The 57671-nt window shown below is 54.7% G+C and carries 48 protein-coding genes and 3 pseudogenes (2 of these 51 only partly in view); 2 read left to right on the top strand and 49 right to left on the bottom strand.

The features are described from left to right. Together CV944_RS00865 and hflX are read right to left on the bottom strand one after the other, a co-directional pair. Positions 1-921 carry the 5' portion of a methionine gamma-lyase family protein gene (locus CV944_RS00865; RefSeq protein ID WP_047818179.1) on the bottom strand. The gene continues 351 nt to the left of window position 1, outside the view, so only the first 921 of its 1272 coding nucleotides appear in the window; the start codon lies at positions 919-921; its stop codon lies beyond the left edge, outside the window. Between the two features lie 13 nt (positions 922-934). Next, positions 935-2182, bottom strand: coding sequence for a GTPase HflX (hflX, locus tag CV944_RS00860; protein ID WP_033010132.1), 1248 nt, complete (start codon positions 2180-2182; stop codon positions 935-937). Between the two features lie 159 nt (positions 2183-2341). Between hflX and CV944_RS00850 the strand changes: the two genes are divergently transcribed. Further along, entirely contained in the window at positions 2342-2959 is a 618-nt protein-coding gene (locus CV944_RS00850) for a trimeric intracellular cation channel family protein (RefSeq protein WP_100658928.1), read from the top strand. Positions 2960-3176: 217 nt separating this feature from the next. Here CV944_RS00850 and CV944_RS00845 read toward each other — a convergent pair whose 3' ends face one another. From CV944_RS00845 to CV944_RS00785, 13 genes are all read right to left on the bottom strand, one after another. Continuing rightward, positions 3177-4055: a DMT family transporter gene (locus CV944_RS00845; protein ID WP_100658927.1), complete on the bottom strand. Its 879-nt coding sequence runs from the start codon at positions 4053-4055 to the stop codon at positions 3177-3179. A 98-nt stretch (positions 4056-4153) separates the two neighbouring features. After that, positions 4154-4723, bottom strand: coding sequence for a Uma2 family endonuclease (locus tag CV944_RS00840; RefSeq protein ID WP_047757754.1), 570 nt, complete (start codon positions 4721-4723; stop codon positions 4154-4156). 149 nt (positions 4724-4872) lie between these two features. Beyond that, positions 4873-6024 carry a thiolase family protein gene (locus tag CV944_RS00835; RefSeq protein ID WP_198518471.1) on the bottom strand — a complete coding sequence of 384 codons (1152 nt, stop codon included), beginning with the start codon at positions 6022-6024 and terminating at the stop codon, positions 4873-4875. 133 nt (positions 6025-6157) lie between these two features. Beyond that, a complete protein-coding gene (locus CV944_RS00830; RefSeq protein ID WP_014195501.1) occupies positions 6158-7003 on the bottom strand; it encodes a 3-hydroxyacyl-CoA dehydrogenase family protein in 846 nt (281 codons plus the stop codon). Positions 7004-7017: 14 nt separating this feature from the next. Continuing rightward, on the bottom strand, positions 7018-8637 hold the full coding sequence (locus CV944_RS00825) for a long-chain fatty acid--CoA ligase (RefSeq protein WP_033010139.1): 1620 nt from the start codon (positions 8635-8637) through the stop codon (positions 7018-7020). Between the two features lie 3 nt (positions 8638-8640). Beyond that, positions 8641-9714 (bottom strand): CaiB/BaiF CoA transferase family protein, encoded by a 1074-nt coding sequence (locus tag CV944_RS00820; RefSeq protein ID WP_011230816.1) that lies wholly within the window; start codon positions 9712-9714, stop codon positions 8641-8643. A gap of 14 nt (positions 9715-9728) precedes the next feature. After that, positions 9729-10874 carry an acyl-CoA dehydrogenase family protein gene (locus CV944_RS00815; RefSeq protein WP_100658926.1) on the bottom strand — a complete coding sequence of 382 codons (1146 nt, stop codon included), beginning with the start codon at positions 10872-10874 and terminating at the stop codon, positions 9729-9731. A gap of 25 nt (positions 10875-10899) precedes the next feature. Beyond that, entirely contained in the window at positions 10900-12474 is a 1575-nt protein-coding gene (locus CV944_RS00810; RefSeq protein ID WP_021322296.1) for a fatty acid--CoA ligase, read from the bottom strand. Between the two features lie 186 nt (positions 12475-12660). Then, positions 12661-13593 (bottom strand): stage V sporulation protein K, encoded by a 933-nt coding sequence (gene spoVK / locus CV944_RS00805; RefSeq protein WP_100658925.1) that lies wholly within the window; start codon positions 13591-13593, stop codon positions 12661-12663. A 335-nt stretch (positions 13594-13928) separates the two neighbouring features. Next, positions 13929-14156 (bottom strand): RNA chaperone Hfq, encoded by a 228-nt coding sequence (gene hfq / locus CV944_RS00800; RefSeq protein ID WP_011230812.1) that lies wholly within the window; start codon positions 14154-14156, stop codon positions 13929-13931. 34 nt (positions 14157-14190) lie between these two features. Further along, complete coding sequence (miaA, locus tag CV944_RS00795) at positions 14191-15138, bottom strand: tRNA (adenosine(37)-N6)-dimethylallyltransferase MiaA (protein ID WP_011230811.1); 948 nt, start codon at positions 15136-15138, stop codon at positions 14191-14193. Between the two features lie 193 nt (positions 15139-15331). Next, positions 15332-17029, bottom strand: a complete 1698-nt coding sequence (locus tag CV944_RS00790; RefSeq protein ID WP_025039094.1) for a methyl-accepting chemotaxis protein — start codon at positions 17027-17029, stop codon at positions 15332-15334. 214 nt (positions 17030-17243) lie between these two features. After that, complete coding sequence (locus CV944_RS00785; protein ID WP_062898539.1) at positions 17244-18593, bottom strand: MDR family MFS transporter; 1350 nt, start codon at positions 18591-18593, stop codon at positions 17244-17246. Between CV944_RS00785 and CV944_RS17130 the strand changes: the two genes are divergently transcribed. Next, the gene (locus CV944_RS17130) at positions 18562-18858 is read left to right on the top strand and encodes a hypothetical protein (RefSeq protein ID WP_145994810.1); all 297 of its coding nucleotides are present in this window, start codon (positions 18562-18564) and stop codon (positions 18856-18858) included. The two genes, CV944_RS00785 and CV944_RS17130, sit on opposite strands and share 32 nt — an antisense overlap. A gap of 11 nt (positions 18859-18869) precedes the next feature. Here the strand turns inward: CV944_RS17130 and CV944_RS00780 are convergent, their stop codons facing one another. The 34 genes and pseudogenes from CV944_RS00780 to dapA all read right to left on the bottom strand — a co-directional run. Further along, the gene (locus tag CV944_RS00780) at positions 18870-19895 is read right to left on the bottom strand and encodes a C40 family peptidase (protein WP_011230807.1); all 1026 of its coding nucleotides are present in this window, start codon (positions 19893-19895) and stop codon (positions 18870-18872) included. Between the two features lie 208 nt (positions 19896-20103). After that, a complete protein-coding gene (gene mutL, locus CV944_RS00775) occupies positions 20104-21996 on the bottom strand; it encodes a DNA mismatch repair endonuclease MutL (protein ID WP_011230806.1) in 1893 nt (630 codons plus the stop codon). 14 nt (positions 21997-22010) lie between these two features. Beyond that, a complete protein-coding gene (mutS, locus tag CV944_RS00770; protein WP_047757753.1) occupies positions 22011-24719 on the bottom strand; it encodes a DNA mismatch repair protein MutS in 2709 nt (902 codons plus the stop codon). Between the two features lie 96 nt (positions 24720-24815). Beyond that, entirely contained in the window at positions 24816-25364 is a 549-nt protein-coding gene (locus CV944_RS00765; RefSeq protein ID WP_011230804.1) for an outer spore coat protein CotE, read from the bottom strand. Between the two features lie 223 nt (positions 25365-25587). Then, positions 25588-26019, bottom strand: a complete 432-nt coding sequence (locus CV944_RS00755) for a YlbF/YmcA family competence regulator (RefSeq protein ID WP_011230803.1) — start codon at positions 26017-26019, stop codon at positions 25588-25590. Continuing rightward, the gene (gene miaB / locus CV944_RS00750) at positions 25997-27592 is read right to left on the bottom strand and encodes a tRNA (N6-isopentenyl adenosine(37)-C2)-methylthiotransferase MiaB (protein ID WP_011230802.1); all 1596 of its coding nucleotides are present in this window, start codon (positions 27590-27592) and stop codon (positions 25997-25999) included. The genes CV944_RS00755 and miaB overlap by 23 nt, the downstream gene beginning before the upstream one ends. Before the next feature lie 228 nt (positions 27593-27820). Continuing rightward, positions 27821-28687, bottom strand: coding sequence for a 2-oxoacid:ferredoxin oxidoreductase subunit beta (locus CV944_RS00745; protein WP_011230801.1), 867 nt, complete (start codon positions 28685-28687; stop codon positions 27821-27823). Continuing rightward, positions 28654-30426, bottom strand: coding sequence for a 2-oxoacid:acceptor oxidoreductase subunit alpha (locus tag CV944_RS00740; RefSeq protein WP_011230800.1), 1773 nt, complete (start codon positions 30424-30426; stop codon positions 28654-28656). Before CV944_RS00740 ends, CV944_RS00745 begins: the two co-directional genes overlap by 34 nt. Positions 30427-30581: 155 nt before the next feature. Beyond that, positions 30582-31505 (bottom strand): dipeptidase, encoded by a 924-nt coding sequence (locus CV944_RS00735; RefSeq protein WP_100658923.1) that lies wholly within the window; start codon positions 31503-31505, stop codon positions 30582-30584. Positions 31506-31598: 93 nt separating this feature from the next. Continuing rightward, positions 31599-31859 carry a stage V sporulation protein SpoVS gene (gene spoVS / locus CV944_RS00730; RefSeq protein ID WP_003251598.1) on the bottom strand — a complete coding sequence of 87 codons (261 nt, stop codon included), beginning with the start codon at positions 31857-31859 and terminating at the stop codon, positions 31599-31601. Positions 31860-31987: 128 nt separating this feature from the next. Continuing rightward, positions 31988-32782: a TIGR00282 family metallophosphoesterase gene (locus CV944_RS00725; protein ID WP_033012173.1), complete on the bottom strand. Its 795-nt coding sequence runs from the start codon at positions 32780-32782 to the stop codon at positions 31988-31990. A gap of 113 nt (positions 32783-32895) precedes the next feature. Then, positions 32896-34452, bottom strand: a complete 1557-nt coding sequence (gene rny, locus CV944_RS00720; RefSeq protein ID WP_033012175.1) for a ribonuclease Y — start codon at positions 34450-34452, stop codon at positions 32896-32898. Between the two features lie 432 nt (positions 34453-34884). Next, positions 34885-35559, bottom strand: a pseudogene (gene recA, locus CV944_RS00715) (recombinase RecA); the annotation flags it as partial. Between the two features lie 186 nt (positions 35560-35745). Next, positions 35746-36123, bottom strand: a complete 378-nt coding sequence (locus CV944_RS17550) for an HNH endonuclease (RefSeq protein ID WP_033012180.1) — start codon at positions 36121-36123, stop codon at positions 35746-35748. A 710-nt stretch (positions 36124-36833) separates the two neighbouring features. Continuing rightward, a pseudogene (locus CV944_RS18030) lies at positions 36834-36917 on the bottom strand (hypothetical protein); the annotation flags it as partial. A gap of 1024 nt (positions 36918-37941) precedes the next feature. Continuing rightward, positions 37942-38229, bottom strand: a pseudogene (locus CV944_RS00700) (recombinase RecA); the annotation flags it as partial. 177 nt (positions 38230-38406) lie between these two features. Further along, the gene (locus CV944_RS00695) at positions 38407-39651 is read right to left on the bottom strand and encodes a competence/damage-inducible protein A (protein WP_100658922.1); all 1245 of its coding nucleotides are present in this window, start codon (positions 39649-39651) and stop codon (positions 38407-38409) included. A 25-nt stretch (positions 39652-39676) separates the two neighbouring features. After that, entirely contained in the window at positions 39677-40255 is a 579-nt protein-coding gene (pgsA, locus tag CV944_RS00690) for a CDP-diacylglycerol--glycerol-3-phosphate 3-phosphatidyltransferase (RefSeq protein WP_033012185.1), read from the bottom strand. 79 nt (positions 40256-40334) lie between these two features. Beyond that, a complete protein-coding gene (locus CV944_RS00685; protein WP_033012188.1) occupies positions 40335-41219 on the bottom strand; it encodes a helix-turn-helix domain-containing protein in 885 nt (294 codons plus the stop codon). Between the two features lie 177 nt (positions 41220-41396). Then, positions 41397-42188 (bottom strand): DUF3388 domain-containing protein, encoded by a 792-nt coding sequence (locus CV944_RS00680; protein ID WP_033012189.1) that lies wholly within the window; start codon positions 42186-42188, stop codon positions 41397-41399. A 128-nt stretch (positions 42189-42316) separates the two neighbouring features. Then, positions 42317-42565 (bottom strand): DUF3243 domain-containing protein, encoded by a 249-nt coding sequence (locus CV944_RS00675; RefSeq protein ID WP_033012190.1) that lies wholly within the window; start codon positions 42563-42565, stop codon positions 42317-42319. Positions 42566-42628: 63 nt separating this feature from the next. Continuing rightward, entirely contained in the window at positions 42629-43345 is a 717-nt protein-coding gene (gene ymfI / locus CV944_RS00670; protein WP_033012192.1) for an elongation factor P 5-aminopentanone reductase, read from the bottom strand. A 191-nt stretch (positions 43346-43536) separates the two neighbouring features. Continuing rightward, the gene (gene yfmH, locus CV944_RS00665) at positions 43537-44826 is read right to left on the bottom strand and encodes an EF-P 5-aminopentanol modification-associated protein YfmH (protein WP_100658921.1); all 1290 of its coding nucleotides are present in this window, start codon (positions 44824-44826) and stop codon (positions 43537-43539) included. Further along, entirely contained in the window at positions 44807-46105 is a 1299-nt protein-coding gene (gene yfmF, locus CV944_RS00660; RefSeq protein WP_100658920.1) for an EF-P 5-aminopentanol modification-associated protein YfmF, read from the bottom strand. Before yfmF ends, yfmH begins: the two co-directional genes overlap by 20 nt. A 184-nt stretch (positions 46106-46289) precedes the next feature. Further along, positions 46290-47249, bottom strand: coding sequence for an ABC transporter permease (locus CV944_RS00655; protein ID WP_033012197.1), 960 nt, complete (start codon positions 47247-47249; stop codon positions 46290-46292). Beyond that, the gene (locus CV944_RS00650; RefSeq protein ID WP_044741264.1) at positions 47250-48296 is read right to left on the bottom strand and encodes an ABC transporter permease; all 1047 of its coding nucleotides are present in this window, start codon (positions 48294-48296) and stop codon (positions 47250-47252) included. Then, on the bottom strand, positions 48296-49822 hold the full coding sequence (locus CV944_RS00645; protein ID WP_033012198.1) for an ABC transporter ATP-binding protein: 1527 nt from the start codon (positions 49820-49822) through the stop codon (positions 48296-48298). Before CV944_RS00645 ends, CV944_RS00650 begins: the two co-directional genes overlap by 1 nt. 122 nt (positions 49823-49944) lie before the next feature. Then, complete coding sequence (locus CV944_RS00640) at positions 49945-51036, bottom strand: BMP family lipoprotein (RefSeq protein ID WP_100658919.1); 1092 nt, start codon at positions 51034-51036, stop codon at positions 49945-49947. 83 nt (positions 51037-51119) lie between these two features. After that, positions 51120-51851, bottom strand: coding sequence for a GntR family transcriptional regulator (locus CV944_RS00635; RefSeq protein ID WP_033008051.1), 732 nt, complete (start codon positions 51849-51851; stop codon positions 51120-51122). Positions 51852-52171: 320 nt separating this feature from the next. Further along, entirely contained in the window at positions 52172-54496 is a 2325-nt protein-coding gene (locus tag CV944_RS00630) for a DNA translocase FtsK (protein ID WP_050368522.1), read from the bottom strand. A gap of 108 nt (positions 54497-54604) precedes the next feature. Continuing rightward, the gene (locus CV944_RS00620) at positions 54605-54829 is read right to left on the bottom strand and encodes a YlzJ-like family protein (RefSeq protein ID WP_033008053.1); all 225 of its coding nucleotides are present in this window, start codon (positions 54827-54829) and stop codon (positions 54605-54607) included. After that, complete coding sequence (locus CV944_RS00615) at positions 54826-55563, bottom strand: ClpP family protease (RefSeq protein ID WP_033008054.1); 738 nt, start codon at positions 55561-55563, stop codon at positions 54826-54828. The genes CV944_RS00620 and CV944_RS00615 overlap by 4 nt, the downstream gene beginning before the upstream one ends. Before the next feature lie 115 nt (positions 55564-55678). Continuing rightward, entirely contained in the window at positions 55679-57349 is a 1671-nt protein-coding gene (locus CV944_RS00610) for a ribonuclease J (RefSeq protein ID WP_033008057.1), read from the bottom strand. A gap of 178 nt (positions 57350-57527) precedes the next feature. Next, positions 57528-57671 carry the end of a 4-hydroxy-tetrahydrodipicolinate synthase gene (dapA, locus tag CV944_RS00605; protein WP_033008058.1) on the bottom strand. It continues 726 nt past the right edge of the window, so only the last 144 of its 870 coding nucleotides appear in the window; its start codon lies beyond the right edge, outside the window; the stop codon is at positions 57528-57530.

Genomic DNA, 57671 nt, shown 5'->3' with positions numbered 1-57671 from the left:
GCGCTCGAGCATCGCCGCCGTAAACACCGCTCCTTTGAGCGCCTGGCCGACAATGTGAGGGGCGAGGAAAAACCCTTGGTACATCTCCGGCAACGCATACAGTGACGGACCGACTTCCGCTCCGATGCCCGGCGAGGTCATCCGGTAAGCGCATGCTTCGACGTATTTTTGCTTTCCGACAATATAGCCGCCCGTTTTCGCCAAGCCCCCGCCCGGGTTTTTAATGAGCGAGCCAGCCATCAAGTCGGCGCCGACATGGCACGGCTCTTTCTCCTCCACAAACTCGCCGTAGCAGTTGTCGACAAACACGACGACGTCGGGTTTAATCGCTTTGACAAAAGCGATCATTTCCGCGATTTCATCCACCGTAAACGACGGACGTGTCGCATAACCGCGCGAGCGCTGAATGCCGATCATTTTCGTCCGCTCGTGGAGCGCGCCGCGAACGGCTTGAAAGTCAACGGAACCGTCCTCCGCCAGCGGCACGCTCCGGTAGCGGATGCCGAACTCTTTCAGCGAGCCGACGCCGCGGCCGCGGATGCCAACGATTTCCTCAAGCGTATCGTACGGAGCGCCGGTGATGTAAAGCAGTTCATCGCCCGGGCGCAAAACGCCGAACAAAGCGATGGCAATCGCGTGCGTGCCGGAGATGATTTGCGGGCGCACAAGCCCCGCTTCCGCCCCGAATACGTCGGCGTAAATGCGGTCAAGCGTATCGCGACCGATATCGTCATAGCCATACCCGGTCGACGGAATGAAATGCCCGTCGCTCACTTGGTGGCGGCGGAAACTGTCGAGCACGCGATATTGGTTCGCATCGACAATCCGGTCGATGCGCCGATGGATCGGCGCAATTTGCCGTTCGACTTCCTCAACGAGTGCAGCGATCATTTCCCCATGTTTCCATTGTGTCCAAAACATCGATGAACCCTTTCTACCGTTGGAATGATTGCAATTCCCCATACAAGGGGTGCGCTGGCAGCACGTACCCTTGACAGTCGTACGTGCCCCCCTGTTCATTATAATGCCATTCGTGCAAAATGGTGTCCGATTTTAGCTGGGCGAGCAGTTTTCCTTCCCCGCTCGGGATCGATACGTCATAATGAACCATCTGCTGTTTCACCGCTTCTTCAAGAAAATAACGAAGCCGGTCAATGTCAGCCGCGGAAAGCGCGCTGATCATGATGGAAGCAGTCGTTGTCGGAATGAATTCCGACGCTTTTTGATCGCTTTTATTGTACACCGTGGCCATCGGAATGGAAGAAGCCCCTAATTCAGTGAGCAGCCGCAACACCGTTCGCTCGTGCGCAACGTAATCCGGATGAGACGAATCGACGACGTGAAGCAACAAATCGGCTTCCGTCACTTCCTCGAGCGTCGAGCGGAATGCGGCGATAAGCGTCGTCGGCAAGTCTTGAATGAACCCGACCGTATCGGTGACAAGCACCGTATAGCCGCATGGCAAGACGCATTTGCGCGTCAGCGGATCAAGCGTGGCAAACAGCAAGTTTTCCTCGAACGAATCGGCGGCGGTCAGCCGGTTGAAAATCGTCGACTTGCCGGCGTTCGTATAGCCGACGAGCGCCACTTGAAAGGCTCGGTTTTTTTGCCGGCGCTCGCGGTACCGCCCGCGGTGCTCGGCGACGCGCCGCAGTTCCGCTTTAATGTCGTCAATGCGGCGGCGAATATGGCGGCGGTCGGTCTCAAGCTTCGTCTCCCCCGGCCCGCGCGTGCCGATGCCGCCGCCCAAGCGAGACAGCGCCTCCCCTTGGCCGCTAAGGCGCGGCAGCATATATTCGAGCTGGGCGAGCTCGACTTGCAGCTTTCCTTCTTTTGAGCGGGCGCGCTGGGCAAAAATGTCTAAAATGAGCTGCGTCCGGTCAAGGACTTTCACCTCGCCAAGCAGGTTTGTCAAATTGCGCGCCTGGCTTGGGGAAAGCTCGCTGTTGAAAACGACAAGATCCGGTTCGAGCTCCTTGACAAGGGCGGCGAGCTCTTCCGTTTTTCCTTTGCCGATATACGTCGCCGGATGCGGCGCTTCGCGTTTTTGCGCCAGTTCGGCAACCACTTCGCCGTTTGCCGTCGCCACGAGCGACGCGAGCTCTTCCATCGAATAGCGGAACCGTCCGTCGTCTACACCAGCCAGCTGACAGCCGACGATAATGGCTTGTTCACGGGTCATGGCATCCCCCTTCCTTTCCTCGCGGCGAACATGTTCTCTACGTTCATGATACCAAATCCCATCATCGGTCTGCTAGTTCGTTCCAAAAAAATGATTGATTTTCCGCCGCTTTTGCCTCTACAATGATACAAGAACAACGCACGGAAAGGAACAGCAAGAATGACGTGGGAAGTATTGAGCATCATCGGCACGATCGCCTTTGCCATTAGCGGGGCGATCGTCGCGATGGAAGAGGAGTACGATTTGCTTGGGGTGTACATTTTGGGAATCGTCACCGCCTTTGGCGGCGGGGCGGTGCGCAATTTGCTGATCGGGGTTCCCGTGTCGGCGTTATGGGAACAAGAGCCGCTCTTTCTTGTCGCTTTGGCGGCCATGACAGTTGTGTATTTGTTCCCAAAGCAAATGCTTCCGCCGTGGAAGCGGTGGGGCAACTTTTTTGACGCCCTCGGGCTGTCGGCGTTCGCCATTCAAGGAGCGCTGTATGCGGCGAAAATGGGGCATCCGTTAAGTGCGGTCATCGTCGCCGCGGTGTTGACCGGCAGCGGCGGCGGCATCATCCGCGATGTGCTCGCCGGACGGAAGCCGCTCGTGCTGCATGCGGAGATTTACGCCGCCTGGGCGATTTTGGCCGGCCTTGCCGTCGGGTTGAAATGGACGGATTCGCCCGTAGAGCTGTATATGCTGTTTATCGCCGTCGCCGCTTTGCGCATTTTGTCCTACACATACGGTTGGAAGCTGCCGCGCCGGGCGGTTGGGGAAACAGCGGGCGAGCCATGATCAAACGGCAAAATTGATTCGTACGAAAAGAGAGACGGCTCCTCGCTTTGATAATAATGGCATTGTTCGCTCTTCTTGTCACCGTGCCAGCTTGTTAGGTGATAAAGTAAAGACGGGACATGGAGGTCGGAAATTCTTTATTACAACCTATATAGATGCAATTCAAAGCTTTACCATTTTTCTTTTTTACCGGTCATTTCATTTGCCGCTGCATTCCTTACGCACTTTGCCCGCTTCGCACCGCCACGGCCACTCCGGCAACAATGAGCGCCCCGCCGAGCCAAAACGAGACATCAAGTTGCTCTTGTAAAAACAGCCAGCCAAAGAGCGAGCCGACGAGCGGCTGGAAAAAGAAAAAGAGCGAGCCGACGCCGGCATCGATCATTTCCATCCCTTTGTTCCAAAGAAAAAATGCTCCCGCTGTCGATACAACGCCAAGATACAACACCCCAAGGGCGACGGGAACACTCCAATGGCTCGCAGCAAGCCCCGGCCCTTCGGCGAGCATCATCGGGGTCATGCCAATGAATGCCACAAAAATGGCATACGTAGTGACCGAAAACACGGACAGGCGAGCCGACGCCATTTTCACCAGCACCGACAACAGCGCCCATGTCACTGCCGCGCCGACTAACGCTATATTTCCGGCGAACGTCGACTCCTCGCTGCCCCCGAGGCCGACGATGACGATGACACCCGCTGTCGCCAGTAGCAGCGCAGCCATTTTCCGCCATGTGAGCGCCTCACCAAGCAGCCAGCGGGCAAACAAAACGACAAACGCCGGGGTCGAGGCGGTGATGAGGGAAGCGGTATGGGCGTTCGACCATTTTGTGCCGACAAACTGCAAGGAAATGGAAACGACGTAGCCGATGATCCCGACCGTGATAATCATTCCCCAGTCACGCCCGTTCTTTGGGGGGCGCTCGCGTTTCGCCACGGCGACGGCGCCCAGCACGATCAAGGCGACGGCGTAGCGCAGCCAGACGAGCGTAAACGGCGGAATGTAGTCCAACACGTATTTGCTCACCACATACATCCCGCCCCAAATGCCAGCGGCAAGGGATAAATAGAAGGAAGCGAGAAAGGCTTGCTTCATGACATCGATCCCCTTTGCTTTCTTCTTTCTGCTGCTGACACCAAAAGCGAAGCCGTTATTTCCAGAGATGGCAGCCAAACAAGGTTGTTCTCCATCAGCTACACATCGCTTTCTTCCGGAGGAAACACGGGGGCGAGCGAAACCGTCAAATCCGGTTGCCAAAAAGAAACCAACTCATCGCTTGGCCCGAAAACCGCTCGCTGCTCGAATCGTCCATCTTGCCAGCTGAGCACTTCGATCGTTCGATTGCTGGGGTCTACAATCCAATATTCATGCACACCATATTTTTCGTATAAATAGTATTTCTGGTTTCGATCACGCAAGGCGGTGCTTGGTGACAGCACTTCCACAACGAGATCGGGAGCCCCTTTCATTCGCCGATTCCCGATTTGCTCAACCCGACAAACAACTGATAAATCCGGCTGAACAACCGTTTTCGCCATCCGTTCTGGCTCCTCAGGATCAAGCTGAACATCAAACGGGGCAAGAATGACATGACAGCCACGCGCCTGAAAATACGAAGCCAATGCAAGGTGCAGTTGTCCGACCACATACTGGTGCTCAAACGACGGAGACGCCAATAAATAGGGAACACCGTCGATCAGTTCCCAATTTCCTTCCCAATTTTCAATGTCGCGATACGTGTAAAACGGCTTCTCCTTCTGCACTGCGCTTCCCCTTTCACTTGCTTTTCTTTCATCTTATCACATCGCTCCAGTTCCGTCTCATATTTTTATTTTCTCGTCATGACAGATAAAACAGCGGCCGCCACCGCTGTCGAGCGTGTGTCACACAAATGTTTTTCCGCGCGTTGCTCTTACTCCCGCTCGATGATCGTGGCCGTCGCCATCCCGTGGCCGATGCAAATCGTCAATAGCCCATAGCGGCCGCCGCGCCGTTCCAGTTCATGAACGAGCGATGTCATGAGCTTCGCACCAGTGGCGCCGAGCGGATGGCCAAGCGCAATGGCGCCGCCGTTGACATTCACCTTCTCAAGCGGAGCGCCGATTTCCTTTTGCCAAGCGAGCACGACCGGGGCGAACGCTTCATTGATTTCAATAAGGTCGATGTCGTCGATCGTGAGGCCGGCTTTTTTCAATACTTGCCTCGTCGCCGGGATGACGCCATCGAGCATGTACGTTGGGTCGGAGCCGACGACCGTCTGCGCGACGATGCGCGCTTTCGGTGTGAGCCCAAGCCGCCTCGCCACCTCCCGCTCCATCAGCAAAACAGCGGCCGCCCCGTCGCTCATTTGGCTCGCATTGCCGGCAGTGATGACGCCGTCTTCTTGAAACACCGGCTTGAGCGCGGCGAGCGCTTCCGGCGATGTGTCGGCCCGCGGCCCTTCATCATCGGTGACAAGGATTTCGCGGCCATCGCGGTCAAGCCCTTTCACCGGGACGATTTCCGCGCGAAACTTCCCTTCGCGCAAGGCCGCCAAGGCGCGTTGATGGCTTTCGTACGCGTAGGCGTCAAGCTCCTCGCGCGTTAGGCCGTATTTTTTGGCGATCCGCTCAGCCGAGACGCCTTGGTGGATGAATTCGTATTTTTCATGCAGCGACGGCGGAATCGTCCGTTCGTTGCCATCGCTTAAAATCGGCACTTTCGTCATGCTTTCGACTCCGGCGGCGATCGTAACATCCATATCGCCGGAGCGGATTTCCTGGGCGGCGAAATGAATCGCCTGCTGCCCCGAGCCGCACATTCGGTTGATTTGCACGGCCGGCACTTCGACCGGGAATCCGGCCTCAAGCGCCGCGAGCCGGCCGATGTTGTATCCTTGTTCGGCGATCGGCGTCACGCAGCCCATGACGATGTCTTCCACCGCCCCTTTGTCCATGCCGGCCCGGCGCACGACTTCATCGAGCACCACCGCAGCCAAATGGACCGGATGAACGTCCCGGAAGACGCCGTTCCGCTTGCCGACCGGCGTCCTGACCGCTTCGACAATGACCGCTTCACGCACCATGCAACTTCCTCCTTTTGCTCTACTTTCGTGATTTCTTCGTTGCCTTGCCTATTCGGGCGCTTCCACACGGGCGAAAGCGGGCGCTCTTTAAGCGCTTGTTGGCGCGCGACATCAGATGGACGGCGAGCGCTGCTCAATACGTGTAAAACCCTTTCCCCGTCTTCCGCCCTAAATGCCCGGCTTCAACGAGCTTGCGCAAAAGCTGCGGCGCCCGGAACCGGTCGCCGTATGCTTCCGTCATGTTTTCACTCACAAACAAGAGCGTATCAAGCCCGACCATGTCGGCCAGCTCCAGCGGCCCCATCGGATAATTGAGGCCAAGCCGCACCGCTTTGTCGATATCCTCAGCGGAAGCAACTCCTTCTTCGTACATGCGGATGCATTCAATCATATGGGCGGCAAGCGCCCGTGTCGTCACAAACCCTTGCCGGTCTTTCACGACGACCGTTTCTTTGCCAAGCTCCACAGACAGCCGACGGATGGCGTCGACTGTGTCGTCGGAAGTCGTCTCACCTTTCACAATTTCGATCAACTTCATCACTGGCGCCGGATTGAACCAATGCATGCCGATGACGTTCTCCGGCCGGTTGGTCGCGGCGGCAAGCGCCGTGACGCTCAGCTCGGATGTGTTGGTCGCTAAAATGGCGTCCGGCTTCGCCAATTGATCAAGCTGCTGAAACACGTCTTTTTTCAGCGCCAAGTTTTCCGGCACGGCTTCGATGACGACATCCGCCCCGCGCACCGCTTCGGCCAAATCGACGGTCGAGCGGATGCGCCCGAGCGCCGCTCGCGCTTCCGGCTCGGACAGCCCGCCGGTTTTGACAAAGCGGCGCAAGCTTTTTTCCGCCGAAGCGAGCCCATTTTGCAAGGCCGCTTCGGACACGTCATATAAATACACCGTTTTTCCCGCCATCGCCGCCGTTTGCGCGATGCCGCTTCCCATCACCCCGGCGCCGATGACCGCAATCGTTTCTGCCACGGTGTCCGCCTCCTTTACTCCTTCGCCGCATCGGCATAGCGCGCCGCCATCTCATCGCGCAGTTTCCGCTTTAAAAACTTGCCGACGCTCGTTTTCGGAATTTCATCGAGAAACACAATGTCATCCGGCAGCCACCATTTTGTAAATTGCGGGCGCAAAAAGTCGTACAGCTCTTCTTTCGTGACGCGTTTTCCTTCTTTCAGCACGACGCAGGCAATCGGGCGCTCTTGCCATTTCGGATGCGGCACAGCGACGACCGCCGCTTCGAACACCGCCTCATGGGCCATGAGCGCATTCTCCAAATCAACCGATGAAATCCATTCGCCGCCGCTTTTAATGACATCCTTCGTCCGGTCGACAATTTTCACAAACCCTTCTTCGTCGACGGTGACGACATCGCCGGTATGGAGCCAGCCGTCGCGGAACGAGTCTTTCGTGCGCTCATCGTTGTAATATTCGGCGGCGATCCACGGCCCGCGCAGGCAAAGCTCGCCCATTTCCTGGCCGTCCCAACGAACCGGCCCGTTTTGGCCGATCACTTTCATCTCAAGCCCTGGAGCAAGCAGCCCTTGCTTGGCGCGAATGTCCAGTTTCTCCTCGTACGACAGCCCGTCTTGATAACTTTTCGGGCGCGAGACGAGCACAAGCGGGCTCGTTTCCGTCATGCCGTACGCGTGAATGAACGGAATGCCGTATTTTTCTTCAAACGCGCGGATGATCCCTTTCGGCGCGGCTGAACCGCCGCAAATGACACGCGTCAGGCTGCTGACGTCATAGTTTCCTTTCTCCAACTCTTGCAACAGCCCGAGCCAAATCGTCGGCACGCCGGCGGTGATCGTCACCCGTTCGGAGTCAATGAGCTCGGCAAGCACTTTCGGCGTAAACGCCGGTCCCGGCATGACGATCGTCGAACCGAACCAAGTGGCGGCAAACGGCAGCCCCCACGCGTTGACATGGAACATCGGTACGACCGGCATGACGACATCGCGCTCGCACAGCCCTTGCGTATCAGCCAGCCCTAACACCATCGCGTGCAAGACGGTGCTGCGGTGGGTATACACAACTCCTTTTGGATTTCCCGTTGTCGCCGACGTATAACACATACCAGCCGGTTGGTATTCATCGAGGTCTTTGAAGAACGGAAACGCTGGGTCGCCCTCAGCAAGCAGTTTCTCGTAATGGTACACTGGCGACAACGTTGTTTCCGGCAGCTCGTCGGCGTCAGTCATGATGATGAAAGCGCGGACATTCGGGATCTCGTCCTTGATCGCTTCAATGGCCGGCAGCAAATCATCATCGATCAGCAGCACACGGTCATCGGCGTGGTTGATGATGTAAGAGATATGCTGCGGCGAGAGGCGGATGTTGATCGTATGGAGCACCGCCCCGATGCCGGGAATGGCAAAATACGCTTCCAAATGGCGGTGATGGTTCCAAGCGAACGTGCCAACGCGGTCGCCGACTTCCACCCCGAGCCGCTTCAACACGCTTGACAGCCTGCGCGTCCGCTCGCCGATCTCCTTGTATGTATGGCGGACGACGCCTCCTTTCATGCGCGAAACGACTTGCTTTTTTGGGAAAAACAACTCCGCCCGCTCAAGCATCATGGAAATGTTTAACGGTGTTTTCATCATCGGTCATTCCTCCCCCTTTACCAAATGCGCATGTTCATTGACTTTAGGCGGCTCCCCGCCGCCCCATTGGCCGTCCGGCCCATGTGCGGCCGTCCATGCGCCGCCCGGCTGCAGCCGAACGAGATGGCGGAGCCGGCTGTCAGCAAACAGCGCCTTCGCCTCACCCGTCTCCAGCACCGGGGCAAGGCAGACGTCGACCGCTTCGGCGAACGCGCTCCACTCATCCAATGTCTTTTCACGGAACAAGGCGGCGAGCTCGTCATATACGGCTTCCCCCGATCGCGCCGGCGCCCATTGCGCCTCCGTCCATTCCGGATGGCCGACCGCCTCGCAAAACCGCTGCCAAAAGTGCGGCTCGAGCGCCGCTAAACTCATATAACGGCCGTCTTTTGTCTCATACAGCTGGTAGCACACCACCTCCCCAGACAACTCGGAAAGACCGGTCTTCGGCCCACCGCCGTGTTCAATGGCAAAATGGCCAGCCATCATCGCTGCCAAGCCATCGACAAGCGAAACATCAAGATGGGCGCCTTTGCCGGTTCGCTCGCGTGCAAAGAGGGCAGCCAAAATGCGCTCGGCCGCCGCCATGCCGCCGATAAAATCGGCAAGCGTGATCTTCGGATGAACCGGGCGGCCGCGTTCATCGGCCAGCTGCGCAAGCAAGCCGGAGAGCGCCATATAGTTTAAATCATGGCTGCCAAGCAATGAGCGGCTGCTCTGTTGACCGAAGCCGCTGATCGAGCAATAGATGATTTGTTCGTTCATGCGGCACATATCGTCATAACCGAGCCCAAGCCGCGCCATCACCCCGGGGCGGAAGCTTTCGATCACTACATCGGCGCGGGCGGCGAGCCGCCGGGCTTGCTCGCGACCCGCGTCCGTTTTTAAATCCAACCCGATGCTTTTTTTGCCGGCGTTATAGGCGGCAAACAACCGGCCCTCGGCGAACGGGCGCAGCCGATCGCCGGATGGGGGCTCAATTTTGATGACTTCTGCTCCGAGCTGGGCGAGCCGCCAGCTGGCAAATGGGCCCGGCAAGTAATGGGAAAAATCAACGACTACAATGCCACGAAGCATATCTTTCCCTCTCTCTACAAATCTAGCTGCCGGGCGATGATTGTTTTCATCATCTCGTTCGTCCCAGCGTAAATGGCGCTTACGGGAATGTCGCGATAGCGCCGGGCGATCTCATATTCTTCCATATAACCATAACCGCCGTGCAGCTGCATCGCCTCGGCCGCGACACGTTTTGCCATCTCGGTAATCCACCATTTCGCCATCGACACTTCCGTGACGATCTGTTTTCCCGCCATATGCTCTTCAATAACGCGGTCGACAAACGTGCGGCCAAGGGCGATTTCCGTCGCCATCTCGGCAAGGCGGAACTGGACGGTCTGAAACTCGCTCACCCGTTTGCCGAACGCCGTGCGCTGTTTGACATATTGCTTCGTCAAGGAAAACATCACTTCCGCCGCCGTTTGTGCGGCAATGGCGACAACGAGCCGCTCCTGCTGGAGCTTTTCCATCAAATAGTAAAAACCTTTTCCTTCCTCGCCGAGCAAATTATATGCCGGCACTTTCGCATCTTGGAAAAACAGTTCGGCGGTATCTTGGGCGTGCAGCCCGACTTTCTCGAGCTTCCGACCGCGCGTAAACCCCGGCGTATCCCGCTCCACGACGAGCAGGCTGATGCCGCGGTGCGGCGGCTTTGCCTGCGGGTCGGTTTTGCAGGCGACGACGACCAAGTCGGCATGAATGCCGTTCGTGATAAACGTTTTTTGTCCGTTGACGATGTAGTAGTCACCGTCTTTTACTGCCGTTGTCGAAATGTTGGCCAAATCCGAACCCGCCCCCGGCTCGGTCATGGCGATCGCCGTGATGAGCTCGCCGGTGACGCATTTTGGCAGCCATTTTTGTTTTTGCTCCTCGGTTCCGTACGATGCGATATACGGCGTGACGATGTCGTTGTGCAGGCCGATGCCGACGAGGCTCGATCCGACTTTTTCCAGTTCTTCATTGATGACGACTGAGTAGGCAAAATCGGCGTTTAGACCCCCATACTTCTCATCGACCCACGGGCAAAGAAAGCCGTTCTCGCCCATCTTCGCCCAAAACGAACGCGGAATGATGCCGCGCTTCTCCCAATCGTTATAATGCGGGTACGCTTCTTTTTCCAAAAACTTGCGAAACGCCGCGCGGAACATATGGTGCTCCTCACGCAAATAGCGAGCCGTCACCCGTTCATCCCTCTCTTCTGTTCGGTCACTTTTTCTCTGTTCCGCCCGTCGCCTGTTTTTTCAGCTGTTCGCGCAGCAAAAACTTTTGGATTTTCCCGCTCGCGTTGCGCGGCAGGGCATCGATGAAATAGTAGGCGCGCGGACGTTTGTACGGAGCGAGGCGGTCGCTCGTTTTGCAAAACTGCTCGAGCTCATCGGCGGTCAGGAGGTCATCTTTTTTGACCACGAAGGCGACGACTTTTTCGCCCCACAACTCATCCGGCTCACCGAGCACAGCGACATCGAGCACTTTCGGATGCTCGTACAACACGTCCTCGACTTCGCGCGGATAGACGTTTTCCCCGCCGCTGATCACCATGTCATCGACCCGGTCGGCGACATACAAGTAGCCGTCTTCATCAAGGTAGCCGAGGTCGCCGGAATGATACCAACCTTTGTACAACGCTTTTTCCGTCGCTTCCTCGCGCTTGTAGTAGCCAGCCATCATGCACGGCCCGCGCATCACAATTTCACCGACTTCATATGGCGGCAGCACATCGTCTGGGTCGGACGGCCCGTCTTCACGCGCACGGACGACGCGGATCTCATGGTTCAGGCAGGCGCGTCCAGCGGAACCGGCTTTTTTCAGCTGCTCGTCTTCCAACAAAAACGTCACCGCGGGCCCCATTTCCGTCATGCCGTACGCTTGAATCAGCTCGATGCCGAGTTGCTCTTGGCATTGCCTGACAAGCGCTGGAGCCATCGGAGCGGCGCCGTATAGGCCGAGGCGAAGCGAAGATAAATCGTAACCGCTTACATTCTCCTGCAAGATCATGTTCCACATCGTCGGGGCTCCAAACATGATCGTAATCCGCTCCCGTTCGATCGTTTCAAGCACGAGCTTGGCGTCAAAATGGTGCAAAATGACGCTCGCCGCTCCGGCATGCACGCGCGGCAGCAAGCAGCAATGCAGCTCGGCGCAATGGAACAGCGGCGCTGCCGCCAGCCCGCGATCCGTCTCGCGGATGCGCATGACGCCATGGCAAATGACGCTTTGCTCGATCATGTCGCGGTGACGGTGCATCACTCCTTTTGGACGCCCAGTTGTGCCGCTTGTATACATAATGGCATAAAGATCGCTCTCATCCACATGAACACGCGGCGCTTCCCCTAGGGCCCGCGCGGCCTGCTCGTGAGCGTTTTTGGCAAACGGCGGCGGATCGCGGTCGATCGACCAAAATGACACGTGCGGGAAACGGCTGTGAATCGCGGCAAGTTCCGGTTCCACCGCCCGTTCAAACAGCACGATTTTCGGCTCGGCGTCCGTCAAAATATAGGCGATTTCTTCCGCCCTCAGCCGAAAGTTGATCGGATTGAACACCGCGCCGATTTTGGCGCAGGCAAACAAGGCGGTCGCGAGCTCAAGCGTATTGTACAGCACCGTCGAAACGCGATCTCCTTTGCGGACGCCCGCTTCCAAAAACGCGTTCGCCCACCGGTTCACTTCCCTCTCCCATTCGGCGTACGTATAGCGGCGTCCGGTCGCCGCGTCGACGACCGCCTCCCGGTTTGGAAACTTTCGCACTGTCTGGGAAAACATCTCCCCAATCGTCATGTACAAGCGGCAGCTCCCCCTTTTTCTCATAAATTTGGACAAGCAAAAGGTTTTATAAGACAGATAATTCAGACAAATTGTAGTGCACGCCCTGTATTGTTTATGTATTCGATCTTTTCTAAGGCATTCCTCTTTTTCTCAAACAAAAAAACGCGCTCCTTTTTTTGGTACCAAAGGAGCGCCGTTTCCTCGTTACGCATGAATGACGAGATCGCGGTCACGGATCGTCATCAGCTCTTTTTTTTCATATCGCCCTTCATAAAGAAGGCGGACCGCCTGCTTGCGGATCGCTTTTTCGATTAAGTTGCGCACATAGCGGCCGTTGCTGAACTTGAGGCGGCCGGTCGCTTCCAGCGTCCCTTCGAGATGAATGTACAGTTTCCGCTCCGCTTCCGGCGTCATTTCATACTCGCGTTCGCGCAGCATTTGCTTGGCGATTTGCACAAGCTCCTCGACCGTATAATCGGGAAACTCGATCGTGAGAGGAAAGCGCGACGGCAAGCCGGGATTTAGCGACAAAAAGTAGTCCATTTCTTTCGGATAGCCGGCCAAAATCACAACCAAGTCGTCGCAATAGTCTTCCATCCCTTTGACAAGCGTGTCAATCGCTTCTTTGCCGAAATCTTTTTCGCCCCCGCGGGCGAGCGAATACGCTTCATCGATGAACAAAATTCCGCCGCGCGCTTTTTTGATCAAATCGCGCGTTTTGCTCGCCGTATGCCCGATGTACTCTCCGACCAAATCGGCCCGCTCCGCCTCGATGAAATGCCCTTTGGACAGCACGTTCATCTCAAAAAACAGCTTGCCGAGCAAGCGCGCCACTGTCGTTTTGCCGGTGCCGGGATTGCCTTTGAAAATCATATGGAGCGCCTGGCGGTTGGCCTTTAAGCCGTTCTCCTTGCGCAGCCGGTTGATGTACAGCCAGGCGTAAATTTCCTTGATGATTTTTTTGACATGATCAAGGCCGATCAGCTGATCAAGCTCCTTTTGAATATTGCGGAGCGCCTGATGCTCTTCGCCATCGAGCCAGTCGTTTCTCTCTTCTTTCACTAAATGGTTTACCGTTTTGGAGTTCAACACGATGTTGATTTGCCCTTTCGCCTTGTTCATCGTCAATTCTGACAAGGGGCGTCACCTCGCTTCCCGTTTTCTGCCATCCGCACCCGTTCCGACTTGGCTTTTGACGCCTTGCCTTTTCGTTACTAGTATACGTACGCCACCGCCGATCCGTGACAATCGCCCAAACGAACAGCGGGTCGGCTATAGCGGAAAAAGTTTGTATATGTTTATTCACAAAAGCGGCGGTTTACGCATCTGAATTCACCTCGTCCCTCACTTCCCTTCGGGTGACGCAGGAGCTTGTCGATCAAATAGCGGGCGCGGAAGGAAAACGGGAAATGGCAAAAGGCGCCCTCCGCGAAGGAAGGCGCCTTTTTTCGGCGGCGTATGTACCGTCGGTCTTACTGTTCGGTTTCAAAATGGATGTTCCGCTCCGGCGCAAACGTCGAAATGGCGTGCTTGTAAATGAGCTGTTGTTTTCCTTGCACTTCCAAAAGTACGGTGAAGTTGTCAAACCCTTTAATGTATCCGCGCAGTTGGAAGCCGTTCAATAAGAAGACGGTCACTTGAATGCCCTCTTTGCGCAGCTGGTTTAAAAACTGGTCTTGAATATTGATCGTATTTTTCATCAAACGTCCTCCTCTTTTCTCTCTAAGGATATAATTATATATTCGCTTCAAGTTGAAGCTTTCCTGCTACATAGCGAGAAATTTCCTCCACCTTGGCGGCGAACTGCCCAGCGTCGGTCATGTCAAACCATTTCACCGGCATTTGGTTGCGAAACCAAGTGAGCTGCCGTTTCGCATAGCGGCGCGAATTTTGTTTCAGCTGCTCGATCGCTTCATCAAGGGAAACGCGGCCGTCAAAATAGTCGTACAGCTCCTTGTAGCCGATGGCTTGCACCGCCTGGCAGTCGCGCAGGCCGCGGTCATAAAGCGCCCTCGCCTCTTCGATCAACCCTGCGGCGATCATCTCATCGACCCGCTCGTTGATGCGGCGGTAAAGCGCCTCCCGCTCCGCCGTCAAGCCAACGATGGCCGCCTCATACAAAAGCCGCTTTGACTGCCCTTGCTGCCACTCGCTGAACGGCTTTCCGGTGCAATGATACACTTCTAAGGCGCGGATGACGCGGCGGATGTTGTGCGGATGAATGCGGGCCGCACTTATTGGATCAACCGCCTCAAGCCGCCGGTGAAGCGCTTCGGCTCCTTGCTCGGCCGCCAGCTGTTTGAGCGCCCGGCGGTACGCTTCGTCGGAAGGGGCGGCGGAAAATTGGTAATCGTAAAGGGCTGCCTGAATGTACAGCCCGGTGCCGCCGACGATGATCGGCAGCCGGCCGCGCGCCGAAATCTCGGTGATGAGCGCACGGCAAAGCCGCTGAAATTCGACGACGGAAAACGGTTCGCACGGCTCTTTGATGTCCAGCAAATGATGCGGGATTCCTTCCATCTCATCGGGCTTCACTTTCGCCGTGCCAATGTCCATCCCTTTATAAATTTGCATCGAATCGCCGCTGATGACCTCTCCGCCCAGCTTTTTCGCCAACGCGATGCCGAGCTTCGTTTTGCCGACCGCCGTCGGCCCGACGATGACGGCGACTTTTTCAGCCATAGCGCGTCACTGCTTTCTGTTGTGGGACTTTTGTCAACCATCATTATACATAAAAACAGCTGTGCATGGAACCATTTCTTTCATACGTTTTCGCCATCCACAAATCGTTTTATACATGGCAGCGCGAAAAATCGCCTTTCTTCCCTTTCGCCATAACCATATGGAAAAAAATGAACGCCATAAAAGGCGCTCATCATAATGAAAACTTGTTGACAATCGCCTGCAAATCGTCCGCCATTTTCGAGAGCGACGCGGCCGAAGCTGAAATTTCCTCCATCGAGGCCAGCTGTTCCTCGGTCGCCGCCGACACCTCCTGCGCACCGGCCGATGTCGACTCGGCCACGTCGGCGACAAGCCGGACGGAGCGCACCATTTGCTCCGAAGAAGAGACCATGTCGCTGACCGCGGTGGATACGTCGCGGATTTGCGCCGCAACTTCGTCCACGGCGGCGCGAATGCGGGCGAACATTTCTCCCGAGGCGCGAATGACGTTCGTTCCGGCCGTCACTTCGTTGACGACCGACTCCATCGATTGGACGGCATGGACCGTTTCTTCTTGAATGGCAGCGATCAATTCCGCGATTTGCTGGGCCGATTGGGCCGATTGCTCGGCGAGCTTCCGCACTTCGTCAGCAACGACGGCAAAGCCGCGCCCGTGCTCGCCGGCGCGCGCCGCCTCAATGGCGGCGTTTAAGGCGAGCAAGTTCGTCTGCGCCGCGATGCTGCGGATTGCTTCGATGATCGAGCCGATTTGCTCGGAACGGTGGCCAAGCCCTTTAATGAGGTCAGCCAGCCGCTCGACCGTATCGTTGACTTTGTTCATTTGCGCAACGCCCGCCTCGATCGTTTGCCCTCCCTCAGCCGCTTGTCTTGACGCCTCAGCAGCGATGGCGGACACGCTTTGCGCCCGTCCGGAAATTTGCTCGATTCTCTCAGACATCGAATCGACGGCGGCGGACGTTTCTTCCACGCTTTGCATTTGCTTGTCCATGCCGGAAGCAACGCCCTGAATCGTCATGGCGATTTGCTCGGTCGCCTTGCTCGTCTGTTCGGCGCTCGCTGCCAGCTCCTCCGACGAAGCGGCGACTTGCTCGGCGTTTTGCGCCACTTCTTGAAGCACTTCGCGCAAGTTTTTCGCCATTTGCTCAAACGAAGCGGCGAGTGCGCCAATTTCATCGCGGTTGCGAACCGAGAGCCGCCCGTCCGTCAAATCGCCGGCGGCGATCCGCTTCGCCGCTTCCGACAGCGCCAATAGCGGGCGGGAAAGCGAGCGGCTGATGTAATAGCTGACGGTCGCTCCAGCCGCCGCCGTCAACAAGCCGACGATGATGATCAGCCGCTGGACCGCAGCCGCCGATGCGCTCGCATCATCATTAGCTTCCTTCATTTCCCGCTGCTGGAGAGCGACCAATTGATTCACCTTTTCATCAAATTGGGTTGTTAAGTCGCGCCCTGTTGTGGTCACAAGGGCGATGTACTGCTCCGGTTTGTTTTGCGCTTTTAGGTCGAACGTTTTTTGCCCAAGTTCGTAAAACTGCTGTTCAAGCAAATCGAGCTCGGCAAGCAGCTGTTTCGTTTCTTCCCGCGTCAGCTCCGCCGCAAGCTTTTCGCTTATTTTCTTGTACTCCCCATGCGCTTTTTCAAAATTTTTCCTTGACGTCTCATCGCCGGTCAACAAATAGCCGCGCATGCTGCCGACCTCGCGGCGGATCAATACTTCAAGCTCTTTGGCATTGACAAGCTTCGTCACCCGTTTGTCGATCACATCGGTGTATGTACGGTCAAGAGTCGAAATTTCGTAATAAGAAAACCCGACTAGCAGCGCGATCAACACGTAGACGAGGCCGAAGCCAGCCAGCAGTTTTTTGCGCACGGTCATTTTCATGTTCATTGGCAAGTCCTCCGTCTGTGAATCAGTATGTTGTTCCATCTACATTATCGGATGATAACAGCCAATGTTTAGTATTTTTTTTGGCTCTTTCGCCATCTTTGATGAAAAGGCCTGCTTCATTGAGAAAATCAACTGGATTTTCTCAATGAGCCTCCTCTTTCACCGTAAACTCGCAAGGAGAGCAAACCGGCCGCCCCCATGCCGCTTCCCCGCCTTACGCCGTTCCTTCCGGCTGCCACGTGTTTCGGCCGGTTTCGGCTTCATCATGAATGAAAAGCGAGGTGACAAGCGCGGCGATGCTGCCAATGAGGCCGAATAAAAACAAATGATGGATGCCGGTCATAAACGTCGGCGCCTTCGTCAAAAACGCTCCCATGACGGTCACGCCGATCGCCGTGCCGATATTGCGGCAAAACATAAAAAAGGACGTCGCGATTCCTTTTTCATGGACGTCCGCAAGCTGCTGCGAGCCGATGACGCCGACGGTCGAGGTCAACCCAAACGACAGCCCTTGGACAAACATGACGAAAAACACATACCAAAACCCGTGACTTTCGTTCAGCAGCGCCAGAAGCAAGCCGGACGCAACCAGCAGCACATTGCCGATGATGAGAAGCGGACGGTAGCCATAGCGCAAAATCCATTTCCCGGCCGGCACGGCGGCGATCATCCAACCAACGGACGAGCCGAGCAAAGCGACGCCGCTGATAAATACCGATAAATGAGCAACATTTTGCAAAAAGAGCGGAATGTAGCTTGACGTGCCAAACAGCGCGACGCAGCTGACAAAGCCGTTAATGTTCATCCATTTGAGCGTGCGGTGATGAACAAGTGAAAGCGGCACGAGCGGAGACGGCTGCCGTTTTTCGAAAAAGTAAAACACCATGAGCAAGAGCGCACCGGCCGCCCCGTACCACCATTGTCCGCGCTTCGCAACAGTGACGAGCAAAAGCAGGCTGACTGCGGCGGCAAATAACACCGCCCCCATATAGTCAACCGCCGCCCGCTTCGGTTCATATACTTCTTTATATGGAAACAACGTCACAAGCGAGAGCAGGCAAATGGGAATGTTGACATAAAAAATCCAGCGCCATGTCGCGTATTCGACAAACAGCGAGCCTAAAAGCGGCGCCAAGACGGCGGAAATCCCCCACATGGCGGTAAAAAACGCCTGGATCTTTCCGCGCTTTTCCACCGGAAACAAATCGCCGGCGATAATGGCCGGAAACGGCATCATAAACCCGGCGCCGACCCCTTGTACGGCGCGGAACAGGACGAGTTGCACCATATTTTGCGACAAACCGCAAAGAAGCGAGCCAATCAAAAATAAAATGATGCCAAAGCTGAATACGTTTTTGCGGCCAAACAGGTCGGACAGACGGCCGGCAATCGGTGACAGGACGGTTGTCGTAATCATGTATGACGCAAACGCCCATGCATAAAGGGAGAATCCCCCAAGTTCTTTGGCGATGATCGGCATCGTCGTGTTCATGATCGTCGTATCCATCGAGGCGACGAGCATGGCCAGCACAATGCTCACCATCACGGACAGACGGCTGTTCATACCAATGCCCTCCTTTTTGATCATCTATGAATATCTTATTTTACATGATGAATCATCATGGCACCAAATGATACGCGCCAGAAAGCCGGACTATTTGTACTTGTTGCTGTTTTTTGTTGCCTTAAAAGCAGAAAGCCTCAAAACCGCTAACCCGTTTTTCCGCGGCATCATCCTGCATCTTTGTTGGATTCGGCTTTCACTCGCACGAACAACAAAAAAGCTGTTCACCGAAGCGCCTAAGGCTTCGCACGAACAGCTGCGTTAATCGTCTTTCATTTAGTTGATGACCCGAACCGCTTTTACATACCGCGTTTTCCAATAGGATGACGTCAGCGACGAATACGCAACACCCAACGAAACGGTCGCGTTGATCATTTGCCCGTTGCCAGCGTAAATGCCGACATGGTTGATCGTCCCATTTGAATCGGTGTCAAAAAAGACGAGATCGCCTTTTTGCAATTGGTTAAACGACACCGTTCTTCCGGCTTGCGCTTGAGCGGTGGATGTGCGCGGCAGCGAAATGCCGGCTTCGCTGAAGACGCGCATCGTAAACGATGAGCAGTCAAACACATCGGTGCGCGACGGGCTTGCTCCGTACAAATAACGCGCCCCTAAATATTTTTCCGCAATATCGATGATTCGGTCGGCAAGCGATGCGGACGACTCAGTGGCAGCCGAGTTGGCGGCCGATACTTGCTGCTTGGCCTCCCGGACATCAGTCGTTCCGCCCGCCACTTTAATGGCTTGGCCAATGCGGATGGTGTTCGGGTTTGTAATTTGCGGATTCAGTGCCAATAGACGGTCGACCGTCGTTTGAAACTTGTTCGCAATCTCAAGCAGCGTATCCCCCGCCTGCACGATATACCGGCCGCTTGTCGGCACGGCTGCCGGCTGCACATTGTATGTATTGGAACGTTCCTGTTCCCCTGCTACTTGCAGCTTCTGCCCGGCGCGAATGAAGTCTGGGTTCGTAATGCTTGGATTAAGCTTGAGCAACGCATCCACAGTCGTGCTAAACTTGCGGGCGATTCCGCTTAGCGTATCACCAGGCTCGACCGTATATGTATTCGAAGAAGTTTCGTTCGATTTATTTGGTTCATTGACGCGCAATACTTGTCCGGGAAAAATCAAATCCGAAGACAAACCGTTTTCTTGCTTTAACGCGGCGACCGTCGTGCCGGATTGCCGGGCAATCTTCCAAAGCGTATCGCCTTTTTGCACCGTATAGCTCGCCGCCGATGCCGCGTGGCCGGCCAACAGCGAGCCGATCAACGTGCTTGTCAATACAACCGTCTTTTTCATGCTGCATCCCCCTATGACGTCGATGTATCCATCTTTATGTATCCATGTTTATACAAAATTCGCTATCACTCTACAAAATTCACCACGTATTCCTACACATGAGCCATTATAGTAAAATCAAAGCAATCCGTCTGTAACAGAAAGAATAAAAGTAGATTACAAAACGATTACAAAAAGCGCCCCCTTTGTCGCGCAAAGGGGGAGCAGGCTACATCACCCGTTTAAATAGTTTTTCAATTTCATATGTCGAAAAATGAACGATGATCGGCCGGCCGTGGGGACAAGTAAATGGGTCCGTTGTCTGCCGCAGCGCCTCAAGCAAAGCGAACAGTTCATCCTGGCGCAAATGTTGGTTTGCTTTAATGGCGCGCTTGCAGCTCATTAAGATCGCCGCTTGTTCGCGCAATTGCTTGATGTCGACCGTTTTGGCCGCCAACACTTGTTCGATCATTTCCTCGATGATTTCCCTTTCTCTCCCTTTCGGAAACCACGTCGGATGGGAGCGAACGAGAAACGCCCGCGGCCCAAACGGCTCAAGAAACACGCCGCAGCGCGCCAGCTCATCGCGGCAGGCGGCGATCCGCTCGTACTCGTCGGCTGGATATTCAAACATCAACGGAACGAGCAGCTCCTGCACTTCCTTCGTGGCTTCGCCGAGTTTTTCCCGGAAATATTCATAGTTGATCCGCTCTTGAGCCGCATGCTGATCGATCATATACAACCCATGTTCGTTCTCCGCCAAAATGTACGTCCCATGCAATTGTCCGATCGGATAAAGCGGCGGCAGGCGATCGGCCGCCGCTTTATCCTCCGCTTGCCCATCTGTCGGCAAGCGGGGAGAGCACCGCTCTTCTCCCACCTCTTCCTCCTGCTTTCGCTCAAAAGCGGGCCCATGTTCGTCCAGTATTCCACATTCATCCGTCTGCACAGCCGCGGATGGCCGCTCAGCCGGTGCGTCACCGGTTAGCGGCGCAAGAGGGGCGGTCGCATCTTCCCCGCCGCCGATGTCGCTCGATAAGACAGACGGCTCGCGGACGCGATGAGTGAACGTCCAAGCCGCCTGCTCCGCCTTTGGTTTTGCCATCTTGCTGTCGGCAGATACGGACGGAATGAGCGTCCGCTTGCGAAATGCCTGGCGGATGGCGTCTGTGACGAGCTCATTCAGCTCTGCTTCCTTGCTAAAGCGGACTTCGAGCTTTGCCGGATGGACGTTGACATCGACAAGCACCGGATCCATTTCAATGGATAAAAACACAATCGGATAGCGGCCGATCGGCAAGAGCGTATGGTAGCCGGCTTCAATCGCTTTCATGAGCGGCACGCTGCGCACATAGCGGCCGTTGACAACAAGCGAGATGTAGTTGCGCGAGGCGCGCGTCACGTCCGGCGGCGAAATGTAACCGCGAATAGTAAAATCGAGCGATTCCGCTTCAATGGGGATCATTTGCCTCGCCGTCTCGGCGCCGTAAATAGCGGCGAGCACGTGCCGAACATCGCCGCTGCCATTGGTGGCAAGCAATGTTTTGCCCTGGTGGCGGAGGCGAAATGATACGTCCGGATGGGCGAGCGCTAGCCGGTTGACGACGTCGGCCGCATGGCCGAGCTCGGTGTGGATCGTTTTCATATATTTCAAGCGCGCTGGGGTGTTGAAAAACAAGTTCGATACGGTAATATCCGTTCCTTTGCGCCCCGCCGCCCGCTCGCGGGAGACGAGTGCGCCGCCTTGAAGCACAAGCTTCGTTCCCGGTCCGCTGCCCGTGCCGGTCGTCAGCTCCACTTCGGATACAGAAGCGATGCTCGGCAGCGCCTCACCGCGGAACCCGAGCGTGCGGATGCGGAACAAATCGTGCTCGTCATGAATTTTGCTTGTCGCATGGCGTTCAAAAGCGAGCAAGCAGTCGTCTTCCTCCATGCCGTCGCCGTTGTCGATGACGCGGATTTTCGCCATTCCCGCCTCTTCAAGCTCGATGTTGATGACCGTACTATGGGCATCAATGGCGTTTTCCACCAACTCCTTGACGACCGAAGCCGGCCGCTCGACGACCTCGCCGGCGGCGATTTTGTTTGCCAGCAGGTCATCGAGCTTGCGGATGCGTCCCATCGGGCCTCCCTCCTTTACTTGAGGAGCTTTTGCAGTTCATACAGTTTGTTGAGCGCCTCAAGCGGCGTCATCTCGAGCAAATTGATCTCTTTCAGCGCCGCGAGCGCCTTTTTCTCTTTGTTTGAAAGAGGCGGCTCCACAGGCGCCGGGGCAAGGTCAGGAAACATACTCAGCTGCTCAAACGCCGCTTCCGCCAAAACGCCCTCCCGCGCCGCGCCGGCTGACGGACGGGAGGCCTTCTCGCGCTCAACCTTGCTGCCGACGTCTAACGCTTCGTTCCCCTGAAAAGCCAAACCCGCTTCCGCCAAAGCGCCATCGTCCATCCTGCCTGCGGCGGCTTCCTGTTTTCCCGCCGCTTTCTCCAGTTCCGCTAAAATGGCCCGCGCGCGTTCAATGAGCGAAGCCGGCAGCCCGGCCAGTTCGGCGACGTGAATGCCGTAGCTCTTGTCGGCCGGCCCGTCGGCGATTTGATGCAAAAAGACGACTTTGCCGTTTTCCTCGATGGCGCGGGCATGGACGTTCGAAAGCCGCGGGAGCGAACGCTCCAAGGCGGTGAGTTCATGGTAGTGGGTGCTAAATAGTGTTTTCGCGCCGATATGGTCGTGAATGTACTCAATGATCGCCTGGGCGAGCGCCATGCCGTCGTACGTCGATGTGCCGCGCCCGATTTCATCAAACAAAATGAGGCTGTTTTGTGTCGCATGAGCGATGGCGTGGCGCGCCTCCAACATTTCGACCATAAACGTGCTTTGTCCTGCCGACAGGTCGTCAGCAGCGCCGATGCGGGTGAACACTTGGTCAAAAATGGGCAGCACCGCCCGCTCGGCGGGAACGAAACAGCCGATTTGCGCCATGACGGCGGTGAGCGCCACTTGCCGCATGTACGTGCTTTTTCCAGCCATGTTCGGTCCAGTGATGAGCAGCATTTCCCGCTCGCGGTTCATGTAGCAGTCATTCGGCACGTACATTTGCGCGCCGAGCACTTTTTCGACAACCGGGTGGCGGCCGCCTTGAATCACCAAGACGCGCTCCGTGGAAAACTGCGGACGCACGTAGCGATACTCGTCGCTGATCGTTGCGAATGATTGAAGCACATCAAGCTCGGCAATGGCTTTCGCCAACGTCTGCAGGCGCGGGATGTATTGCTTCACCTGCTCGCGAATGGCGACAAACAGTTCATATTCGAGTTCGATGCTTTTTTCTTCCGCCTCCAAAATGAGCGCCTCTTTTTCCTTCAACTCCGGGGTGATAAACCGCTCGGCGTTGGCGAGCGTCTGCTTCCGCTCGTAACGTCCTTCCGGAACAAGGGGGAGATTGGGCTTTGTCACTTCAATATAGTAGCCAAACACTCGGTTGTAGCCGACTTTGAGCGATTTGATGCCGGTCGCTTCCCGCTCCTTCGCCTCAAGTTCAGCGATCCACGCCTTGCCGTTGCGGCTCGCATCGCGGTAGCGGTCGAGCTGCTTGTCATATCCGTCTTTGATGAGGTTCCCTTCTTTGACGGAAAGCGGCGGCTGTTCTTGAATCGAGCGCTCGAGCAAATCGACGAGCTCTTCGCACGGGTCAAGGCGCTCGCACAGCTTGTCCGCTTCAGCGAGCGGCAGTGCGCCGACCGTCTGGCGGAGCGCCGGCACTTGAAGAAGCGACTTTTTCAGCTGCACGAGATCGCGGGCATTGGCGTTGCCGTAGGAGACACGGCCGACAAGGCGCTCAATGTCGTAAACGCCGCGCAGCCTGTCGCGCAGCTCCTGCCGTTCAAAATAGCTCGTTTTCAACGTTTCCACAAAATCGAGGCGCCGTTCGATTTCGCGCCGATCAATGAGCGGCCGGTCCAGCCATTGTTTTAAGAGCCGCCCACCCATCGCTGTCACCGTTTCATCCAAAAGCCATAACAACGAGCCTTTCCTTCCTTTTGACCGCACCGTTTCGACCAATTCCAAATGCAGCTTGGAATGTCGGTCCATTTTCATATAGTGGTCAACTTGATACAACTCAGCCGGCTGCAAATGATCGAGCCGCCGCTTTTGCGTGCGGACGAGGTAATGAAGCAAGCGGGCTGCGGCCTGCCGCAGCTTTTCTTGCGCCACATGGCCGATGACGCCGTTCCATTCGTCGCATAGAGATGTGTCGTCCTCATAAGAGACCGCCGCCCCGTACCGCTCTTTCAGCTCGCGCACCCACTCTTCGCCGCTGTCTGTGGCAACGATGATCTCCCGCGCTCCAACGGCGTGCAATTCGTTTGCCGCTTCCTCCCACGAAGAAAGAAGCGTCAACCGGACCTCGCCGGTCGACAAATCGGCGTAAGCCAATCCGTATGTACCATCAGCAAACGGCGTGAGCGCCGCCAAGTAGTGGTTTTCCTTCTCGGTGAGCCCTTTGCCTTCCATGAGCGTCCCTGGGGTGATGAGCTGCACAACTTCGCGGCGAACGACGCCTTTGGCCGTTTTCGGGTCTTCGACTTGTTCGCAAATGGCGACTTTATATCCCTTTTCGATTAACTGCTCAATATATCCTTGCGCCGAATGGTACGGCACCCCGCACATCGGCACCCGTTCATCGCCGCCGTCGCGGCTTGTTAATGTAATTTCCAGCTCTTGCGCCGCCTTGATGGCGTCGTCAAAAAACAGTTCGTAAAAATCGCCAAGCCGGAAAAATAAAAACGCGTCCGGATATTGCGCTTTAATGTGCAAATATTGCTGGATCATCGGTGTGTACGATGGCATCGCTTCTCCCCAACCTTTTCGGCCCGAAGGCTCGTTGATTGCGCTACTATTATAACAAGCGGCAAAAGAAAAAACTAGGAAAGAAATTTCCTAGTTTTATTCTTCTTCGCCAAGCAGCAAATCTGGGCTTAAATCTTCTAATTCTTCATCAAGGTCATCCTCGTCGCAAAAATCGTCGTCCTTGCCGCATCCTTCCGGATTGATGGCAACGCACACCTTCGTTTCGCCGATCACTTCGGCGACAAACTCCCGCTCAACATCGACAACGATTTTATTGCCGTTTGGCGAAATCGTGCATTCGAGGCAGTTCGGCTGCTGGATGACGCGGACGATGACATCGGTGTCATCGCTGATTAAATTATCTTTGTCGCGATATTTTAATTTGACGACGTCCGTATACGACACCGTTTCGGTGACGACTTCGGTTTTTGTATTGTGGTTGTACGAATACCAGACGTTGATGTCATAATGGCCGTGAATTTCGACCGTTTTATCGCATTTTTTCGCTTCATAACGGTGGTTGATGATCCAGCAGCCGAGAATGCTTGACGGGCGGTTCGGCGCCGTCACCGTATGGGTCGATTGTGTAAACTTGCGGCCTTTGCCGACAACAGCTTTCGTAATAATTTCTCTGTATTCAGACATCGAACGGAACCCTCCTCAAATGAATCTTCATTTCATCCTATGCGCCATCTCCGCTAATGTGCACAGCAAATGAATCATTATTCCGTATAGTTCATTGTATGCGCCTGCTCCGTTCGATGTGCCTTCTTTTTTGCCGCCAGGCAGCCGCCCGCGGTTTGGGGGAAGGGAGAGCGCGCCCATAAGAAAAAAAGCGCCCCGAAGGACGCTTTTGAGCCGCATGCCATTAATGGCAGCCGCCGTGTTTGTTGTAGCGAAGCGCGGCGCCGGTTTCGCCGCGCAGCACGTCGCCGCCCGTCGAAGCGAGAATTTCATCAGTCACCGTATTCGAAATCGTCGAGGCGACGAGCTGAAGCAGGTCGTTCACATCGGATTGGGACTGCTGGAATTCGCTGACGATCGGAATTTGCGACAACTCTTCGTAAATGGCGTCAATTTTGGCCTCAACCTGTTTCAGCGCTTCATGTTTTCCGTAATGCTGAAGGTTGACCGCTTGCTTTTGCAACGATTTCAGCTCGTTGATCAACGTGCGCACTTTTTCGTTTTGGTGGATTTTTTCTTCCGCTCGTTTGAAAAAGTCGACTTCTTCCGTTTCGGCGATCATTTTCGCCAGCTGCTTCGCCTGGGCCAAGATATCATCCCGCGTATATTTTGCCATGTTCGTTCACCTCGATCGCTTCATTGACTAGCTCGCCCGTCAGCGTCCACGTCTTTGCCTGCGTAATGCGCACGTTGACCAATTGGCCAATGAGCGATTTGGGGCCGACGAAGTGGACGAGCTTGTTTTTGCGCGTATAACCCGCCAATACGTCCGGATTCGTTTTGCTTTCGCCTTCCACAAGCACTTCGACGACTTGCCCTTCGTATTGCTTCATTTTCTTGGCCGCGATTTCCTGAACAAGGTCGTTGAGACGCTTGAGCCGCTCTTTTTTCACTTCCATCGGCACGTTGTCCTTCATGTTCGCCGCCGGCGTGCCTTCGCGCGGTGAATAGATGAACGTGTAGGCCGAGTCAAATTCGACTTCACGGTAAAGCGACAGCGTTTCTTCAAACTGCTCGTCCGTCTCGTTCGGGAAGCCGACGATAATATCCGTCGTCAACGCGACATCCGGAATGGCGGCTTTGATTTTGCGAACGAGCTCCAAGTACTCCTCGCGCGTATATTTGCGGCCCATCATTTTTAAAATTTCCGTGCTGCCCGATTGCACCGGCAAATGGATATGCTCAACCAAGTTGCCGCGTTTGGCGAGCACTTCGATGAGCCGGTCGTCAAAGTCGCGCGGATGGCTCGTTGTGAAGCGGATGCGCGCAATGTCAATTTTGCGCAGCTCATCCATTAAATCGCCAAGGCCGTACTGGATGTCGGTGAAATCTTTTCCGTAAGCGTTGACGTTTTGCCCAAGGAGCGTAATTTCTTTATAGCCTTGGGCGGCGAGCTGGCGCACTTCTTGGATGATGTCTTCCGGACGGCGGCTTCGCTCTTTGCCGCGCGTGTACGGAACGATGCAGTACGTGCAAAACTTGTCACAGCCGTACATAATGTTGACCCATGCTTTAATCTTCCCTTTGCGCACTTTCGGCAAGTTTTCAACAACGTCGCCCTCTTTCGACCATACTTCGACGACCATTTCTTTCGACATGTACGCCTCATGCAAAATGTACGGCAGGCGATGGATGTTGTGCGTGCCGAAAATAAGGTCGACGTATTGGTATTGCTTTAAAATTTTCTTGACAACCGATTCTTCTTGCGACATACAGCCGCACACGCCGAGCAATAAGTCCGGGTTCGTCGTTTTGAGCGGCTTTAAGTAGCCGAGCTCGCCAAACACTTTGTTTTCCGCGTTTTCACGGATCGCGCACGTGTTGAGCAAAATGACGTTTGCCTCTTCCGGACGGTCGGTCGGCTCATAGCCGAGCGCCATGAAAATGCCGGCCATCACTTCCGTATCGTGCTCGTTCATTTGACAGCCATACGTGCGGATGTAAAACTTCCGTCCGCGCCCCATGCCGCGAAACTCTTCAGGAATCGAAAAGTCTTTGACGTACTTGACTTCCTCTTTGCCGCGTTTCTTCGCCTCTTTTAAATTCGGCGGGAGAAACACGCTCGTGAAATATTTCTCATAGTCTTTCGTCGTTTTTTCTTTCAGCCGGTCCAAGGCGGATTTTCTGTCCGCTGGATGGCTTTCGGTTTTGATTTGTCCCGTTTGCTCCAAACGTTGTTTTTCGTTCATAGCAATCTCCTTTCTTCACAAAATCATTCGATCATCCGAGACGAGCGGCCGCCGTTTCCTGTGCAGCCGGCCTCGCCTCGGCAAATTTCTTCCAACCACACACTACCATAGTATATCGCGAGCGGCAAGGAAACACAATGGGGTTTGTTCCGGAGGACCGGAACATGTCATGATAACAAAAAACACCCAATGAGGCAAGCCTCCATCGGGTGCAAATTGTTTCCATTTTTACATAAACTCTGCTACGAGTTCGGCGAACTTTTCTTTGCTCATTTTCAGCTCCGCCTCGGCAAGCGGCGCCTCGCTGTAGCCTGGCACAAGCTCTTGGTACGACTTTTGTTCTTTGTTTTGATAAATGATCCCGGTGACGAGCCCATCGTATTTCATGACCGTCTGCATCGCCATCTCCCGGTCGGACGGGTCGTATCCTTCGATGTCGCTCACCTTGATGAGCCGCTCTTTGAACCACTCGTACGTATTCACTTTGTTGTACGTCACGCACGGGCTGAAGACGTTGATGAGCGCAAAGCCTTTATGCTTGACGCCTTCCTCAATCAAGCTCGTCAATTCTTTTAAATCGCTTGAGAAACCTTGCGCGACAAACGTCGCTCCGGCGCTTAACGCGATCTCAAGCGGCGACAAAGCCGGCTCAATCGACCCGTGCGGCGTGCTTTTTGTTTGGAAGCCGGCAGCACTGCGCGGCGATGTTTGTCCTTTCGTCAACCCGTAAATTTGGTTGTCCATGACGATGTATGTGATGTCGATGTTGCGGCGAATGGCATGAACCGTGTGCCCCATGCCGATCGCGAATCCGTCGCCATCCCCGCCGGCGGCGATGACCGTCAAATCGCGGTTCGCCATTTTCACTCCTTGCGCCAGCGGCAAAACGCGGCCGTGCGTGCCGTGAAAGCCGTAAGAGTGAATGTAGCCGGAAATGCGGCCCGAGCAGCCGATCCCGGAAATGACCGCGAGTTCGTGCGGCTCCAACCCGAGATTGGCGGCCGCGCGCTGGATGGCGGCCTGCACGGAAAAGTCGCCGCACCCCGGACACCAGTTCGGTTTCACATCATTGCGGAAATCTTTAAAGGTGGCCATTGCGCTAACAACTCCTTGCATTTAGTATAGACGTCGCCCGGCAAGAACGGATTGCCGTCGAATTTTAAGACGCTGGCGATTTTATCAGCGTGCCCGACGTTCATTTTCAACAAGTTCGCCAGCTGCCCGGTGGCGTTTTGCTCGACGACGACGACTCGTTTCGCTTTCTCGACAAGCGGCCGCACGTCGTCAACCGGGAACGGATGAAGCAGACGGATGTGCGCATGGTTGACTTTGACGCCATCTTGCTCGAGCCGCTCCATCGCTTCTTCAATGGCTCCGCGCGTCGATAAAAAGCCAACAAGGAGCAAATCCGGTTCTTCGTGGCGGAGTTGTTTGTGCACCGGCGTCGGGAAGTGGATGTGCTCGAGTTTGCGCATCCGTTTTTCCATTTGCGCCCGGCGGTTTGCCGCCGTCTCTGACGGGCGGCCTGTTTCGGCGTGTTCGACCCCGGTGACATGGTGGATGCCGTATTTTGTTCCCGGCAGCACCCGCGGCGAAACACCGTCCGGCGTGATTTCATACCGTTTGAAGTTGTCTTTGTCCGGAAGCGGCGGCAGCTCACCATTCATCAGCTTGCCGCGGCGGATCTCGATCCGATCGTAATCAAGCGGCTCAACCGTCTGCTTGCCGAGCGACAGCTGCAAATCCGACAGGAAAATGACCGGGCATTGGTATTCCTCAGCTAAGTTGAACGCTTCCGCCATATCGTAAAACGCTTCTTCGACCGTGCTTGGCGCCATGACAATTTTGGGAATTTCCCCGTGCGTGCCATAGATCATCGCGAGCAAATCCGACTGCTCTTGCTTTGTCGGCAAGCCGGTGCTTGGACCGCCTCGTTGCGTGTCAACCACAACAAGCGGTGTTTCCGTCATCCCAGCTAGTCCGATCGCTTCGGCCATAAGCGACAACCCGGGTCCGGCGGAAGCGGTGAACGCCCGCACGCCCGCATAGTTGGCGCCGATCGCCATCGTACAGGCCGCGATTTCATCTTCTGTCTGGATGACCGCGCCCCCAAAATCCGGCAGCTTTTTAATCAAATACTCCATAATCTCCGAAGCTGGGGTGATCGGATAGGCGGCCATAAAGCGCGCCCCGCCGGCAATGGCGCCCAAGGCGATGGCATCGTTGCCAATCATGAACATTCGCCGTTTGCCGTCGGCTTTGGCTAGTTTCATCGTTTTCGTCGAACCATCGAGCTGCTCTTTCATATATTGCGCTCCAGCGCGAATCGCTTCCATGTTTTTCTCAACGACTTGCGCCCCTTTGCGCCCAAATGTATCCACAACAACACTTTCGAACACGGCGGCGTCCAAATCGAGCACCGCACTTGTCGCGCCGATGGCAACCATGTTTTTCATCAGCGGATTGCCAAGCTGTGTAGCGATATCGGTGAACGGAACGGCGTAAAGCGCCACTCCTTTTCCTTCCGGAATCACTGGATTGAATTTGGCGTCCGCAATGACGATGCCGCCGTCACGCAGCTCGTGGAAGTTGAAGTCGATTGTCTCTTGGTCGAACGCCACCAAGATGTCCAAATCATCAGCGACCGCCCGCACCGGTTTCGTGCTGACGCGAATTTTGTTGTTCGTATGACCCCCTTTGATGCGTGAAGAAAAATGGCGGTATCCATATAAGTAATATCCGAGGCGGTTCAGCGCTGTGGAAAAAATTTCCCCTGTACTTTCAATTCCTTCCCCTTGCTGGCCGCCTACCTTCCATGACAGCTGTTCGATCATGAATTACACCCCTTTATATTCACTCCAGCCTTTCGCTACTATTGTACCACTTTTCTGACAAGGAAACTACCATTTTGAACGCCTTTTTCAGCCGGCGCCGCGGATGCCCTGTCTTCTATTCTAGGATACGCAGAGCCGATACTCAGTGATATTCGTCACTCCGGTAAATGGGCGTAGAAGTTGCCGAATAAAAAGCGGGATGCTTGTTCGGCGGAGTAATGCTTGTACAACTCATTGACGAGCTGGTCGTATTGCTTCACCGTTTCAAGGCCGGAAACCGTTTCCGTAATGCCGTCAAAGTCGGAGCCGAACCCGACGTTGTTTTCCCCTCCGAGCGCACATACATGGTCAAGATGGCGAAGCACATCGGCGATCGTTGCTCTCCGTTTGTCCTTCGTTAAAAAGTACGGGACAAAATTGATGCCAATCATCCCGTCTTTTTCAATCAGCGCTTTCAGCTGCTCGTCCGTCAGATTGCGCGGATGCGGGCATAGACGATGCACGTTGGAATGGGAAGCGATGGGGAACCGAGCCATCTCGATGACATCCCAAAACGCTTTCTCCGATAAATGGGACACATCAACCCATCGTTTTGCTTCATTAAGAAGTGCAACGACTTGCCGGCCAAACGCGGTCAAGCCGGCGCCGCGCTTCTCCCACGCCCCGTCGGCGACGGCGTTTGGAAAGTTCCACGTCAGGCCGACAGAAGCGACGCCGAGGCGAAGAAGCGTCTTTAACTTGACAAGGTTGGCACCGATGGCGTCGCATCCTTCGAGCGTCAACATCGCGCCAATTTCCCCTTCTTTCAGTGCGGCGATATCCTGCTTCGTCCGCACAAACTTGACGGACGGGAACGCCTCGACGATGCGGGCAAAGAAAATGTCCACCATCTCCAACGCCGCTGTGAACCGGGCTTCTTCCGGCACGGTTTCCGGCACGTAAATGGCAAAACATTGCACTTTTATTCCCGCTTCCGCCATGCCAGAAAAGGTGACATGAAGCGGCGCCCCATCGTGAAACGACAACGACCGGTCTTGCCATAGCTTCATGAGCGCATCACAGTGGGCATCGAAAATCATTCATTTTCCCCCTTAAAAAAGCAAAAATAACCTGCCTGCCTTCTACAGCGAAGGCGCCAACAGGTTATATTTTACCATTGACTCATCATCGAGTTAACGAGGTTCGACGATTAATTTAATGGCGGTCCGCTCTTCTCCGTCAATAATAATATCGGTAAACGCCGGAATGCAAATCAAGTCCATGCCGCTTGGTGCCACAAACCCTCGTGCGATCGCTACTGCCTTAACGGCTTGGTTCAATGCACCTGCACCGATCGCCTGAATTTCCGCCGCGCCGCGCTCGCGCAGCACCCCGGCAAGTGCACCGGCTACAGAGTTCGGATTCGACTTTGCTGAAACTTTTAATATTTCCATTTCTAGCTCCTCCCTCGTCCCCTTGAAAAATGGATTACGGTAAAATGTCTTCACTGTAACTATATTCACTGTTTCGACAACTATTCCTGCTGAGGAGAAGCTTGTTTTTAAAATTTTTAAAAAAACGATTATTCAAAATATGGGTGGTCGTCATTAATGATCAACCGTTCAATGCCAAGCGCACGCCCGCTTTTTCCATCAACATCGACAAGCACCGCGTTCAGCTGGCTTCGTCCTTCCTTGACGCCGAACCGGACCGGCAGTCCGGTTAAAAATTTGCGCAGCACCGCGTCGCGGTCAACCCCTAAAATGCCGTCATACGGGCCGGTCATGCCGACATCGGTAATGTACGCCGTACCCTTCGGCAAAATGCGATTGTCCGCCGTCTGAACGTGCGTATGCGTGCCGATGACGGCCGACACGCGCCCATCCAAGTGCCAGCCCATCGCCTGTTTTTCGCTTGTCGCCTCAGCGTGAAAATCAACAATGATGACCGGCGTGCGCGTCGAGGCAGCGGCAATCAATTCATCCGCTTTTTGAAACGGACAGTCAATCGCCGGCAAAAACGTCCGCCCTTGCAAGTTGATGACCGCCGCCTCCCCTTGCTCGGTCGGCACGTAGACGATGCCTTTTCCCGGTGTGCCGGGCGGATAGTTCGCCGGGCGGATGAGCGCCTTCGCCTGATCGATGAATTCAAAAATATCACGCTTGTCCCACGCATGGTTGCCTAATGTCACAACATGGGCTCCTTGGGCCAAAAACGCCCGGTAAATCGGCTCGGTGATCCCTTTCCCGCCGGCGGCGTTTTCACCGTTGATGATGACGATATCGGGACGGTGTTTTTCTTTTAATTTCGGCAAATAATGCTCGACCATTTTTTGCCCCGGCGAACCGACGACATCGCCGATAAATAAGATTCTCATGATCGATCCCTTTCTAATCAAAAAAATATGGCGCTTCGCTTCAAAGGTGGCGCGGATCCATTGCACTTTCTCATTTTACGCACAAAAAAATAAAGTGGCAATAGGATGCCACTTTATTTCGCATATTCGACCGCGCGCGTTTCACGGATGACGGTCACTTTAATATGGCCCGGGTAGTCGAGCTCTTCTTCAATCCGTTTGCGGATGTCACGCGCCAACCGGTGCGCTTCCAAATCGTCGATCATATCCGGCTTGACCATGATGCGCACTTCGCGGCCGGCCTGGATGGCGTACGATTTTTCCACGCCTTCGTACGATTCCGCGATTTCCTCCAGTTTCTCTAAGCGGCGAATATAGTTTTCCAGCGTCTCGCTGCGCGCTCCCGGCCGCGCTGCGGAGAGCGCATCCGCCGCCGCCACAAGCACCGCGATGACCGATGTCGGCTCGGTGTCGCCATGGTGGGAGGCGATGCTGTTGATGACGACGGGATGTTCTTTGTACTTCGTCGCCAGCTCGACGCCGATCTCCACGTGGCTGCCTTCAACCTCATGGTCGATCGCCTTGCCGATATCATGAAGCAAGCCGGCCCGGCGCGCCAACATTTCGTCTTCTCCGAGTTCGGCCGCCATCAGTCCGGCTAAAAACGCCACTTCCACCGAATGTTTCAAGACGTTTTGTCCGTAGCTCGTCCGGAACTTCAGCCGCCCTAAAATTTTGATCAAATCTGGATGCAAGCCATGGACGCCGACTTCAAACGTCGTCTGCTCGCCGACTTCGCGAATGTGCTCATCGACTTCGCGGCGCGCCTTTTCCACCATTTCTTCAATGCGCGCCGGGTGGATGCGTCCGTCTTGCACAAGCTTGTCTAACGCGATGCGCGCCGTTTCGCGGCGAATCGGATCAAACCCGGACAAAATCACCGCTTCCGGCGTATCATCGATAATTAAATCGATGCCAGTCAGCGTCTCAAGCGTGCGAATGTTCCGCCCTTCGCGCCCGATGATCCGCCCTTTCATTTCATCGTTTGGCAAGTTGACGACGGACACCGTCGTTTCGGCGACATGGTCGGCGGCGCAGCGCTGGATGGCCAGCGACAAAATCGCTTTCGCCCGCTTGTCCGCTTCCTCTTTCGCCCGCGTTTCCGCCTCTTTGATCATCATGGCAATCTCATGGGACAGTTCTTTTTCAACGCGTTCCAAAATGAGCTGGCGCGCATCGTCGCGCGTCAGGCCGGAAATGCGTTCGAGTTCGGTTTGTTGCTGCTTCACGAGCGCTTCCACTTTGCTTTCCATTTGTTCAATATGCTGTTGTCTTTCGTTTAACGCTTCTTCCTTCGCTTCAAGCAGCGCCTCGCGTTTGTTGAGCGCTTCATCTTTGCGATCGAGGTTTTCCTCCTTTTGCATCAAGCGGTTTTCTTGTTTTTGGAGCTCGCTTCTCCGGTCGCGGATGTCGCGCTCCGCTTCCGTCCGCAATTTATGAATCTCGTCTTTCGCTTCGAGAAGCGCCTCTTTTTTCAAGGCGTCCGCCTCGCGTCTCGCCTCTTCAATCAGCTGCTCGGCAGCTGCTTTCGCGCCACCGATTTTCGCTTCGGCAATCGATTTGCGAACAAAAAAGCCAACAACGGCACCAATGACTAAGGCAAGCAAAGCGGAGATGATGATCGAACCCATCGTTTCACCTCCTCTTGCTGTTTCGTTTTCCCTTGCGCCTTCTTCGCGCCATCGTCCGACGCAGATGGACATTCCCGTTTTCAACCCATTGGCTTGGTCGTTTGCCTGGCCATTTCCACGCGCCCCCGCATCCAAGCAGTACGCCGCTGCGGGCGGGCACGCGACCCTGCCGTGTACATGGACAAATATACATGTTCATTGTAAAGGCGGCGGTAGGAATTGTCAAGATATTACACAGGAGCCCTTCTTAAGCCGCGGCACACAGAGCGTTCTGCTCTGCCTCTTCTTTTTGGCAAAATGCGAAAAGAAACAGAACCGCCTGCAAGTTAGTCGGGCGTCCTCCGGCATATCCTGCAAAGGGACGTGAATGGCCGTTCCGTTTCGGCAGCTAGGAAAAAGGCGCCCCAGCCATGCCAGGACGCCTTCCGTCTGTTATTCCTCAAGCAGCCCAAATTCGTCTTGCATCGGTTCGCCGCCTGCTTCGCCATCATCGATGCCGTAATGTTTGCGGATGGCGCGGGCGATTTCTTCGGCGATATGCGGGTTTTCTTTCAAAAATTGTTTTGCATTCTCCCGCCCTTGGCCGAGCCGTTCGTCTTTGTACGAATACCATGAGCCGCTTTTTTGCACAATGTCAAGTTCAGACGCCATATCGATGATTTCCCCTTCGCGGGAAATGCCCTCGCCGTACATAATGTCGACGTCAGCCGTTTTAAACGGCGGCGCGACTTTGTTTTTGACGACTTTGATTTTCGTCTTGTTGCCGACCATATCATTGCCTTGCTTGATTTGCTCGGCGCGACGAACCTCTAGGCGGACGGAAGCGTAAAACTTGAGCGCCCGCCCGCCCGGCGTTGTCTCGGGATTGCCGAACATGACGCCGACTTTTTCGCGAATTTGGTTGATGAAGATGGCGATCGTTTTTGACTTGTTAATGGCGCCGGACAGCTTGCGAAGCGCCTGGGACATAAGCCGCGCTTGCAAGCCGACATGGGCGTCGCCCATCTCCCCTTCAATTTCCGCTTTCGGCACAAGCGCCGCCACCGAGTCGATGACGATAATATCGACCGCGCCGCTTCGCACGAGCGCTTCCGCGATTTCGAGCGATAGTGATAGGTAAGCCTTTGATGCAATCTCCGGCTTTTCCCCCACCCCACACCGTGCGTGCGAGTTTCCCCGCACACGGCGTTCCACCGGGACAGCTTCGATAGCCCCGTTTGGGCTATCTCTCCACCATATCACCTCGCGATGACATGGCAGCAGCACCTACAATTTTTCCAGCGAACAGAACTTTTATATTTTCAGCTTGTTCCTATACTCCGTTAGTTTGTCAATCATTTTTCGTTCTGTAAACGGCGGTTCTTGGTTGCTATGGACAAGCCTATGGCATTGGTTGCATAAGCTAACTAGATTAACGGTCTTATTGATCTCACTTAAAGGTTTACTCGGGTCAATATGATGGCAGTGGAAGTTACCGGGACTTAAGTATACAGCACATATTTTGCATTTTCCTTTATCTCTGTGGCGAATAGCTTCTAAAATGACAACATCATTTTGAAGCAACTCAAGCATCCCGTAAAAATGTTTTCCCTTTTTAGCTTCTTGATAAAGAAGATCCAAGCAGTTTCTCAAGTCCTGTTCGCTTTTTACGACAAGTTTGTTTACCTTCATGCTCCTTTCTCCCTTTTTATAATACTGGGTGGAAGTGCCATGAATTAGCCTGCTTGCCGTAACATGTAGATACTTTGCCGCCCCGGCTGGTTCCCTTCACTCCAGAGCGTTTTTTCCTCCCCCATCGTTGCCTTTGGGGTTCAAACGGCGCTCCTTCATCATTACTATGGAACCGCTGACTCCCCCTAAGATATCATCGACCAGCCCTGTCTCCTCCTTAGGGGGCCTCTCACGTTCCCTACAGCCTATCCCTTCTTTTGAACGCCCTTAGGTGCCTACTCTACTCGGCAGGACCTCTGATTGGAACGTCCGCTACCCATCAGAGCAGTAACCGAACTAAGCCAGCCGGTTAAAGGAAACACCGCAAACAAGACACGGTGGTTCGTCCTGTATGGTCCCTTTTCAGGGAGCACCGGTAACCGAGCTTCACGCATAGGTTCCTTTCGTCACCATAGGCGTCTTTTAAGGAGCCCCGCACCACTTTCGCCATAGCCACATTTTGCGGCCTTAGGCTACTTGGGTTACGACTTCACCTGGCTTCATACATCCCGGTGAGGGTGCACCGGAATGCATGCAGGAGTCTCAGGCTCGTGGATATAGGACTATCACCACGGGAAGGAATTTCACCTTCCAACTCGGCTGTAGAGTTGTCCCGATGTTCCCATCGGACTCCGCTTTCGTGCCTACGCACTTATACGGAAACGTGACGCACCTTGCTCGCCCGTGTCAGGCTGGGAAAGCAGCAATTCATCGATATTGACCCCTAATTTTTGTGCATAGATGGGGTCGAGCGATAGCGATAGGTAATAGTCACCCTCGGCATTACCCGGAGGGGCTATTTTCCCCCGCTTCACACCGTGCGTGCGAGTTTCCCCGCACACGGCGTTCCATCGAGTACCCCGGTTACTAATCCGCTCTAGACTTTACTAGTGTACGCACTTTCTGTATTCCTCGAGTTTACTTATTGTGTAATGGCGTACATCTTGTCTTGTAGGTCGCGGAATTCCTGCTCCGACCTAGGAATGATTAGTTCTTGAAACGTTTGGTTGATGGTATCAAATCCTTTCTAGCGGATTTGTACCATACACGTTTTTAGTCAGTTTTGCTCACCGAAACCCTTACGGATTTCCTCACGGCTTCCTAATCATTGTCTGGGTTAGTAACCTAGGGTACTCGACTATGCCCCTTCGCTCCGCAGGAGTTACCCTGCTTCATCACTACTACGGGCTGCTGCCCCACCCCTTCAGCAGTCATTTCCTCCTGCTTAGCGGCATCGGGATGCGCATCCCTTGGCATCCGCTGGGGTGGTTCACCTGTACCGCATCACCTATCCTTGCATGCTCCCTTAGGCTCCACCTCTGACCCGTCAGCCGCCTTTCTGCCCATGGTTGGAGGGCTCAAGGCAAAGATCCTCTACGGGATCAATCCAGACTCGGCAAACACGAATACCTCATCCAGGGCTGAACCTCACTTAGGAGGTGAGCGCCTTCTTTTTTCGGCGCCCCACGCCTTACGAGCCGTACTTCCGGTGGTTCGTTCCAACGCTATGCGTTCTCTAGCCATAGGAGCTTTATGGACCCCCGGCTACTTCGCTAACCGCTTCTCAGGTCTGCTTTTCGCCGTCCTCTCCGAGCTTCGTACAGTCATGTTGCGCACCATGACCGCACGTCGGGGTATTAGGGCGGGAATGCCAACCTTCATTCCCGTCTCGGATTTTCACCGAGCTCTCGGTGATGCAGTTAGGACCTACTCATGCTCAGTCCCGCTGACTTTTCGCACGGCGTTTCCGCCATACTTCAGTCAGCAACAGGTCGCACCGTGCTCTGCGTCGATGAAAGCTGCTTGCCCGCCCCGCTTTTGCACTTCCGCGATCGCGTGAAGGGCAACGGTCGTTTTCCCGGACGATTCCGGGCCGTAAATTTCCACAATCCGCCCGCGCGGATAGCCGCCGACTCCTAACGCGATGTCGAGCGCTAGCGAACCGCTCGGCACGACCGACACTTTGCGGTCGACTTGCTCGCCGAGCTTCATGATGGCCCCCTTGCCAAACTGTCGTTCAATTTGTTTTAATGCCTGCTCCAATGCAGCTTGACGATCTTGGTTCACTAACCTACTCCTCCTTATTCTAGGACTACTTATACTATACCGCGTTTTGCGGCCATTGCCAAGCAAAAAACGAACGTCCATTCGTTTTTTCGGTGGAGAAACTAGCAACAATCGCCATACTCATGCGGTGGAAAAAACGATGTGCGGTGGAGAATGGAGAAGGAAGGGGGCGGCCGATCAGCAGTCGGCCGCGAGCATCTCAAGCAGAAAAAAACAGCCGTATTTGGCGGTGCGGATGCGAATGGCATCACGCGTGCCGGACAGCATCAGACGGTGGACAGTCGCATCGCGCCCGCGGACGGCGATGCCGACATACACGGTGCCGGGCGGGTGGCCCTCAAGCGGATCGGGTCCGGCGACGCCGGTGAAGCTGATGCCGATATCCGCATCGCACATCGCGCGGACGTTTTCAGCAAGCAAACGGGCGCACGGCTCGCTCACCGCCCCTTCTGCCTCAAGCAGCGGGCGCGGTATGCCAAGCACCTGTTCTTTGACGCCGTTTGTGTAGCAGACGACACCGCCCTGCACGACTTGCGACGCGCCGGGGAGGGCGGTGAGCTGTTCGAGGAAAAGGCCGCCGGTCAAACTTTCGGCCGACGCGATCGTCCATCCTCTTTCTTTTAACCGTGCCAATGTCTTTGTAAACAGCGTTTCATCATTATACCCGTAACAATAACGGCCGACGCGCGTCAAAATGGCGGCTTCCGCCTCGTCGAGCAGCCGCTTGGCTTCCGCCTGATCCCGATGTTTCGCCGTCAGACGGAGCGTTACCTCACCGTCGTTTGCAAGCGGGGCGATCGTCGGGTTCGACTGGGCGTCGATCAAGTCGGCGATCGCCGCCTCGAGCGCCGACTCGCCGATGCCGAAAAAGCGGAGGACGCGCGATTCGATGCGCTCGGAAAGCGAAAAAGCGCCGCGCAAAAACGCTGCGCCGTATTTCGTAAACATCGGCTGCATTTCCTTCGGTGGTCCGGGCAGCAACATGTATGTAATCCCATCGACCGTCAGCGCCATCCCCGGCGCCATGCCGTGCTCGTTTTTCAGCACGGCCGCCCCTTCCAAGATGAGCGCCTGCTTTTTATTGTTTTCCGTCATCGGCCGATTCGTGCGGGCAAAGAACGCTTCAATCGCTCGCATCGCCTCCTCGTCGGTCACAAGCCGGCGGCCGAGCAGGCGGGCGATCGTTTCTTTCGTCAGGTCATCTTTCGTCGGGCCGAGTCCTCCGGTAAAAATGACCAAGTCCGCCCGCGTTTGCGCAATTTTCACCGCCTGTTCGAGGCGGCTGGCATTGTCGCCGACAACCGTATGGAAATAGACGTTAATGCCCAAGGCGGCGAGCTGCTGCGACAAAAACTGGGCGTTTGTATTGGCAATTTGCCCGAGCAGCAGTTCGGAGCCAACAGCGATGATCTCCGCGTTCAACAGACGTTCCCCCTTTTTCGGCCGGCTATTTCGAATGGGCAAAAGCATGTTTATTTTTGGAAAAGTAATCCCAGCCGGACCAAATCGTAAAAATGACCGCTACCCAAAGCGCGATATCGGCAAACGGAAACGGAATGAGCGAAAATGGGAAGTTGTGCAACAAAAGGGCGGAAATCGCCACAATTTGCGTCCATGTCTTGATTTTGCCAAGCATGTTGGCGGCGACGACTTCCCCTTCCCCGGCGAGCACGAGCCGCAGGCCGGTAACGGCAAATTCGCGGCTGATGATGACGATCACCATCCAAGCCGGAGCGGCGCCGAGTTCAACGAGCACGATGAGCGCTGCTGACACAAGCAGTTTATCGGCAAGCGGATCCAAAAACTTGCCCAAGTTGGTGACGAGTCCGTACTTGCGAGCGTAATGGCCGTCAATCCAGTCCGTCGTTGAAGCGATAATAAAAATGAGTGCCCCGACGAGATGAGCGACCGGAAGCTCCGCCCCAGCAATACGGACGCTTCCCCACCCGAACGGGACGAGCATGACGATCAAGAAAAATGGGATGAGCATAATGCGCGCTACCGTAATTTTATTCGGCAAATTCACAACGAATACCTCCGCTAGTTCAACATCTGTTGCGAGCAAGGGAGCGGCGCTTCTTCCGTCTGAAAGCTGCTCCCCGCCGTCATTTTTTCAAGATGAAACGCAGCTTTTGGTACACCTCGTCCTTCGGTGCAAACGGGTAGGCAAACGGTTGGCCGTTCACCTTCATCTCAACATCGAGCGTGCGCCCGATTTTCACCCACACTTCGCTTTCCGCCGACAAATCGAACGTTTTTGTTTGTCCGTTTGTCAAATTGCCGGCATAGAAAGAATGGCCTTTCGTGTTGTACACCTCAATCCACGATGTTCCTTTCGATGTAAGTTCAATCGAAAACGAAGCAGGGTTGTCCACTTCAATCGTTGCCATATTGCCGCGTTTTTCCGTCACATTCAACGCCGCCGGCGCAGCCGGTTTTTCTTCAGCAGCTGGAGCCGGCTGCTCCGTTTCTTGCCCGTTCTTTTCTTCCGCCTTCTTCGCTTTCTCTTTTGCTTTCGCCTGTTCAAGCGGCGACTGTTTCGGCTTTTCCACTTCCGCCGTCTCCGGGCTCGTTTTCGCCGGGGGCTCGTTTGCCGTGCCGCGCTGGAGCAGCACCCAAACAAGAACGGCCGCCCCGACGACGGCCGCCGCGATCAAGGCTTTCGGCAGCCAGTCGAGCCATTTCGTCCCTTCGGCGGAAAGCTGTTGGCGCGTTTTCACGCGCGACAGCGGCTGCGGAAGATCATCTTGGTACGATTGCGGAATGTCCTGCTTATATTGTTCAAACAGCTCATCCGGATCGAGGCCGACCGCCTCGGCGTATTGTCTAATGAAGGCGCGCACATAAAAATTGCCCGGCATAATGGCGTAATTCCCTTCTTCAATGCCGATCAAATACCGCTTCTGAATCTTCGTCATCTCTTGCAGCTCGTCCAAGCTGATGTTTTTTTCCTCCCGCGCTTCCCGCAAACGTTTTCCCAGTTCCGTCAACGGCCAACACCTTCCACTTGTTAAAATTAAAAGGATCTTCACCAAAAGTTGTACTTGACTGTTTCAGATCATGTCTTGCTTACATGCATAAGGAAAATCAGTAAATCAACGATTTTCCTACATGGTGACACGAGAAAAAGCCTCGCTTGTCAAGTACACGTTGTGGTGATGAACCAATTAAAATCCAAATTCGGAAAATCCGTCTCCGCCCAGCAAGGACGGGCGTTCGATCGCATCGTAGGAAATGTCTTCGTCCGGTTCATGGCGCAGCTCAATAATATAGTCAAAATCATCAAGCGTATATTCCGTATGGCGGACAAACATGTCCGGATGTTCCACGACCTTCGTCGCCTCGAGGCGCATCAGCTCGCGGATGAGCTGCCAGTGCTGCTCATTGCCGCGGCGCGTCGAAACGATGCCGTCGACAATGAAAATGTTGTCCTCGCTATATTCGTCTTCCATCAGCTGCGTGCGGACGGTCTGCTTGATCAGCGTCGATGATACAAACAGCCACCGCTTATTGGCGCATACGCTCGCAGCAACGATCGACTCCGTCTTGCCGACGCGCGGCATCCCGCGAATGCCGATGAGCTTATGCCCTTTTTCTTTAAAAATTTCTGCCATAAAATCGACCAACAGCCCAAGCTCGTCGCGAACGAAGCGAAACGTCTTTTTGTCGTCGGCATCGCGCTGAATGTAGCGGCCATGGCGGACGGCCAAACGATCAAGCAGCTTCGGCTGGCGCAGTTTCGTCACCGTAATGTTGTCCATCGTCCGCAAAATTGTCGCCAGCCGCTCGATTTGTTCGCTGCTGTCGCAAAGAAGCAACATGCCGCGGCGCGAATCCCGGACGCCATTGATCGTCACGATGTTGATCGACAACATGCCGAGCAACGAGGCGACATCGCCGAGCAACCCTGGACGGTTGACATGAATCTCATACTCCAAATACCACTCCTGCTTGCCCATCCCGTCTCCTCCCTTGCCGCTGTCCGCACGAACGCCTTATGCTAAGTTCATACTACTATAACCGCGAACGGAAAAGCAACCGAAAAGAGGAAAGAAAAAAGAGAGGGAGCCCCTCTCTTTACCGGGTGTTATTTTTGTTGGACAAGTTTCACCATCATGTTGGCAAGGGCATGCTGTTCTTTTTCATCCGCAACGCTCCAAAGGTCGGCGAGCACCCGTTCTTCCGGGTTTTTCGGATCCACGTTTTTCGCCAAATAGTCCCCGATTTGATAGGCGACATCCGAGATCACTTGCTGGGTCAAACCTTGTTGCTGCGCTTGCTGCAGACGTTCCGATAAAAAGTCTTTCCATTGTTCAAAGTTATCCAGTACCGACATGTCCATTCCCTCCTTGATGAACGTTTCAAGGATAGTTTGCCTGCGGGCGAAAAAAATATACGCTCAACAATACCAGCCGCCGTTGACAGAGATGATTTGGCCGGTGATGTAAGAAGCGGCGTCCGACAACAAAAACGCCACTGTTTTCGCCACTTCCTCAGGGGTCCCGAGCCGGCCGGCCGGAATTTCATCGGCGAGCGCCGCCAATTCTTCTTCGCTGAACGGCCGGAGCATATCTGTGGCGATCGCTCCCGGCGCGACGGCGTTGACGCGGATGCCGCTCGGGGCGAGCTCTTTCGCCAGCGCCTTGGCGAACGCGTTTTGCCCGCCCTTGGTCATCGAATACACCGCTTCGCATGAGGCGCCGCACAACCCCCAAATCGAAGAAATGAACACAATTTGGCCGCGCTTTTTCGAAATCATCGGCGGCAGCAGTTTTTTCACAAGCTGCGCCGGGCTTGTCACATGGAGGCGCACCATCCGTTCGATCAGCTCGTCATTCATGTCGGTAAGCAACCCGTAATACGTGGCCCCGCTGTTATAAATGATGGCATCGATCGGGCGGTCGAGGCGGGAAAGCAGTTGGTCGACCCCGCCCGGCATCGACAAATCCGCTTCCACCGGCACGGTGTGCACGCCGGTTAGTTCGGCTTGCAGCGCCTCAATGGGCGCGCGGCGCCGGTAGTAATGAAGAAAAAGCCCATAGCCGCCTTGCGCGAGCTCGCGGGCGATGCTTTGCCCGATCGCGCTTGACGCTCCGGTAATTAACGCATAGCGCATGGAACGTTCTCCTCCTTCTGTTGGACGCAAAAAAGGGGCTGACGCAAAAGCCCCTTTTTGATGAAATGAAACTGAAAAACATGGGAAAGAGACCACCTCTGAAATCGTTGGTTTTACCAGGGGTTTCAGGGTGGTCTAGTTTTCCATGTTGCCCCAGATAGGGGCATTACCGTTCTTTCGGTCAGCCCCTGTCATTGCCCTTTTGGCACAACCTCGCAAACGGCGATTTGCGAATCGCGGAAACACGCATCGGCAATGGATGCAACGTCGTCAAGCGTCAACGATGACAACGCCGGCAAAATGTCAAACAAGCTCGCGCCGTAAAACGCGTAGCGCGTAAACTGGTTGGCGATATACTCCGGCGAGTTGAGCGCGCGCAAAAAAGCGCCGATTTTTTTCTTTTTCACCCGCTCAAATTCCTCCGTTTTCACTGCCTCAACTGAAAATGACAACAACACGTTTTTGACTTCCGCCGCAAGCCGCTCGGCATCCCTTGTATCGCCGCCGACAAGGGCAAAGCCGAATTCGCGCTCTTCCGTGTAATCATACATAAACGTGTCATCAATCAGCCCTTCGCGGTAGAGCCGCTCGTAATGGGGCGAGCTTTTGCCGAACAAATAGTCCAATGCAACATGGAAGGCAAGCTCATGGCGAAGTTTTGGTCCGCCGGTTTCCGGCACGGACGGCGCTTTGATGCCGACAAAGCATTTATTCGCCTGCACGTGCATGGGGATGACTTTTTTCGTTTCCGCAACTCCGCTCGGTTCTTCGTACGTAAACCGCTTTATTTCAGGAGCGGACGGGAACGATTTTTTCGCCTGATTGTCGCGGATTTGCTGCATGATTTTTTGTTCGTTGACCGGACCGACGACAAACAAAAGCATGTTGCTCGGGTGGTAGAACGTTTCGTAGCATTCGTACAACAGCTCTTTTGTAATTTGGGCGATCGATTCGACCGTGCCGGCGATGTCAATTTTGACCGGATGGTTGTGGTACATGCTTTCGATGGCGCCAAAATAAACGCGCCAGTCCGGGTTGTCGTCATACATGCGGATTTCCTGGCCGATAATGCCTTTTTCTTTTTCCACCGTCTTGTCGGAAAAATACGGCGTTTGCACAAAATCAATCAGCGTTTCCAAGTTTTTCTCGACGTTGTCGGTGCTGGAAAACAAATAGGCCGTGCGGGTGAACGTCGTAAAAGCGTTCGCCGAGGCGCCTTGTTTGCTGAACTGTTGAAACACGTCGCCGTCTTCTTTTTCAAACAGCTTATGTTCCAAAAAGTGGGCGATGCCGTCCGGGACGCGTTTCATCTCTGTTTGGCCGAGCGGGACAAACTGGTTGTCCACCGAACCGTAATTCGTCGTAAACACGGCGTACGTTTTGTTGAATCCCTTTTTCGGCAAAATGTACACGTCAAGACCGTTGTCCATTTTTTCGTAGAACAGCTCTTCTTGCAGCGTCTCATACACCCGTTTTTCCATCTTCCGTCCCCCCCTCCATTCCGGTCAAAAAGTATACCGTATCCAACTCCACCTTTTCAGCGACGCGCACGATGTCTTCGCGCCCGATTTCCTCCGTGCCGGCCAGCCATTCGTGAAGCGGACGCTTCCGCGCGGAGACGACGTTGTGGTACAGCACTTCGACAAGTCCGCGCGGCGTGTCGAGCGTCTCAAGCAGCTGATTGCGGATGACCGCTTTCGTCTGCGCGATTTCTTCATCCGTAAAATCGCCGTTTTTCATCGCCTGCATTTGCTCGTCGATAATGCGCCGCGCCTTCTCGTAATTGGCCGGCTCAATGCCGGACATGACCATCAAAATCCCTTTATGGCTCTCAAGCCTTGAGGCGGCGTAATAGGCAAGGCTCGCCTTCTCGCGGACGTTAATGAACAACTTCGAATGGGAAAAACCACCAAAAATGCCATTAAACATCTGCAAGGCGTAGTAATCGTCATCCTCGTATGTGACATTCGTTCGGTAGCCGATGTTCAATTTCCCTTGCTTGACGTCTTGCCGTTCGATCACTTCCTTCACTTCCCCACGCGCTTTTGCCTGAGCTTGGGGCGTACGCGCCGGCTCTGCGCGGTCGGGCAGCAAAAAGCGCTGACGGACGGTGTTGAGCACCTCTTCTTCGTCGACATCGCCGATGACATACAAGTCAAGCTCATCTTCAGCCAACGCCCGCTCATAATAGCGGTGCAGTCTTTCCGCTGTAATGGCGTCGACATCCTCGAGCTCGCCATTAGGCGAGAGCGCGTACGGTTCGCCTTTGCACATTTCTTCTACAAGGCGGATGTTCGCATAGCGCATTTTGTCATCATACACCGCCTGAATGCGTTGACGGAGTGCCCGCTTTTCCTGCTCGACAATGTCGGTGACAAACCGCCCGCCATCAAGAGCCGGGCGGAACAGAAGATCGGCCAAGAGCTGAAGCGCTTTCGAAAGCAACGGCGTTTGTTTAGGCAAAAACCGTTCATTGGCGACATCGATGCGAATCGTCATGATATGATGTTCGCCTTTTTTCGTTAAATCGACGTTCAGCGTCGCCCCGTACAGTTCATCCAAATAGGTGCGCAGCGCCTTGACGCTCGGATAGTCGGCCGTGCCGCTTTGCAAAACGTACGGAAGCAGCGCGCGCAGCGTCACCGTTTCCTTGGCGAGCGGCGCTTTCATTTTCCAAACGAGTGTATTCGTTTTGTACTTATCGGTCGGAATCGTATGGACGCGAACCGGCCCAACCGCCGTTATTTTTTCATCGACCAAGCCAACTCCTCCTTTTCTGTCGCAAAATGGGCGGCATGCTTATTGTGAGATGTCTTATCAACAATATACCTGTTGCCAAGCGACAAATGCAAACAAATCCGCCTAGTTCGTCCGATGCGCTTGGAAACATGGCCATCATGGGAATGAAAAACAGCTGTCCGGTTGCGCCGGACAGCTGCAAGTTCTACCGTTTCCCTTTGATATATGGCGTGCCGGCCGCTTTCGGCGCCTCCGCCCGCCCGATGAAGCCGGCGAGCGCCAAAATGGTGAGCACGTACGGGGCGATGAGCAAGTAAACCGTCGGAACGTTTTTCAAAAACGGAATGGTTTGCCCGACAATGCTTAAGCTTTGCGCCAGTCCGAAAAAGAGCGCCGCTCCCATCGCGCCGATCGGATGCCATTTGCCAAAAATCATGGCGGCGAGCGCCATAAATCCGTGCCCAGAAATCGTCGCATGGCTAAAATCGCGGGAAATGATCGTCGCGTATACCGCACCGCCCAAACCGCCGAGCGCGCCGCTGATCATGACGGCGATGTAGCGCATTTTGGCGACATGAATCCCCATCGTATCCGCCGCCATCGGATGTTCGCCGACCGCACGCAGCCGCAGGCCAAACGGCGTTTTATAAATCACATACCAAGAGACAAACGCCAACAAAATGGCGATGTACGACGTCACATACGCATTGGAGAACAACAGCGGGCCGATGACCGGGATGTCGCTCAACACCGGCACATCGATTTTGTCAAACCCGACTTGAATTTGGTCGGTCTGGCCTTTGCCGTACATTTTTTTGACTAAAAACAGCGACAGGCCAAGCGCCAAAAAGTTGATCGCCACCCCGCTGACGACTTGGTCGGCGCGAAAGGTAACCGACGCGACAGCGTGCAGCAGGGAAAATACAGCGCCGACCACCATGGCAGCCAATAAGGCAAGCCACGGCGTCCATTCGCCAAACCGATCGGCAAACGTCAAATTAAAGACGATGCCGACAAACGCGCCGATGGTCATCAATCCTTCAAGCCCGATGTTGACGACGCCGGACCGTTCGCTGAACACGCCGCCAAGCGCCGTGAAAATGAGGGGAGCCGCAAAGAAAATCGCTGTCGGGATAATCGTCTGCAACACGTCATACACGCTCACTTACTCCGCCCCCTTTTGCCAGCGAGATAACAGCCAGCGAATCATATAGCTCGATGCCACAAAGAAAATGATGAGCGCGATAATAATGTCAACGAGTTCGGTCGGCACGCCGGCGCTTGACGGCATTTCCAACGCCCCGACTTTTAAGGCGCCAAACAACAAGGCGGAGAGCAAAATGCCAAACGCGTTGTTGCCGCCGATCAGGGCGACGGCGATGCCGTCAAACCCGAGGCCGGTAAAGCCGGCTTTCGTCGAGATGTTTCCAAATGTGCCAAGCCCCTCCATCGCCCCGGCGACGCCGGCAAAAGCGCCGGAGATGACCATCGCTAAAATGATGTTGGCGCGCACGTTCATGCCGGCATACTGGGAGGCATGCTGGTTGAACCCGACCGCCCGCAGCTCAAACCCTTTCGTCGTCCGCTCAAGCAAAAACCACATGACAAATGCGGCGGCGACAGCGATGAAAATGCCGTAATGCATGGTGGAATGATACGTAATGGCATCAAAAAAGTCGGAGTGAAGCGATGCGCTTTCTTTCACCGGCTTTGATTTAAATCCCTCATCGGACAAAACGGAACGGATGATGGCGTTCGTTACATGCAAAGCAATATAGTTCATCATAATCGTAATAATGACTTCATGCACTTTTAAATACGCCTTTAGCACGCCCGGGATCAGCCCCCAAAGCGCTCCGGCGAGGGCGGCCGCCAAAATGGCGAGCGGCAAATGGATGATTTTCGGCAAGTCGAACGACACGCCGACCCAGACGGCCGCCAGCCAGCCGACGATCAGCTGCCCTTCGACCCCGATGTTAAACAAGCCGGTGCGAAAAGCAAACGCCACCGCCAACCCGGTTAAAATGTACGGCGTCGTCTGGCGGATCGTTTCGCCGATATAGTACGTATCGCCAAACGCCCCGTACACGAGAGCGTAAAACCCAGCGATCGGGTTGTAGCCGCTCACGAGCATGACGATGGATCCGGCAGCCATGCCGAGCAAGACGGCCAATACAGGAATCAACAATTGCTGGAGACGGTTTGACTTCATCACGACACACCTGCTTCCTTCCGTTTGCTTCCGGCCATCAGCAGCCCGAGCTCTTGTTCCGTCGTCTCTTTCGGATCGACGATGGCGACAATTTTCCCCTCATAAATAACGGCGATCCGGTCGCTGACGTTCATGACTTCATCGAGCTCAAATGAGACGAGCAGCACCGCTTTGCCGCGGTCGCGCTGTTCGATGAGCCGCTTATGGATAAACTCGATCGCGCCGACGTCAAGCCCCCTTGTCGGCTGGGCGGCGATCAACAAATCCGGGTCGCGGTCAACTTCGCGGCCGATGATCGCTTTTTGCTGGTTTCCGCCCGACAGCGCCCGCGCCTTCGTATATTCATCCGGCGTGCGCACGTCAAATTCGCGGATGAGCTGACGCGCTTTGTCGTAGATCGCTTTAAAGTTCAGCACGCCCCGCTTTGAATACGGCGGCTTGTAATACGTTTGCAGCACCATGTTTTCGCCGATCGGAAAATCGAGGACAAGCCCGTGCTTATGCCGGTCTTGCGGAATATGGCCGACGCCGGCTTCGATGATTTTGCGCGGCGGCAAGTTCGTAATATCGCGGCCGTTCAGCTTCACCGTGCCGGATTCCGCTTTCAGAAGGCCGGTAATCGCCTCGATCAGCTCGGTTTGCCCGTTGCCGTCGACCCCGGCGATGCCGACGATCTCCCCGGCGCGCACCGTCAAGTTCAAACCGTTGACCGCTTTGATCCCGCGCGCGTCCTTGACGACTAAGTCTTTAATTTCCAACACCGATTTTCCCGGTTCAGCCGGTTTCTTAGCGGTCGTAAACTGCACCTCGCGGCCGACCATGAGCGCCGCCAGCTCGTTCGGGTTCGTTTCCGCGACCTCAAGCGTCGCGATCCCTTTGCCGCGGCGGATGACGGTGACGCGGTCGCACACTTCCATAATTTCTTTTAGCTTATGGGTGATTAAAATGATCGATTTTCCTTCGCGGACGAGCGTGCGCATAATTTGGATGAGCTCGCGGATTTCCTGCGGCGTCAAAACCGCTGTCGGTTCGTCAAAAATCAAAATATCCGCACCGCGGTAGAGCGTTTTTAAAATTTCCACGCGCTGCTGCATGCCGACGGAAATGTCGGCAATTTTCGCTGTCGGATCGACCGCCAGCCCATACCGTTCCGACAGCTCGCGCACCTCCTGTTCGGCCCGCTTCATATCGATCGTTCCCGCCCGCGTCGGTTCGCTGCCTAAAATGATGTTTTCCGTCACCGTGAACGTATCGACGAGCATAAAGTGCTGATGCACCATGCCGATGCCAAGATCGTTGGCGACGTTCGGGTCGGTAATGCGCACCGGCTTTCCTTTGACGCGGATTTCGCCGCCGTCCGGCTGGTATAAACCGAACAGCACGTTCATGAGCGTCGATTTGCCGGCCCCGTTTTCGCCAAGCAGAGCGTGTATCTCCCCCTTTTTCACTTGCAGCGTAATGTTGTCATTGGCGACAAACGAGCCAAACACCTTGCGGATATTGAGCATTTCAATCACGTATTCCAAGCGATTCACTCCTTACTCAAGCAAGGTCAAAATCACAAAATGAAAGGCGACAGCGAAACAGCCGCCCTTCATGATTTTGAAGAAGGCTAGCGGCGCGCGCTAGCCTTCTTCGCCGTTGTTCGTCACTTGATCGTCGCAGCGAATTGCTCGTACTCTTTCCGATTCGTCGGCACTTTCACTTCGCCCTTGATAATTTTTTCTTTCCATTCGTCAACAGCTTTCAGCACATTTTCTGGAATGTTGTCTTGTGTCGGAGCGATGCCAACCCCATTTTCCGGCAACCCGTACTCAATCGTTTTGCCGCCCGGGAAGTCGCCGTCTTTCGCCCGTTTCGCCGTGTCATAGACAGCGACGTCGACGCGTTTCACCATCGAAGTGAGCGTTACGTTGTACGTTTTGCCGCCGACTTTCACTTTCCCTTCCGGTGCTTGGTCTTTATCAACGCCGATCACCCAAATTTCACGGTTCGGATCTTTTTTCTTCAAGTCTTTTGCCTCTGAGAAAACACCGTTTCCAGTCGCCCCGGCCGCATGGTAGATGATGTCGACGCCGGAAGCGTACATGCTCGAAGCGATCGCTTTCCCTTTATCCGCTTGGTTAAACGCCCCTGCGTATTGCACTTGAACGGTCGCCTTCGGGTTGACCGCTTTCACGCCGGCGCGGAATCCGCTTTCGAATTTTTCGATCAACGGAATTTCCATCCCACCGACAAAGCCGATTTTATTCGTTTTCGTCATCAAACCGGCAACAACGCCGACAAGGAACGAGCCTTCATGCTCCTTGAACGTGATGCTGGCGACGTTTGGCTCATCAACAACCGTGTCGACGATGGCGAAATGTTTTTTCGGGTTTTGCTTCGCGACTTCTTTCACCGCGTCGCCCATCAAATACCCGATGCCGAAAATCAAGTCAAAGTCGCTGCGCACGAGCTTGTTTAAGTTGGTTGGATAATCGGTGTCGCTCGTCGACTGCAAATAGTCGTACCCACCGCGTCCTTTTTCTAGCCCGTTGTCTTTGCCGAACTTTTGAATCCCTTCCCACGCGGACTGGTTAAACGATTTGTCATCAACGCCGCCGACGTCGGTGACCATGGCGACGCTAAACGTATCTTCCTTATTATTGCCTCCCGCGTTGCCGCCATCCTGGCCGCAGGCGCTAAGCAGCGTGCCGGCGGCAAACAGAACGGACAACGCCCATCCGAATCGTTTTTTCATCATCCATTCCCCCTAAGCTGAAAAGTTTGTTCCTAAATTAGTATGAAACTTCCGTTCACGTTCTATGTACCCCTTTCACCTCCTTAAAAACCAAACCGTTTCCGCATGACATGAAAGCTGAATTTGTCGGAACGGAAGTAGTTGGTCGAGTAAAAAATCGGCTCGTCGTTTTTGTCGAAATGCATTTGCTTGAGCACGAGCAGGGCGGTTTCCGGGTCGCATTGCAAAATCGGCGACACTTTCTCATGGTAGCCGAGCGGCTCGATGCGCGCAACTGCATAGGCGATGTCGCGGTGCGTTTGGTTGTGCAAGTTTTCAAACAACGATTCGTGTTCGTACGAAATGCCTTTTGGCAAATACTTGCACAAAATTTTATCGAGGCAATAGACGACCGGCTCCCCGTCGGCGGTGCGCACCCGCTCGATCAACAAAATCTCGTCGTCCGGGCGGCATTGAAAACGGCGCATATCGTCTTCTGTCGGCAGCTGGATGGAAGAAGACAAAAAAATCGTTCCCGGTTTTCGTCCGGCTTGGCGGATCATATCCGTGACGCTCGACAGCTGCTCGATGCCGGACGTAAACAGCGGCCGGGCGTTGACAAACGTTCCGACGCCATGGCGGCGGATGATGATGTTTTCCTCCTCCAGCACCCGCAGCGCTTCCCGCAGCGTCGCCCGGCTGACGCCAAGCTGTTTGGCAAGCTCAAACTCAGACGGCAGCTTTTGCTTTTCTTTGTACACGCCAGTTTCAATATCGTGTTTCAAACGGTCGATGACTTGCAAGTACAGATGGCGGTTGTCTGATTTGATTGACATGACAACGTCCTCCACATGATCTCCTGTAAGAGTCAGACCTCTGACATTAGACATATAACCTTTTTGAGACTACTATATCATTTTTTACTGGCCAAATAAATAGGGTTATCAAATTTTGTCGAAAAAAAAGATATGTTTATGGAAGCGCTTCCAATGTGACATACGATTGGCAGGCAGGTGGCATCGACCTGCCTGCTTAGCGATCAGGGCTTGCGATGCAGCGCAAAAGACTGTTGATTTCAGCCCATGTTCAATGGAAAAACCTTGTGACGCCAGCGCTTTTCTGACCAAATGCTCTGAGGCCCATTTTCCGCCGAGTGCTACGACGTCTTTTTCAAATCTTCTTTCGACCAAAGAACCGCGCGCGGTTTGCTCCCTTCGTACGGACCGACGACGCCTCGCTCCTCCATGGCGTCGATCAGCCGGGCGGCGCGGTTGTAGCCAATGCGGAAGCGGCGCTGCAGCATCGACACAGAAGCGCTTTGCATTTCCACAACAAGGCGGACGGCCTCTTCATACAAGTCGTCTTCGAAGGCCGATGCGTTCGCCTCCTCTTCCGGCACGATCATCTCCTCGTAATATTGGGCCTGCTGCTGGCCGATGACAAATTGGACGACGTCTTCCACTTCTTGATCGGACACAAATGCGCCTTGCACGCGCACCGGTTTGGACGCGCCCATGGGCAAAAACAGCATGTCGCCGCGGCCGAGAAGTTTTTCCGCCCCGCCCACATCGAGAATGGTGCGTGAGTCAATTTGCGATGAGACGCTGAACGCGATGCGTGACGGAATGTTGGCCTTAATGACGCCCGTGATAACGTCAACCGACGGGCGTTGAGTGGCGATGATCAAGTGAATGCCGGCCGCGCGCGCCATTTGCGCCAACCGAGTGATCGCCTCTTCCACATCTGACGAAGCGACCATCATCAAGTCAGCCAGTTCGTCAATGATGACGACGATATATGGCAAAAGCGGCTGCTGCTCCAGCGCGGCTTCGTTCTGCTGACGGATATGCTCGTTATACCCTTCAATGTTGCGCGTGCCGGTATGGGAAAACAGCTCGTAGCGCCGTTCCATTTCTTGGACGACTTTTTTCAGCGCTTGAGCCGCTTTTTTCGCATCGGTGACGACCGGCGTCAACAGATGCGGAATGCCATTGTAGACGCTTAGCTCGACCATTTTCGGGTCAATCATCATCAACTTCACTTCATGGGGCTTGGTGCGCATGAGCAGGCTGACGATAATGCCGTTGATGCAGACGCTTTTCCCGCTCCCGGTAGCGCCGGCGATCAACAAATGCGGCATTTTGTTCAACTCGGCGGCAACGACTTCCCCGGAAATGTCGCGCCCGAGCGGGATCAACAGCTTGGATTCGGACCTTGTGTGCTCGACCGCCTCCAGCACTTCGCGCAGCGAGACGGTGGCGATCTCCTCGTTCGGCACTTCGATGCCGATTGCGGACTTGCCGGGGATGGGCGCTTCAATGCGGATGTCTTTCGCCGCCAAGGCGAGCGCCAAGTCGTCGCTTAAGCTGACGATTTTGCTTACTTTCACCCCGACGTCCGGGTACACTTCATATTTTGTCACCGCCGGGCCAAGGTGCACCTGCGTCACTTTCGCCTTGACGCCAAAGCTTTGGAACGTTTTTTCCAGCTTGCGCGCATTGGCATAAATATTCGCATGGTCGGTCGATTGCCCAGCCGGCTTTGGCGGACGGAGAAGTTCAAGCGGCGGCAAATCGTAATTGGCATTTTCATGCTCGGAAAACGCCAACGGCGGGGATGCCCCCCCTTCGCTGTCGTCATCTTCCGCAGGCAGCTGTTTCTCTTCTTCCGGCTCGGCGGCCGCCCGGACGGCGGCAAAATCGGATATGATCGGCGGCGGCGAAAGCAATTCGTCGTCCGCCTCAGCAGCCCCGGCTTCTGCCGATTCCTCGGCCGGATAGGCGGCCGTCCGCCGTGAACGCCGGCCTCGTTCTACACTCGCTCGCCGTTTTCTCCCCGCGAGCCATTGTTTCACATCGGCGACGAACGCCAGCCATTCCTTCCGCACAAGCGCGGCCGCCCCAACAACTATCTGTCCGATCGTTTCGCGCAGCGATTTCCCGGTCAATACGACAAAGCCGACTACAAACAGCAGAAAACAAATCCATTTTGTCCCGAGCGAATCAAACAGCTGATAGCTGGCGGCAAACAACAGAGCGCCAGCCATTCCGCCGCCTAGGTCGGCATGGGACTCCTTTCCGCCCGCCTCGTTCCAAAACAGCGCCCACGTCGTCCGGATGACGCTCGGATCAAGCTCACCGCGCCGCGACATGAGCTCAAACAACTTTTCGTGACTTAGCAGCAAAAGCGCCGCTGTGATGACTGACACGCCGACAAACGGACGGCTCGCCCATGACGGCCACGATCGTTTCCAAATGAGGATGAGCGATAAAATGAACACTCCCCCTATTAACAGCATGTACCATTCGCCGAAAAAAAAGCGGCCGACAAGCACGAATGTTTCCCCGACAAGCCCGAGGCGAGCCATCGCCACAACGGCAACAGCCAGCAGCCCGAGACCGATCAATTCAAAGCGAATCGTCTCCGTCCATGACTGTTTCTTTGGCGGTTTTCCTTTTTTTTGTCGCTTTCGTTTCGCCATGATCGCTCACTCCAGCATGAATGAATTGGCAAGCCGGAAAAAAGCAGCCAACAATGGCTGCTTTTTTCCGTTTGTCTATTATTATATCATGAACAACTTGACAATTCATTACGATGTTGCGACAGAAACCGGAAACCGCACCCCTGGCGCATACTTAGCGTTTAAAAAATGATAGGGGTTGGTGCTTAAGTTTTGCACGATTTCATATTCGCCCGTATCGGTCATTTGGACGAGCAACGGGATGCCTTCGTAATGCACTAGCTTTTGCTTTTCATACGCGGCCGCATCGACCGGGAACACCAAATGTTCCGGCATGATCGTGTACAAAATCATTGGATCATCTTCCCTTCGCCGCCTTTTTTCGCTTCGATCAGCTGGCGCAGCTTCGCCATGGCCTGTGAGACGCCGCCCACTTCATCGATCAAGCCGTACCGGACCGCATCGGGACCGACGACGTTCGTGCCGATGTCGCGCGTCAAATTGCCTTTGGAAAACATGAGCTCTTTAAACTTCTCCTCGCTAATGTTGGAATGCTTCGTTACGAAGCGGACGACGCGTTCCTGCATTTTATCCAAATACTCAAACGTCTGCGGGACGCCAATGACAAGCCCCGTCAAACGGATCGGATGAATCGTCATCGTCGCCGTCTCAGTGATGAACGAATAGTTGCACGAAACGGCGATCGGCACGCCGATCGAATGGCCGCCGCCAAGCACGATGGAAACGGTCGGTTTTGACAGCGAAGCGAGCATTTCCGCAATCGCAAGCCCGGCCTCCACATCACCGCCGACCGTATTTAAAATGACGAGCAGCCCTTCGATTTTCGGATTTTGCTCAATGGCGACGATTTGCGGGATCACATGTTCGTATTTTGTCGCCTTGTTTTGCGGCGGCAGCTGAATATGACCTTCAATTTGGCCGACAATCGTCAGACAATGAATGTTCGTATCCGGTTCCATTTGCGGGACGTTCGTCTGCCCAAGCTGGGTGATGGCAGCAGTGGCCTCTTCCGTTTTCGTTTCCGGTTTTTCTTCCGTCTCTTCCTGAAGGTAACGCTCCTTGTCCATCGATTCCTTCTCCTTTCTATCGGTCATACGTTTAGTATGGCCGAAAAGAAAAAGAAAAATGCCGGCAACGGTTCACCGTTTCCAGCATTTCCCTTGGACTTTGAGCATGATTGCGTTATACCTCCATAATAATCGGCAAAATCATCGGCTTTCGCTTCGTTTTCTCAAACAAAAACTGGCTTAGCGCCTCGCGAATGTTCGCCTTTAACGATGACCATTCCAGCATGTATGATTCCAGACAGCGCTTAATGATCTCCGCCACCATTTGCTCAGCCTCTTCCAACAGCGTCTCCGCCTCGCGCATATAAACGAATCCGCGCGAGATGATTTCCGGTCCAGCAGCAATCGTTTTCGCTTCTTTGTTTAGTGTCACCACGGCGATCAAAATGCCGTCCTGCGACAACAAACGCCTGTCGCGCAACACAATGTTGCCGACGTCGCCGATGCCGAGGCCATCGATTAAAATGTTGCCGTACGGCACTTTACCGCCAGGGCGGGCGGCTCCGCCGCGAAATTCGACCACTTCACCTTTGTCAAGCAAAAACGTCCGCTCTTCCGAGATGCCGACCGCCTTCGCCAACCGGGCGTGCGCCTTTTGCATTCGGTACTCCCCATGCACCGGGATGAAATATTTCGGCTTCATCAAATTAAGCATGAGCTTAAGCTCTTCTTGGCAGCCGTGCCCGGACACGTGCACTTGCCGATCGCGGTAAATGACGTTCGCCCCAGCCCGGTATAGGGCGTCGATCGTTTTCGAAAACCCAAGCTCATACCCCGGCATGACAGAAGCAGCGACGATGACGGTGTCTCCTTCTTTAATGTTCACCTGCTTGTTCGCCTGCCGCGCCATGCGCCAAAGCGCGCTCATCGGCTCGCCATGACCCCCGGTCGTCAAAATGACAAGTTCATCATCCCCATAGCGGTCCAAGTCGTAGGCAGAAATCGTCACCTTGTCCGGCAGATGCAAATAACCGAGGCGGACGGCGATGTCCATAATTTTATGCAGCGTTTTGCCGATCACCGCCACCTTGCGCCCGTACTGCTTGGCGGCGTAAAGCACTTGTTGGATGCGCGTAATGTTCGAGGCATAGCAGGCGACAAACACGCGCCCTTTCGCGTGGCCGATCACATCTGCAATCTCATGGGCGACGGCTGTATCAGAGCCGCTGTAGCCCGGACGCTCGGCATTCGTGCTGTCCGACAAAAGACAAAGCACCCCTTGTTCGCCGATTTGCGCCATTTTCCCCAAGTCGGCGCGATTATTGCCATACGGCGTCTGGTCAAATTTAAAATCGCTCGTGTACACGATCGCCCCTTGCGATGTATGCAGGCTGATGCCGATGGAATCGGGGATGCTGTGGATCGTGCGGAAAAACGTCACTTTTGCTTTGTCAAACAGCAGTTCAGCGTCAGGATGAATTTCATTCAGTTTGGCGTTTGCAATGCCTTGCTCTTTTAAAATCGCTTCCGCCAACCCGAGCGTCAGCTTCGTCCCGTAGACTGGCACAGACAGCTGCTTGAGCACGTAGGCGATCGCTCCCATATGCTCCTCATGCCCGTGAGTGAGAAAAATCGCCTGAATGCGGTGCTGCCGTTCAATTAAGTAGGCAATGTCCGGGATGACTTTGTCAATGCCAAACATCTCATCTTCCGGGAACATCACCCCGGCATCGAGGACGAAAATGTCCTCATCCAATTCGACGACATACATGTTTTTGCCGATTTCCCCGACTCCCCCAAGGGCAAAAATGCGTATTTTCTCTACTGGCTTTATTTTGGATTTCAAGGCTGCGTCCTCCCAATTGTGATGCTAACCCGCTCAAAGTCACTTGCCTTTATTATAACGAATTGACGCCAAAAAACACAAGATGGTTCATGAACGAGCCGGCGCATTTCACCGTCTCGACAAAAAAGCCCCAACGTCCGAACCGACGCTGGGGTCATTTGCTGCACGGATATGGCCATCAAGCATCAAGCAGACGGCTGAGCTCGTTTCGCTCCTGCTCGGTGAGCGGAACGAGCGGAAGGCGCACCGAGCCGACATCCAAGCCGCGCAACTGCAGGGCGGTTTTCACCGGCACCGGGCTCGGCGCAGCGAACAGCCCTTT

The organism is Geobacillus sp. WSUCF-018B (assembly GCF_002809985.1).
GTDB lineage: Bacteria > Bacillota > Bacilli > Bacillales > Anoxybacillaceae > Geobacillus > Geobacillus thermophilus.
This window is presented reverse-complemented; position numbering and strand designations above follow the sequence as displayed.

What these genes read in the sequence shown, in the direction of transcription:
- CV944_RS17550 (WP_033012180.1), bottom strand. Translation starts at nt 36,123, where the DNA reads ATGAAGGTAAACAAACTTGTCGTAAAAAGCGAACAGGACTTGAGAAAC.
- CV944_RS00790 (WP_025039094.1), bottom strand. Translation starts at nt 17,029, where the DNA reads ATGAACATGAAAATGACCGTGCGCAAAAAACTGCTGGCTGGCTTCGGC.
- CV944_RS00675 (WP_033012190.1), bottom strand. Translation starts at nt 42,565, where the DNA reads ATGTCGGTACTGGATAACTTTGAACAATGGAAAGACTTTTTATCGGAA.
- CV944_RS00615 (WP_033008054.1), bottom strand. Translation starts at nt 55,563, where the DNA reads ATGGACAAGGAGCGTTACCTTCAGGAAGAGACGGAAGAAAAACCGGAA.
- CV944_RS00785 (WP_062898539.1), bottom strand. Translation starts at nt 18,593, where the DNA reads ATGAACAGCCGTCTGTCCGTGATGGTGAGCATTGTGCTGGCCATGCTC.
- rny (WP_033012175.1), bottom strand. Translation starts at nt 34,452, where the DNA reads ATGGGTTCGATCATCATCTCCGCTTTGCTTGCCTTAGTCATTGGTGCC.
- CV944_RS00835 (WP_198518471.1), bottom strand. Translation starts at nt 6,024, where the DNA reads ATGGTGCGTGAAGCGGTCATTGTCGAAGCGGTCAGGACGCCGGTCGGC.
- CV944_RS00740 (WP_011230800.1), bottom strand. Translation starts at nt 30,426, where the DNA reads ATGATCGAACAGCTGTCATGGAAGGTAGGCGGCCAGCAAGGGGAAGGA.
- CV944_RS00745 (WP_011230801.1), bottom strand. Translation starts at nt 28,687, where the DNA reads ATGGCCACCTTTAAAGATTTCCGCAATGATGTGAAACCGAACTGGTGT.
- CV944_RS00820 (WP_011230816.1), bottom strand. Translation starts at nt 9,714, where the DNA reads ATGCTTCGTGGCATTGTAGTCGTTGATTTTTCCCATTACTTGCCGGGC.
- CV944_RS17130 (WP_145994810.1), top strand. Translation starts at nt 18,562, where the DNA reads ATGCTCACCATCACGGACAGACGGCTGTTCATACCAATGCCCTCCTTT.
- miaB (WP_011230802.1), bottom strand. Translation starts at nt 27,592, where the DNA reads ATGAACGAAAAACAACGTTTGGAGCAAACGGGACAAATCAAAACCGAA.
- CV944_RS00780 (WP_011230807.1), bottom strand. Translation starts at nt 19,895, where the DNA reads ATGAAAAAGACGGTTGTATTGACAAGCACGTTGATCGGCTCGCTGTTG.
- miaA (WP_011230811.1), bottom strand. Translation starts at nt 15,138, where the DNA reads ATGGCTGAAAAAGTCGCCGTCATCGTCGGGCCGACGGCGGTCGGCAAA.
- yfmH (WP_100658921.1), bottom strand. Translation starts at nt 44,826, where the DNA reads ATGGAAAAACGGGTGTATGAGACGCTGCAAGAAGAGCTGTTCTACGAA.
- CV944_RS00735 (WP_100658923.1), bottom strand. Translation starts at nt 31,505, where the DNA reads ATGATTTTCGATGCCCACTGTGATGCGCTCATGAAGCTATGGCAAGAC.
- CV944_RS00765 (WP_011230804.1), bottom strand. Translation starts at nt 25,364, where the DNA reads ATGTCTGAATACAGAGAAATTATTACGAAAGCTGTTGTCGGCAAAGGC.
- ymfI (WP_033012192.1), bottom strand. Translation starts at nt 43,345, where the DNA reads ATGCGCTATGCGTTAATTACCGGAGCGTCAAGCGCGATCGGGCAAAGC.
- CV944_RS00825 (WP_033010139.1), bottom strand. Translation starts at nt 8,637, where the DNA reads ATGATGAAAACACCGTTAAACATTTCCATGATGCTTGAGCGGGCGGAG.
- CV944_RS00680 (WP_033012189.1), bottom strand. Translation starts at nt 42,188, where the DNA reads ATGGGCAAGCAGGAGTGGTATTTGGAGTATGAGATTCATGTCAACCGT.
- CV944_RS00620 (WP_033008053.1), bottom strand. Translation starts at nt 54,829, where the DNA reads ATGATTTTGTACACGATCATGCCGGAACATTTGGTGTTCCCGGTCGAT.
- hflX (WP_033010132.1), bottom strand. Translation starts at nt 2,182, where the DNA reads ATGACCCGTGAACAAGCCATTATCGTCGGCTGTCAGCTGGCTGGTGTA.
- hfq (WP_011230812.1), bottom strand. Translation starts at nt 14,156, where the DNA reads ATGAAAAATACGATCAATATTCAAGACCAGTTTTTAAACCAGCTGCGC.
- CV944_RS00845 (WP_100658927.1), bottom strand. Translation starts at nt 4,055, where the DNA reads ATGAAGCAAGCCTTTCTCGCTTCCTTCTATTTATCCCTTGCCGCTGGC.
- mutL (WP_011230806.1), bottom strand. Translation starts at nt 21,996, where the DNA reads ATGGGACGCATCCGCAAGCTCGATGACCTGCTGGCAAACAAAATCGCC.
- CV944_RS00635 (WP_033008051.1), bottom strand. Translation starts at nt 51,851, where the DNA reads ATGTCAATCAAATCAGACAACCGCCATCTGTACTTGCAAGTCATCGAC.
- CV944_RS00630 (WP_050368522.1), bottom strand. Translation starts at nt 54,496, where the DNA reads ATGGCGAAACGAAAGCGACAAAAAAAAGGAAAACCGCCAAAGAAACAG.
- CV944_RS00725 (WP_033012173.1), bottom strand. Translation starts at nt 32,782, where the DNA reads ATGAGAATCTTATTTATCGGCGATGTCGTCGGTTCGCCGGGGCAAAAA.
- CV944_RS00755 (WP_011230803.1), bottom strand. Translation starts at nt 26,019, where the DNA reads ATGGCAAAATATACGCGGGATGATATCTTGGCCCAGGCGAAGCAGCTG.
- CV944_RS00850 (WP_100658928.1), top strand. Translation starts at nt 2,342, where the DNA reads ATGACGTGGGAAGTATTGAGCATCATCGGCACGATCGCCTTTGCCATT.
- mutS (WP_047757753.1), bottom strand. Translation starts at nt 24,719, where the DNA reads ATGCCATCGTACACACCGATGATCCAGCAATATTTGCACATTAAAGCG.
- CV944_RS00640 (WP_100658919.1), bottom strand. Translation starts at nt 51,036, where the DNA reads ATGAAAAAACGATTCGGATGGGCGTTGTCCGTTCTGTTTGCCGCCGGC.
- spoVS (WP_003251598.1), bottom strand. Translation starts at nt 31,859, where the DNA reads ATGGAAATATTAAAAGTTTCAGCAAAGTCGAATCCGAACTCTGTAGCC.
- CV944_RS00650 (WP_044741264.1), bottom strand. Translation starts at nt 48,296, where the DNA reads ATGAAGTCAAACCGTCTCCAGCAATTGTTGATTCCTGTATTGGCCGTC.